Source organism: Phreatobacter sp. (genome assembly GCF_030691135.1).
In the GTDB taxonomy this organism is placed as follows: Bacteria; Pseudomonadota; Alphaproteobacteria; order Rhizobiales; family Phreatobacteraceae; genus Phreatobacter.
The window spans coordinates 1-54,904 of sequence record NZ_JAUYFA010000110.1 but is presented as its reverse complement, the minus strand read 5'-3'; the positions used below and the strand labels follow the sequence as shown (position 1 = coordinate 54,904).

At 67.5% G+C, this 54,904-nt stretch carries 51 protein-coding genes and 2 pseudogenes (1 of these 53 cut by a window edge); 30 read left to right on the top strand and 23 right to left on the bottom strand.

Features of this window, described 5'->3' with window-relative positions; all coding sequences use genetic code 11:
- Positions 1-671, bottom strand: partial view of an AzlC family ABC transporter permease gene (locus Q8O26_RS20120; protein ID WP_305578905.1) — the 5' portion only. Its footprint begins 43 nt before the window's first position; only the first 671 of its 714 coding nucleotides appear in the window; its start codon is at positions 669-671; its stop codon lies off the left edge, out of view.
- 81 nt (positions 672-752) lie between these two features.
- Positions 753-1,619 (bottom strand): AraC family transcriptional regulator, encoded by an 867-nt coding sequence (locus tag Q8O26_RS20115; RefSeq protein ID WP_305578903.1) that lies wholly within the window; start codon positions 1,617-1,619, stop codon positions 753-755.
- Between the two features lie 302 nt (positions 1,620-1,921).
- On the opposite strand from Q8O26_RS20115, the gene Q8O26_RS20110 reads away from it, so the two are divergent.
- From Q8O26_RS20110 to Q8O26_RS20075, 8 genes are all read left to right on the top strand, one after another.
- Positions 1,922-3,916: an AMP-binding protein gene (locus Q8O26_RS20110; protein WP_305578901.1), complete on the top strand. Its 1,995-nt coding sequence runs from the start codon at positions 1,922-1,924 to the stop codon at positions 3,914-3,916.
- Positions 3,913-4,713 carry an ABC transporter ATP-binding protein gene (locus tag Q8O26_RS20105; protein ID WP_305578899.1) on the top strand — a complete coding sequence of 267 codons (801 nt, stop codon included), beginning with the start codon at positions 3,913-3,915 and terminating at the stop codon, positions 4,711-4,713. Before Q8O26_RS20110 ends, Q8O26_RS20105 begins: the two co-directional genes overlap by 4 nt.
- A gap of 187 nt (positions 4,714-4,900) precedes the next feature.
- On the top strand, positions 4,901-5,845 hold the full coding sequence (locus tag Q8O26_RS20100) for a branched-chain amino acid ABC transporter permease (RefSeq protein WP_305578917.1): 945 nt from the start codon (positions 4,901-4,903) through the stop codon (positions 5,843-5,845).
- 12 nt (positions 5,846-5,857) lie between these two features.
- Positions 5,858-6,937, top strand: coding sequence for a branched-chain amino acid ABC transporter permease (locus Q8O26_RS20095; RefSeq protein WP_305578897.1), 1,080 nt, complete (start codon positions 5,858-5,860; stop codon positions 6,935-6,937).
- Positions 6,938-7,023: 86 nt separating this feature from the next.
- On the top strand, positions 7,024-8,352 hold the full coding sequence (locus tag Q8O26_RS20090) for an ABC transporter substrate-binding protein (RefSeq protein WP_305578895.1): 1,329 nt from the start codon (positions 7,024-7,026) through the stop codon (positions 8,350-8,352).
- Positions 8,353-8,501: 149 nt separating this feature from the next.
- A complete protein-coding gene (locus Q8O26_RS20085; RefSeq protein WP_305578893.1) occupies positions 8,502-9,347 on the top strand; it encodes an ABC transporter ATP-binding protein in 846 nt (281 codons plus the stop codon).
- 75 nt (positions 9,348-9,422) lie between these two features.
- Positions 9,423-10,109, top strand: coding sequence for a zinc metallopeptidase (locus Q8O26_RS20080; protein ID WP_305578891.1), 687 nt, complete (start codon positions 9,423-9,425; stop codon positions 10,107-10,109).
- 26 nt (positions 10,110-10,135) lie between these two features.
- Entirely contained in the window at positions 10,136-10,531 is a 396-nt protein-coding gene (locus tag Q8O26_RS20075) for a nuclear transport factor 2 family protein (protein ID WP_305578889.1), read from the top strand.
- Positions 10,532-10,781: 250 nt separating this feature from the next.
- Here the strand turns inward: Q8O26_RS20075 and efp are convergent, their stop codons facing one another.
- Positions 10,782-11,351 (bottom strand): elongation factor P, encoded by a 570-nt coding sequence (gene efp, locus Q8O26_RS20070; protein WP_305578887.1) that lies wholly within the window; start codon positions 11,349-11,351, stop codon positions 10,782-10,784.
- A 93-nt stretch (positions 11,352-11,444) separates the two neighbouring features.
- The gene (locus tag Q8O26_RS20065; protein ID WP_305578885.1) at positions 11,445-12,269 is read right to left on the bottom strand and encodes an acyl-CoA thioesterase II; all 825 of its coding nucleotides are present in this window, start codon (positions 12,267-12,269) and stop codon (positions 11,445-11,447) included.
- A 127-nt stretch (positions 12,270-12,396) separates the two neighbouring features.
- Between Q8O26_RS20065 and epmA the strand changes: the two genes are divergently transcribed.
- Positions 12,397-13,455, top strand: a complete 1,059-nt coding sequence (gene epmA, locus Q8O26_RS20060) for an EF-P lysine aminoacylase EpmA (protein WP_305578883.1) — start codon at positions 12,397-12,399, stop codon at positions 13,453-13,455.
- Here epmA and Q8O26_RS20055 read toward each other — a convergent pair.
- Positions 13,445-14,038 (bottom strand): GNAT family N-acetyltransferase, encoded by a 594-nt coding sequence (locus Q8O26_RS20055; RefSeq protein ID WP_305578881.1) that lies wholly within the window; start codon positions 14,036-14,038, stop codon positions 13,445-13,447. The genes epmA and Q8O26_RS20055 overlap by 11 nt on opposite strands.
- Before the next feature lie 84 nt (positions 14,039-14,122).
- Between Q8O26_RS20055 and Q8O26_RS20050 the strand changes: the two genes are divergently transcribed.
- From Q8O26_RS20050 to Q8O26_RS20035, 4 genes are read left to right on the top strand one after another with little or no spacing between them, the layout of a single operon-like run.
- Positions 14,123-14,329 (top strand): molybdopterin-binding protein, encoded by a 207-nt coding sequence (locus Q8O26_RS20050; RefSeq protein ID WP_305578879.1) that lies wholly within the window; start codon positions 14,123-14,125, stop codon positions 14,327-14,329.
- A 1-nt stretch (position 14,330) separates the two neighbouring features.
- Positions 14,331-15,380, top strand: coding sequence for an iron ABC transporter substrate-binding protein (locus tag Q8O26_RS20045; protein WP_305578877.1), 1,050 nt, complete (start codon positions 14,331-14,333; stop codon positions 15,378-15,380).
- A gap of 1 nt (position 15,381) precedes the next feature.
- Positions 15,382-16,398: an iron ABC transporter permease gene (locus tag Q8O26_RS20040; RefSeq protein ID WP_305578875.1), complete on the top strand. Its 1,017-nt coding sequence runs from the start codon at positions 15,382-15,384 to the stop codon at positions 16,396-16,398.
- A complete protein-coding gene (locus Q8O26_RS20035; RefSeq protein ID WP_305578873.1) occupies positions 16,395-17,159 on the top strand; it encodes an ABC transporter ATP-binding protein in 765 nt (254 codons plus the stop codon). Before Q8O26_RS20040 ends, Q8O26_RS20035 begins: the two co-directional genes overlap by 4 nt.
- Before the next feature lie 173 nt (positions 17,160-17,332).
- Here Q8O26_RS20035 and Q8O26_RS20030 read toward each other — a convergent pair whose 3' ends face one another.
- From Q8O26_RS20030 to Q8O26_RS19985, 10 genes are all read right to left on the bottom strand, one after another.
- Positions 17,333-18,217 carry an ABC transporter permease gene (locus tag Q8O26_RS20030; protein WP_305578871.1) on the bottom strand — a complete coding sequence of 295 codons (885 nt, stop codon included), beginning with the start codon at positions 18,215-18,217 and terminating at the stop codon, positions 17,333-17,335.
- Between the two features lie 3 nt (positions 18,218-18,220).
- Positions 18,221-19,162, bottom strand: a complete 942-nt coding sequence (locus Q8O26_RS20025; RefSeq protein WP_305578869.1) for an ABC transporter permease — start codon at positions 19,160-19,162, stop codon at positions 18,221-18,223.
- A 9-nt stretch (positions 19,163-19,171) separates the two neighbouring features.
- A complete protein-coding gene (locus Q8O26_RS20020) occupies positions 19,172-20,704 on the bottom strand; it encodes an ABC transporter substrate-binding protein (RefSeq protein ID WP_305578867.1) in 1,533 nt (510 codons plus the stop codon).
- Positions 20,705-20,768: 64 nt separating this feature from the next.
- Positions 20,769-21,485, bottom strand: a complete 717-nt coding sequence (locus Q8O26_RS20015; protein WP_305578865.1) for a DUF1028 domain-containing protein — start codon at positions 21,483-21,485, stop codon at positions 20,769-20,771.
- 24 nt (positions 21,486-21,509) lie between these two features.
- On the bottom strand, positions 21,510-23,306 hold the full coding sequence (locus tag Q8O26_RS20010) for a gamma-glutamyltransferase family protein (RefSeq protein ID WP_305578863.1): 1,797 nt from the start codon (positions 23,304-23,306) through the stop codon (positions 21,510-21,512).
- A 109-nt stretch (positions 23,307-23,415) separates the two neighbouring features.
- The gene (locus tag Q8O26_RS20005; RefSeq protein WP_305578861.1) at positions 23,416-24,189 is read right to left on the bottom strand and encodes a short-chain dehydrogenase/reductase; all 774 of its coding nucleotides are present in this window, start codon (positions 24,187-24,189) and stop codon (positions 23,416-23,418) included.
- 11 nt (positions 24,190-24,200) lie between these two features.
- Entirely contained in the window at positions 24,201-25,004 is an 804-nt protein-coding gene (locus Q8O26_RS20000) for an enoyl-CoA hydratase (protein ID WP_305578859.1), read from the bottom strand.
- A gap of 22 nt (positions 25,005-25,026) precedes the next feature.
- The gene (locus Q8O26_RS19995; RefSeq protein WP_305578857.1) at positions 25,027-26,220 is read right to left on the bottom strand and encodes a CaiB/BaiF CoA-transferase family protein; all 1,194 of its coding nucleotides are present in this window, start codon (positions 26,218-26,220) and stop codon (positions 25,027-25,029) included.
- A gap of 103 nt (positions 26,221-26,323) precedes the next feature.
- Positions 26,324-27,919, bottom strand: coding sequence for an MBL fold metallo-hydrolase (locus tag Q8O26_RS19990; protein ID WP_305578855.1), 1,596 nt, complete (start codon positions 27,917-27,919; stop codon positions 26,324-26,326).
- Entirely contained in the window at positions 27,919-28,725 is an 807-nt protein-coding gene (locus Q8O26_RS19985; RefSeq protein WP_305578853.1) for a TIGR00730 family Rossman fold protein, read from the bottom strand. Before Q8O26_RS19985 ends, Q8O26_RS19990 begins: the two co-directional genes overlap by 1 nt.
- 154 nt (positions 28,726-28,879) lie before the next feature.
- Here Q8O26_RS19985 and Q8O26_RS19980 point away from each other — a divergent pair, with 154 nt between their 5' ends.
- From Q8O26_RS19980 to Q8O26_RS19970, 3 genes are all read left to right on the top strand, one after another.
- Positions 28,880-29,194, top strand: coding sequence for a hypothetical protein (locus tag Q8O26_RS19980; RefSeq protein WP_305578851.1), 315 nt, complete (start codon positions 28,880-28,882; stop codon positions 29,192-29,194).
- Positions 29,195-29,197: 3 nt separating this feature from the next.
- A complete protein-coding gene (locus Q8O26_RS19975) occupies positions 29,198-29,785 on the top strand; it encodes an NAD(P)H-dependent oxidoreductase (protein WP_305578849.1) in 588 nt (195 codons plus the stop codon).
- Between the two features lie 150 nt (positions 29,786-29,935).
- Positions 29,936-31,381, top strand: a complete 1,446-nt coding sequence (locus Q8O26_RS19970; RefSeq protein ID WP_305578847.1) for an aldehyde dehydrogenase family protein — start codon at positions 29,936-29,938, stop codon at positions 31,379-31,381.
- Between the two features lie 52 nt (positions 31,382-31,433).
- Here the strand turns inward: Q8O26_RS19970 and Q8O26_RS19965 are convergent, their stop codons facing one another.
- Entirely contained in the window at positions 31,434-32,186 is a 753-nt protein-coding gene (locus Q8O26_RS19965; protein ID WP_305578845.1) for an SDR family NAD(P)-dependent oxidoreductase, read from the bottom strand.
- Positions 32,187-32,425: 239 nt separating this feature from the next.
- On the opposite strand from Q8O26_RS19965, the gene pimC reads away from it, so the two are divergent.
- From pimC to Q8O26_RS19930, 7 genes and pseudogenes are all read left to right on the top strand, one after another.
- Positions 32,426-33,622: a pimeloyl-CoA dehydrogenase large subunit gene (pimC, locus tag Q8O26_RS19960; protein WP_305578843.1), complete on the top strand. Its 1,197-nt coding sequence runs from the start codon at positions 32,426-32,428 to the stop codon at positions 33,620-33,622.
- Positions 33,623-33,848: 226 nt separating this feature from the next.
- The gene (locus Q8O26_RS19955) at positions 33,849-35,000 is read left to right on the top strand and encodes an acyl-CoA dehydrogenase family protein (RefSeq protein WP_305578841.1); all 1,152 of its coding nucleotides are present in this window, start codon (positions 33,849-33,851) and stop codon (positions 34,998-35,000) included.
- A 134-nt stretch (positions 35,001-35,134) separates the two neighbouring features.
- Positions 35,135-35,407, top strand: a complete 273-nt coding sequence (locus tag Q8O26_RS19950; RefSeq protein WP_305578839.1) for a hypothetical protein — start codon at positions 35,135-35,137, stop codon at positions 35,405-35,407.
- 94 nt (positions 35,408-35,501) lie between these two features.
- Positions 35,502-35,825 (top strand): annotated as a pseudogene (locus tag Q8O26_RS19945) (multidrug ABC transporter ATP-binding protein); the annotation flags it as partial.
- Between the two features lie 237 nt (positions 35,826-36,062).
- The gene (locus tag Q8O26_RS19940) at positions 36,063-37,850 is read left to right on the top strand and encodes a peptide ABC transporter substrate-binding protein (RefSeq protein WP_305578838.1); all 1,788 of its coding nucleotides are present in this window, start codon (positions 36,063-36,065) and stop codon (positions 37,848-37,850) included.
- Between the two features lie 48 nt (positions 37,851-37,898).
- A complete protein-coding gene (locus Q8O26_RS19935; RefSeq protein ID WP_305578836.1) occupies positions 37,899-38,858 on the top strand; it encodes an ABC transporter permease in 960 nt (319 codons plus the stop codon).
- Positions 38,824-39,774, top strand: a complete 951-nt coding sequence (locus tag Q8O26_RS19930) for an ABC transporter permease (protein ID WP_305578834.1) — start codon at positions 38,824-38,826, stop codon at positions 39,772-39,774. The genes Q8O26_RS19935 and Q8O26_RS19930 overlap by 35 nt, the downstream gene beginning before the upstream one ends.
- Positions 39,775-39,836: 62 nt before the next feature.
- Here Q8O26_RS19930 and Q8O26_RS19925 read toward each other — a convergent pair whose 3' ends face one another.
- Complete coding sequence (locus Q8O26_RS19925) at positions 39,837-40,781, bottom strand: SMP-30/gluconolactonase/LRE family protein (RefSeq protein WP_305578832.1); 945 nt, start codon at positions 40,779-40,781, stop codon at positions 39,837-39,839.
- Positions 40,782-41,114: 333 nt separating this feature from the next.
- Here Q8O26_RS19925 and Q8O26_RS19920 point away from each other — a divergent pair, with 333 nt between their 5' ends.
- The 5 genes from Q8O26_RS19920 (at position 41,115) to Q8O26_RS19900 (ending at position 45,828) form a co-directional block, all read left to right on the top strand.
- Entirely contained in the window at positions 41,115-41,879 is a 765-nt protein-coding gene (locus Q8O26_RS19920) for an ABC transporter ATP-binding protein (RefSeq protein ID WP_305578830.1), read from the top strand.
- Positions 41,872-42,609, top strand: coding sequence for an ABC transporter ATP-binding protein (locus Q8O26_RS19915; RefSeq protein ID WP_305578828.1), 738 nt, complete (start codon positions 41,872-41,874; stop codon positions 42,607-42,609). The genes Q8O26_RS19920 and Q8O26_RS19915 overlap by 8 nt, the downstream gene beginning before the upstream one ends.
- 54 nt (positions 42,610-42,663) lie before the next feature.
- Positions 42,664-43,890, top strand: a complete 1,227-nt coding sequence (locus Q8O26_RS19910; RefSeq protein ID WP_371134611.1) for an ABC transporter substrate-binding protein — start codon at positions 42,664-42,666, stop codon at positions 43,888-43,890.
- 61 nt (positions 43,891-43,951) lie between these two features.
- Positions 43,952-44,839 (top strand): branched-chain amino acid ABC transporter permease, encoded by an 888-nt coding sequence (locus tag Q8O26_RS19905; RefSeq protein ID WP_305578826.1) that lies wholly within the window; start codon positions 43,952-43,954, stop codon positions 44,837-44,839.
- Positions 44,839-45,828, top strand: a complete 990-nt coding sequence (locus Q8O26_RS19900) for a branched-chain amino acid ABC transporter permease (RefSeq protein ID WP_305578824.1) — start codon at positions 44,839-44,841, stop codon at positions 45,826-45,828. The genes Q8O26_RS19905 and Q8O26_RS19900 overlap by 1 nt, the downstream gene beginning before the upstream one ends.
- A 446-nt stretch (positions 45,829-46,274) precedes the next feature.
- On the opposite strand, the gene Q8O26_RS19895 is transcribed toward Q8O26_RS19900, so the two are convergent.
- Positions 46,275-47,744 carry a hypothetical protein gene (locus Q8O26_RS19895; RefSeq protein WP_305578822.1) on the bottom strand — a complete coding sequence of 490 codons (1,470 nt, stop codon included), beginning with the start codon at positions 47,742-47,744 and terminating at the stop codon, positions 46,275-46,277.
- Between Q8O26_RS19895 and Q8O26_RS19890 the strand changes: the two genes are divergently transcribed.
- Entirely contained in the window at positions 47,694-48,581 is an 888-nt protein-coding gene (locus Q8O26_RS19890; RefSeq protein ID WP_305578820.1) for an OmpA family protein, read from the top strand. The two genes, Q8O26_RS19895 and Q8O26_RS19890, sit on opposite strands and share 51 nt — an antisense overlap.
- Positions 48,582-48,633: 52 nt before the next feature.
- Here the strand turns inward: Q8O26_RS19890 and Q8O26_RS19885 are convergent, their stop codons facing one another.
- From Q8O26_RS19885 to Q8O26_RS19865, 5 genes are all read right to left on the bottom strand, one after another.
- Positions 48,634-49,413, bottom strand: coding sequence for a hypothetical protein (locus Q8O26_RS19885; protein WP_305578818.1), 780 nt, complete (start codon positions 49,411-49,413; stop codon positions 48,634-48,636).
- 2 nt (positions 49,414-49,415) lie between these two features.
- On the bottom strand, positions 49,416-50,672 hold the full coding sequence (locus Q8O26_RS19880) for a glycosyltransferase family 2 protein (protein WP_305578816.1): 1,257 nt from the start codon (positions 50,670-50,672) through the stop codon (positions 49,416-49,418).
- Positions 50,673-50,689: 17 nt separating this feature from the next.
- Positions 50,690-52,891, bottom strand: a complete 2,202-nt coding sequence (locus Q8O26_RS19875; RefSeq protein WP_305578814.1) for a bifunctional SDR family oxidoreductase/aminotransferase class I/II-fold pyridoxal phosphate-dependent enzyme — start codon at positions 52,889-52,891, stop codon at positions 50,690-50,692.
- Between the two features lie 7 nt (positions 52,892-52,898).
- Positions 52,899-53,705, bottom strand: a complete 807-nt coding sequence (rfbF, locus tag Q8O26_RS19870) for a glucose-1-phosphate cytidylyltransferase (protein ID WP_305578813.1) — start codon at positions 53,703-53,705, stop codon at positions 52,899-52,901.
- 80 nt (positions 53,706-53,785) lie between these two features.
- Positions 53,786-54,148, bottom strand: coding sequence for a flagellar biosynthesis repressor FlbT (locus Q8O26_RS19865; protein ID WP_305578811.1), 363 nt, complete (start codon positions 54,146-54,148; stop codon positions 53,786-53,788).
- Positions 54,149-54,394: 246 nt separating this feature from the next.
- On the opposite strand from Q8O26_RS19865, the pseudogene Q8O26_RS19860 reads away from it, so the two are divergent.
- Positions 54,395-54,904: pseudogene (locus Q8O26_RS19860) on the top strand (flagellin hook IN motif-containing protein); the annotation flags it as partial.

Here is a 54,904-nt window from a genome sequence, read left to right as displayed (position 1 = left end):
GCGGCCGCCATGCCGGCGAAGGCGCCGGCGAGAACATGCCAGGGCGAGCCGAAGGCGAGGTGTGCGGCCGTCGCCGCCGCGGCGCTGGCGACGACGACGATGCCGGCGCGGCGCGTGGTGAGGAAGCCGGCGACGAGGCCGATGAAGATGGCAGTGAAGGCGAAATCGGCGCCGAAGCGGCGGGGATCGCCGAGCAGAGGCCCCAGAACCGTTCCTGCCCAGGACCAGGCGACCCAGTTGACCCAGAAGACCGCGCCGGACCCGAAGAAATAGGCGGCGGTGAGGCGCCGGCTAGCGGCGCGGCGCTCGGCGAGGGCCCAGTTCTCGTCGGCGAGCGCGTGGAAGCCCAGCAGCCTGGCGCCGAAGGGGAGATGGGCAACCTTCGGCGCCAGCGACGCGCTCATCAGGATGTAGCGGGCATTGATGAGGACGGTGGAGAGGACGAGGGCGGCGATGGGCACCGGGACCGTCCACAGCTCGATGGCGGCGAGCTGGGCACCGCCCGCGAAAACAAGGGCGGAGGACAGCGTCACCTCGAGCGGCGACAGGCCCTTGCCTGTGGCGATGGCGCCATAGAGCAGGGCGATCGGGGCCGCGGCCACCATGGCCGGCAGAAGCTCGACCAGGCCGTCGCGGAATTCGGCGTACTGGGATTCTGGCAGGTCAGACATCGCACCTGCTTCTCACATGCGGGGGAGCGGTTTCTTGAACGAAAACGGCATGTGGCCGACTGTGGTGCGCTCTGATCCCGCTCAGGCTGCGACGGCACGGCGATAGGCGGCCGGCGGTACACCGATGCGGGCCCTGAAGGCGCGGGTCAGGTGGGCCTGGTCGGCAAAGCCGACCTCCGCAGCGACATCGGCCGGCGCGTCGCCCGCCCGCAGCCTGTTCTGCGCCCGTCGCACGCGTATGTCGACGATATAGGCGTGGGGCGTGATGCCGATCTGCTGTCGGAAGACGCGGATCAGATGGTGGCGGGTACAGCCGGCGACGGTGGCGAGTTCGGCAAGGCTGAGGTCCTCAGCATAGCGAGCCTCGATCAGGTCGCGCACGCGGCGAACGGGCCCTGCCTCGCTGCCGATCGGTGCCGGTGGGACACCGGCATGGAGCACGATGGCACGGGCATAGGCGCGCAGCAGCAATTCCTCGCCGGCCAGGCCCTGGCCCCCCGCCTCAAGCGCGTGGTGCGCAGCCGCGAAGAGGCGCGCGCCTTCGGGATCGTGGACGACGGGATCGCGGAAGAAGGGCGCTGCGGTGACGGGACGCCGGGTTACGGCCTCCGCGAGGTCGCGCAGGAAGTCCTGCCCCGGATAGGTCATACGGTAGGAATAGCCTCCCTCGGCTGGCGCACCGTCATGGACGTCCTGCGGCATGACGAAGACCAGATCGCCCGGCCCCGCGTGGCCCTTCATGCCAAGCGCCGAGACCTTCTCCCAGCCGCTCTCGATGGTGCCGACGACGTAGGTGTCGTGCATGTGCGGGGGATAGACATGGGTGCGGAAGGTGGCGCTGAGGCAGTCGATGCCGTTGAGCCTGTGTGCCGTGAAGAAACGCGCCGTTTCGCCGGCCGAGAGCGGCCCGAGGCTCATCGCGTCACTGGTGTCGCCGGCAGGGGTCATCCGCGACCTCTTACCACGGGGGACCGGGGGTTCTTGAAGAAAAGCGGCCTGCCGGGCGGTCTCTCGCTTTCCGTAACCGCCATCGGCCGTCCGGCCGAGCCGGCTATAGCCTTTGGTCCTCTTGATTTCGCCGAACGTGCGTTCAACTATCCGCTCGACGTCGGTCCGGTTGCCCCGCGAACGGAACCGTCGCGACACAGAGCCCGAAACCGGGACGTTACAGGACCGGAAAACGGGCCGTAGAGGGAATGCCGCTGCGCCCTTCGGCTGCAGCAGACGAGGAAACAGGGAGGACGCCGGCCGTGGCTCACCACGCCGACGCGCGCGCCGTGACAGGTGCTCACGACACATTTCCGAAGCTCCTGGAGCTGAACGCAGTGCGTTTCGCCGCGCGCCCCGCCATGCGCCACAAGGATCTCGGGATCTGGCGGACGTGGACCTGGGCCGAGGTGGCCCGCGAGGTGCGCGATTTCGCGCTCGGCCTCGGCGAACTCGGCCTGAAGCGCGGCGACAAGGTCGCCATCGTCGGGCGCAACAGGCCGAAGCTCTACTGGTCCATGGCCGCCATCCAGTCCTGGGGCGGGGTCCCTGTCCCGGTCTATTCCGACTCGGTCGCCGACGAGATGGCCTATGTCCTCGAACATGCCGAAGCCTCGATGGCCATGGTCGAGGACCAGGAACAGGTGGACAAGCTGCTGTCGGTTTCCGAGCGGCTGCCGCACCTCGCCCATGTGATCTACGACGAGCCGCGGGGCCTGAGGGACTACGACCATTCGCGCATGCACTCCTTCGAGGAGGTGCAGGAGATCGGCCGCCGGGCGGCGGGTGATCCCGCCAAGGTCGCGGCGCTCGACGCGGCGATCGCGACGGGCAAGGGCTCCGACCTCGCCATCATGCTCTACACGTCCGGCACGACAGGGCGGCCGAAGGGCGTCATGCTGTCGAACGACAACGTCATCGTCTCGGCGCGGAACGGGGGGCTGTTCGACGGCCTCACCGAGACGGAGGAGACCATCGCCTACCTGCCGCTGGCCTGGGTCGGCGACAACATCTTCTCCTACGCCCAGTCCTACGTGCTCGGCTTCTGCGTGAACTGTCCGGAGAGCGCCGAGACCGTGGTCGAGGATCGTCGCGAGATCGGCACGTCCTATGCCTTCGCGCCGCCGCGCGTCTACGAGAACCTGCTCACCCAGACCATGGTTCGCATGGAGGATGCCGGGCCCCTGAAGAAGAAGATGTTCGACTACTTCCTCGGCGTCGCCAAGGAATGGGGCGAGAAGATCCTCAACAAGGAGTCGGTGCCGCTCGGCGCCCGGCTGCAATATGCGGTCGGCGAGGTGCTGGTCTACGGTCCGCTGAAGAACCGCTTCGGGCTCACCAATATCCGCGTCGGCTACACGGCGGGCGAGGCGATCGGGCCGGAGATCTTCAAGTTCTTCCGTTCGCTCGGCATCAACCTGAAGCAGCTCTACGGGCAGACGGAAGCCAGCGTCTACATCACCGCCCAGCCCGACGGCGAGATCTATGCCGATACGGTCGGCAAGCCGAATATCGATGTCGAGCTGAAGATCGACGACAGCGGCGAGGTGCTCTACCGCTCGCCCGGCGTCTTCCTCGGCTATTACAAGGATCCCGAGAAGACGGCCGAGACCAAGACCGCCGACGGCTGGGTGCGCTCCGGCGATGCCGGCTTCTTCGATCCGAAGACCGGCCACCTGAAGATCATCGACCGGGCCAAGGATGTCGGCAAGCTGCGCTCGGGCGCGCTGTTCGCGCCGAAATATATCGAGAACAAGCTCAAGTTCTATCCGAACATCAAGGAAGTGGTGGCCTTCGGCCAGGATCGCGACTTCGTCACCTGCTTCCTCAACATCGACCTGACCGCGGTCGGCTCCTGGGCCGAGCGCAACAATGTCTCCTACGGCTCCTACCAGGAGCTCGCCGGAAACCGGGACGTGCTGAAGACGCTGACCGCCCATGTCGACGCGGTGAACCGGTCGCTCGCCGAGGAGCCCCTGATGGGCGGCGCCCAGATCCGGCGCTTCCTCGCCCTGCACAAGGAACTGGATGCCGATGACGGCGAACTGACGCGCACCCAGAAGGTGCGCCGCGGCTTCATCGCCGAGCGCTACCTGCCGCTGGTCGAGGCGCTCTACGACGGGTCGAAGCGCGGCCGGATCCGCACCGAGGTGACCTTCGAGGACGGACGCAAGGGCGTCATCGAGGGCGATGTGGAGATCATCGAGATGACCATCCATCCCGTCGCCGGCACCCCGTTCAGGGAGGCCGCGGAATGAGGGCGCCGTCCGCCACCGACATCGCCGCGGGCGAGGTCATCCTCGCGGTCGACAACGTCTCGCTCAGCTTCGGCGGCGTGAAGGCGCTGACCGACGTTTCCTTCGACATCAAGAAGGGCGAAGTGCGCGCCATCATCGGCCCCAACGGCGCCGGCAAGACCTCGATGCTCAACTGCATCAACGGCTTCTATCACCCGACCGAGGGCCGGATCACCTTCAAGGGCGAGACCCGCCCGAAGATGCGCCCGCACGAGGCCGCTGCCGGCGGCATCGCCCGGACCTTCCAGAACGTGGCGCTGTTCAAGGGCATGTCGACGCTGGACAACATCATGGCCGGCCGCACCCTGAAGATGAACCGCAGCTTCTTCTGGCACATCCTGCGCTACGGCCCGGCGATGGACGAGGAGATCGCCCATCGCCGCTTCGTCGAGGAGATCATCGACTTCCTCGAGATCCAGCACATCCGCAAGACGCCGGTCGGCAAGCTCCCCTATGGCCTGCAGAAGCGCGTCGAGCTCGGCCGGGCTCTGGCCATGGAGCCGGAGGTGCTGCTGCTCGACGAGCCGATGGCCGGCATGAACCTCGAGGAGAAGGAGGACATGTGCCGCTTCATCCTCGACGTGTCGAACCAGTACGGCACGACCATCGCGCTGATCGAGCACGACATGGGAGTGGTGATGGACCTGTCTGACCGCGTCGTCGTGCTCGAATACGGCCGCAAGATCGCCGACGGTACGCCGGACGAGGTCAAGCGCGACCAGCGCGTCATCGACGCCTATCTCGGCGTCGGACATTGAGGGACGGGTCATGACGGATGTCACCCTGACGACACGCAAGCCGTTCCTCGGCGAGGGCCAGCGTAACGGCCTGATCGCCGGCGGCGCCCTCGCCCTGTTCATCGCCGCACTGGTGGTGGCCACGCAGACCGGCACGATCACGCGCAACGACTGGACCTACAAGATCTTCGTCGATCCCTTCGTTTCGATGGTCGACATGCCGGATCTCCTGGTCCAGACGGTCTGGGAGGGGTTCGTCGCCGGCGTGCTCTACTCGCTCATCGCCCTGGGCTTCGTCCTGATCTTCAAGGCCTCGGGCGTCTTCAATTTCGCCCAGGGCATCATGGTGGTCTTCGCCGCCCTGTCCCTCGTCGGCTTCTACGAGTTCCTGACGCTCACTGTGGGGATGCCGCCGGGCTTCATCGCGGCGATCGTGGCGCTGGCCGGCGCCGTCGGCATCATGTTCGTCCTCGCTGTCGCCGTGGAGCGCATCGTGCTGCGTCCACTGGTCAATCAGCCCGACATCATCATGCTGATGGCGACCGTCGGCCTGACCTATTTCCTGATCGGCTTCGGCGAATATATCTTCGGCGGCAGCCCGAAGGTGATGATCACGTCGCAGCTCGGCCTGCCGACAGGGTCGACGATGCTCGACTTCGCGGGCGGCCGCATCAACATCCAGCACCTCGACGTGGCGGCGGCCATCATCGCCGCGGTGATGATCGCCGTGCTCGGCTTCTTCTTTCAGTATACCCGCATCGGGCGGGCGCTCAGGGCTGTCGCCGACAGCCACAAGGCCGCGCTGTCGGTCGGTATCTCGCTCAACCAGATCTGGGTGATCGTCTGGTTCACCGCCGGCATCGTGGCGCTGTTCACTGGCATCATGTGGGGAGCGCGCTCCGACGTCTCCTTCGCGCTGGAGATCATCGCGCTGAAGGCGCTGCCGGTGCTGATCGTCGGCGGCTTCACCTCCATTCCCGGCGCCATCGTCGGCGGCCTCATCATCGGCATCGGCGAGAAGATCGGCGAGTTCTACTGGGGTCCGTTGCTCGGCGGCGGCATCGAGAGCTGGCTCGCCTACATCATCGCGCTGATGTTCCTCATGTTCAGGCCGCAGGGCCTGTTCGGTGACAAGATCATCGAGCGGATCTGACCGGAGCGTCCCATGTTCTATCGCGAAGCCGGCCAGTACAAGACGACCTACCAGTCCGACATGGCGATCTTCCCACTGCGGCAGGACCGCATCGGCATCATCATCATCCTGGCGCTGGCCTATGTCGCCGTGCCGCTGATGGCGAGCGACTTCATCCTCAAGACCATCATGCTGCCGTTCCTGGCGCTGGTCCTGGCGGTGGTAGGGCTCAACATCCTCACCGGCTATACCGGCCTCATCTCGCTCGGAACGGCCGCCTTCATGGGCGTGGGCGCCTATGCCTGCTACAAGCTGACGACGATCTTTCCCGATGTGAACATCCTCATCTGGATCCTCGTCTCCGGCTTCTTCTCGGCGGCGATCGGGGTGGTGTTCGGACTGCCGAGCCTGCGTATCAAGGGTCTCTACCTCGCCGTCGCGACGCTCGCCGCGCAGTTCTTCCTGCAATGGGCCTTCGTACGCATCCCCTGGCTCTACAACTACAACCCCTCGGGTGCCATCGAGGTGCCGTTGCGCACGGTCTTCGGTGTGCCCGTCACCGGGCCGACCGCCGCCATCGAGGTCAAGTACCTGATCGCCCTCACCTTCGTCGTGGTCCTGACCTGGGTCGCCTCGAACATCGTCCACGGCCGAATCGGCCGCTCGTGGATGGCGGTGCGCGACATGGACATCGCCGCACAGCTGATGGGCATCAAACTGCTGGAGGCCAAGCTCCTCGCCTTCGCGGTGTCGTCGTTCTATTGCGGCGTCTCGGGCGCGCTCTTCGTGTTCATCTATCTCGGCGGGGCCGAGGCCGGCACAGAGTTCGGTATCCGCCTGTCCTTCATCATCCTGTTCGCGGTGATCATCGGCGGGCTCGGCTCGATGATCGGCTCGTTCTTCGGCGCCGGTTTCATCGTCGCCCTGCCGACCATCCTGAAATTCGGCCTGCCCGCCATCGGCATCGCCATCACCGGCGCCATCGCCGAGAAGATCGTCGTCATGGTGATCGGCGCGCTCACCATCTACCTGCTGATCGTCGAACCGCACGGCCTCGCCCGGCTCTGGCAAATCGCCAAGCAGAAGCTCAGGGTCTGGCCGTTCCCATACTGACACTCATCCACAACGATCGGGCGCCATACGCCCGGCAGCCTTCAAGAAAACCCGTTCCAGGGGGAACGTTCCAAAGGGAGAACGCCATGAAGACCACCAGATTGGCCCTCGGGCTCGGGCTCGGCCTCGTCGCCGGGTTCGCCGCGGTGTCGCCGGTCGGCGCACAGGAATCGATCAATTTCGTGCACAACACCTACCGGACCGGCGCCTTCTCCGGTTCCGGCATTCCGGTGGCGGACGGCGTGCGCGACTACTTCACCATGCTGAACAACCGCGACGGCGGCATCAGCGGCGTGCGCATCAATTTCGAGGAATGCGAGACGCAGTACGACACCCGTCGTTCCGTCGAGTGCTGGGAGCAGGCCAAGGCGAAGAACTCGGTCGTCTACGTGCCCTGGTCCACGGGCGCCGCGCTCGCCACCATCCCGCGCGCGCATATCGACAAGATGCCGATTTTCTCGATGGCCTATGGTCTCTCGGCCGCGGCTGTCGGCGGCACCTTCCCCTGGGTGTTCAATCCGCCGCTGACCTATTGGGACGGTGCCTCGGTCTGGATCCAGTACATCGCGCAGCGTGAGGGCGGCCTCGCCAACCTGCGTGGCAAGACGGTCGGCCTCATCCTGCTCGATGCGCCGTTCGGCCGCGAGCCGATCCCGGTTCTCGAGGCCCTCGCCCGCGAGCACGGCTTCACGCTCAAGACCTACCCGATCCCCCCGGCCGAGATGCAGAACCAGTCGTCGACCTGGCTCGCCATCCGGCGCGACCGCACCGACTGGGTCCTCGTCCAGGGCTGGGGCGCGATGAACCCGACCGCCGTGCGTGAGGCCGGTCGCACCGGTTTCCCGCGCGACAAGGTGATCGGCATCTGGTGGGCCGGTGGTGACGACGACGCCCGTCCGGCCGGCCCTGACGCGCGTGGCTACCTCGCCCTGTCCTGGCACCAGGTGGGAACGAACTTCCCCGTCATCCAGGACATCCTCCGCCATGTGGTCGATCGCGGCCAGTCCAACTCGGCCCGCGAGAAGATCGGCGAGAACCTCTACAATCGCGGCGTCTATCAGGGCATGCTCATTGCCGAGGCGATCCGCAACGCCCAGCGCCTCACAGGCAAGCGCGTCGTGACGGGCGAGGACGTCCGCCGCGGCTTCGAGGTGCTCAACATCAGCGCTGCCCGCTGGACCGAACTCGGTGCTCCCGATTTCGCGGCGCCTGTGGCGCTGACCTGCGCCGACCACAACGGCCATCACGCGGCCTTCGTCATCCAGTGGGACGGCACCAAGTGGAACCGCGCCTCGGACTGGATCCGGCCGGACCGCGCCCGCATCCGGCCGATGCTGGAAGAGGCGGCGCGCGCCTATGCGACGTCCAATGCCGGCTGGCCGGCGCGCAGCGAGACCTGCGACCAGCCGTCCTGATGCCTGACGACGGGAGCCGCGGTTCGCCGCGGCTCCCACCCTGCACAGGTTCAATGCGTCCTTCGAGCCTCGGGCTTCGCCCCAGCCTCGCAGGATGCAGTTGCCGGATGCCGATCAGACCGATCGCCTTCTTCCCAACGGATGATCCCATGACCGCCCAGACCGATGCGACGCCCGCGCCCGTGGCCGCCCAGGACCTGATCCTGAACGTCAGCAATATCGAGGTCATCTACGACCACGTCATCCTGGTGCTGAAGGGCGTCTCGCTGGTGGTGCCGCGCCGCGGCATCGTCGCCATCCTCGGGGCCAACGGCGCCGGCAAGACGACGACGCTGAAGGCGATCTCCAACCTCCTCCACGCCGAGCGCGGCGAGGTCACCAAGGGCTCCATCGTCTTCGAGGGGGAAGAGGTCCAAGCACTCTCGCCGAACGATCTCGTGCGGCGCGGCTGCATCCAGGTGATGGAAGGCCGGCATTGTTTCGGCCACCTGACGATCGAGGAGAATCTCCTCACCGGCGCCTTCACCCGCCGTGACGGCAAGGCCGCCATCCGCGACGACATGGAGAAGATCTACGCCTATTTCCCGCGCCTGAAGGAGCGGCGCCATGCGATGTCCGGCTACACCTCAGGAGGCGAGCAGCAGATGTGCGCCATCGGCCGCGCGCTGATGAGCCGGCCAAAGATGATCCTGCTCGACGAGCCGTCCATGGGCCTCGCGCCGCAGATCGTCGAGCAGATCTTCGAGATCGTCCGCGACATCAATTCCCGCGAGGGCGTGTCCTTCCTCGTCGCGGAGCAGAACACCAACATGGCGCTGCGCTACGCGACCTTCGGCTACATCATGGAGACCGGCCGCATCGTCATGGACGGCGATGCGAAGTCGTTGCGCGAGAACGAGGACGTCAAGGAATTTTATCTCGGCGTGACCGAGGGCGACAAGAAGAGCTTCCGCGACGTGAAGAGCTACAAGCGGCGGAAGCGCTGGCTTGCCTGAGAGTGGGACCATCGGTCGCGGAATGCAGCCCGCCCCTTGCACTTCCGCCCCCGCCATGACGACCTAGGGGTCGCCATGCCCTTTCTCATCATCCTCGGCGTCCTCGCCTTCCTCGCATTGATCTTCGGACCGCAGTTCTGGGTGAAATCCCAGATGCGGCGCCACGGCGTCGAGCGCGAGGACTTCCCCGGCACCGGCGGCGAACTCGCCGCGCACCTGCTCGAACAGGCCGGACTCGCCGACGTCAAGGTCGAGGGTACCGATGCCGGTGATCACTACGACCCGATCGACCGTGTCGTCCGCCTGTCGCCGGGCGTGCATGACGGGCGTTCGGTGACGGCGGTCGCGGTGGCCGCACACGAGGTCGGCCACGCCATCCAGCACCGCGACGGCGACCGCCTGTTCCTCGCCCGCATCCGCATGGCGCAAGCGGCGCAGAAGCTGGAGATCGGGGCTGCCATCCTCTTCGCGACGGCGCCGCTGGTGCTTGCCTTCGTCCGGTCGCCGATCATCGCCGTCGTCCAGGTCGGCGTCGCGCTGCTGCTCCTCGGCTCGCGGCTCGCCATCCACGTGGTGACGCTGCCGATGGAATTTGACGCCAGTTTCGGCAAGGCGCTGCCGGTGCTTTCGGGGGGTGGCTACCTCAACGAAAAGGACGTTCCGGCGGCGCGATCGGTGCTCAGGGCGGCCGCCTTCACCTATGTCGCCTCGGCCCTCGTCACGCTGCTCGATTTCACCCGCCTCATCCGCGTCTTGCGCTGAGGGCGCGAGGCCGGCATGAAGGTCCGATGAGCCAAGCCGTTCTCGACCGCTGGTATGCAGCCCTGCGCGCAGGCGATGCGAGCGCCCTCGCCGCCGTCACCACCGACGACGTCATCGTGCGCTGGAACGGGCCGCCCGGCGTGGTGCCGTGGGCGGGTGTCTGGGAAGGGCGCACCAAGGTGCTGACCTTCTTCAAGCGGGTGGCCGAGCATCTCGAGATCCTGTCGATCGAGACGGTCGCCAGGATCGAGGACGAGGCCGGCATCGTCGTCGTCCTCGAGGGTCAATGGCGGGTGCGCGCCAGCGGCGAGGAACTCAAGGTGCGGGCGGCCAATCTGTTTCGCTTCGACGGCGACAGGGTCGCCGCCTACGAGGTCTATCCCGACAGCTATTCCTTCGCGAAGGCGCTCGCCAAGGCGTGAGGTCAACGCCAGCCTTTGAAAGCCCCACCCGCTCCCCCCCTCTGCGCGGAGAGGGAGACTACCGCGTCCTGCGCGCCTTAAACCGCTGTGCCTGGCGTGGCCGTTCCAGGCGGACACCGACGCCATAGTCCCCCTCTCCGCGCAGCGGGGAGGGTAAGGGTGGGGTCTTTGACCTTCTGCCGACCCCTGCCCACGAAAAAGGCCGGGCACGAGCCCGGCCTTCCAACAGCGTCACCGCTGCGGCGGACGGTCAGTCCTTGGCGCGCTCGGAATAGGAGGCGTCCTCGGTCAGGACGACGATGCGGGTGCCGACGCCGATATGCGGCGGCACGAGCGTGCGCACGCCGTTCGACAAGATGGCGGGCTTGTAGGAGGAGGAGGCGGTCTGGCCCTTGGTGACCGGCTCGGTCTCCATCACCTCGAGCGTCACGCGCTGCGGCAGTTCGATGCCGACGGCATTGCCCTCGTAGACCGACAGCTTCACTTCCATCTCGCTCTGGAGAAAGGGCTTGGCGTCGCCGAGGATGTCGTCGGGAACGGCGATCTGCTCGTAGGTTTCCTTGTTCATGAAGTGATTGCCGTCACCGTCCGAGTAGAGATAGGTGTGCGGACGGTCCTCGACGTAGGCGCGCTCGACCATCTCGGTGGTGCGCCAGCGCTCGGAGACCTTCACACCGTCGGAGAGGCGGCGCATGTCGACCTGCGTCACGGGCGTGCCCTTGCCCGGATGGATGTTCTGGGCGGTGACGATCAGGTAGAGCCTGCCGTCGACTTCGAGAATATTGCCCTTGCGGACGGAGGAGGCGATGACCTTCGGCACGGGTGTTGTCCTTGGGATGGGCGAGGCTCAACCCCGCATGATCTGTCGGGCCGTCGCATAGACGAAGTCGCGGCAAAGCGCCACCCCCGCGCGCTATTCGCGGAACCAGACGACCTGTGTGGTGGTGGCGAGGAGCCTGCCTGCCGCCGACCAGAGTTCGGCCTGCTGGTCGTGGAACTGATCGCCGAACCGGATGGAATCGGCGCGTGCCAGCACCGGCCTGCTGCCCTGCTCGGCGAGTTCCGCGGCATCGGCATGGAAATAGGACGTCATCGACACGGTTGCCGCCGGAATGCGCAGGCCCCTGACCTGGAAGACCCGGACGATGAAGATGTCGCAGAGCGAGGCCAGCGCCACATGATCGAGCGGGCGGGGCGGCTGGTCGGCGACCCAGAGCAGCGACTGCGCCGCCTGCGGCGTTGCATGCGCTTCGCTTCCCATGATCGGCAGGCCGGAGATGTAGCGGAACTCATAGGCGTCCAGCCACGCGAGCGGCGGCTTGCGACCGAGGACGGGAACCGCATCCGGTGGCGGCGCCACCGGCATGACGGAGGCGTGGTGGCGCCAGGTCTCGGTGCGGCGGGCGAAGACCATGGTCGCGTTGGCGGCGATGGTCTCGCCCTGGACCAGTTCGGCATAGAGATGCTGGACGGAGCGGCCGGAACGGACCTCCTTCACCCGGACCGCGAAGGCGCCCTCGGCGATGGGGGCGCAGAAATTCACGGTCTGGGCCACCGGCTCGCCGATCCGGGCGGGGTGGTCCATCGCCGCCTTTAACAGCTGCGCCGCGGTGATGCCGCCGAAGGGGCCGACCATGTTCCAGTAGGCCGGCGACGTCGTGCCGGCGAGCGAACCGTCGGACCCCGCCGTGAAACTGGTCGCGGCGTCGAACGGGTGGAGGGCGGCGGTATCGGACATGCGGGCTCGCTCGGGTGTGCGAAGGGGGCGGGTTGCCTTGATCGCGGCGGAGCCTATGAGGGGAGGCGCGTGGTCCGCAACGACGTCGAAGGAACGACGCCGGATGGGAGCGCCGGAGAGCCGTCCTATGACCCCGTCCCCTTCGCCCTGGTGGGATGCCGACCGCCATGCCGACCGCCGGCCTTTTCTCGTCGCGCGCGGGCGGATCAAGGCGGCCTTGCGCGGCTGGTTCGTGGAGCGGGACTTCACCGAGGTGGAGGCCGGTATCCTGCAGGTCTCGCCGGGCAACGAGACGCATCTGCACGCCTTCGCCACTGCGGCGGTGACGATCGACGGACGGCGGGCGCCGCTCTTCCTGCACACCTCGCCGGAATTCGCCGCCAAGAAGCTGATCGCCGCCGGCGAGACGCGGATCGTCGATTTCGCCCGCGTCTTCCGCAACCGCGAGCGCGGGCCGCTGCACCATCCCGAATTCACGATGGTCGAATGGTATCGGGTCGGCGAGCCCTATGAGCAAATGATGGACGACTGCGCCGACCTGCTGAGGCTCGCCTGCGCAGCGGCGGGGCGGGACACGCTGGTCTGGCGGGACGCGTCCTGCGATCCCGCCCTCGAACCCGAGCGCCTGACGCTCGCCGAGGCCTTCCGCCGCCATGCGGACATGGACCTTCTCGCGACGGTCGGGGCTGCGGGAGAGACCGACCGCGCGGCTCTGGCGGCCGAGGCCGCGAGCGGCGGCATCCGCATCTCGGAAGACGACGGCTGGGCCGACATCTTCTCCAAGGTGCTGGTGGAGCGCATCGAACCGCGCCTCGGCTTCGGGCGGGCGACGATCCTGTGCGAATATCCGGTGAGCGAGGCGGCGCTGGCCCGCCCCAAGCCCGGCGAACCCCGCGTCGCCGAGCGTTTCGAGCTCTATGCCTGCGGCGTCGAACTGGCCAATGCCTTCGGCGAGCTGACGGACCCTGCCGAGCAGCGCCGGCGCTTCGTGAGCGCCATGGCCGAGAAGCAGCGCGTCTATGGCGAGACCTATCCCATCGACGAGGATCTGCTGGCGGCCCTCGCCCTGATGCCGCCGACGGCGGGCATCGCCCTCGGCTTCGAGCGGCTGGTGATGCTGGCGACCGGCGCGCGGCAGATCGAGGATGTGGTGTGGACGCCGGTGCCGGACGGCTTCAGCCGATGATGGGAGTGCGCGGCGCAGCCTCACGCGGGATGCGGCCGGTGACGCGCGGATCGTCCAGCACCTCGATGGCCTGCCGGAACGGCGCGAACCCGCAGCGCCGGTAGAAGGACAGAGCCGCGGGATGGTCGAGGGTGCAGGTGTGCAGCCAGACGCGGCGGGCTTCCGGGCGCCAGGCCTCGGCGAGGGCGGCGGCCATCATGCGGAGGCCGAGCCCCTGGCCCGTCGCGCCCGGCTTCAGTCCGAAGAAGGCAATCTCAACATCGGCGGGATCGCGGCGATCGATCTCGACGATGCCGGTTTCGCCCGCCGTACCGTCGGCGACGAAGAGTGCATTGTCGGGATGGTGCAGGATGGCACCGAGAGCCGCATCGTCCATGAGCAGCCGCGAGGTCCACAGCCAGTCTAGGCCAATGGCGGCATAGAAGGCACGATACCAGGCGAGGTCGGGCCTGGCCACCGGGCGGAGCGGGAGCGGCTCGGCAATGGCCTCTGCGGGGCGGGTGGCCATCTCCAGATAGGTCACGACGGCGGCGATCTTGCCGGCCGGAAGCGGCGTATAGCCGTCCAGATTGAGTTCGGTCATGCGGCTGTTTGCTCCACGGGCCTCGACGGCGCCACGCGCGTCGGTCATGGTCGCGGCCGGACCATAGACCAGAGGGTGACTGCGATGAAACTCAGTGCGCGCAACATGCTGAAGGGAACCGTCGTGTCCATAACCAAGGGCGCCACCACGGCCCATGTCCGGCTCGACGTCGCCGGCACGGTGGTGACCTCGGCCATCACCAATGAGGCGGTTGACGAACTCGGCCTGGTCGTCGGCCAGAGCGCCTATGCCGTGGTGAAGGCCTCCGACGTCATGATCGCGATCGACTGAAATGCCCGGTCGGATTGCCTCGCCAATCGACAGGCGCATCGTCCTCGGTGGGCTGGGGGCAAGCCTCGCCGCCCCGGCACTCGGGCGGGCACCCTTCGTCGTCGACGGCGCGGGCCGGCAGGTGTCCATTCCGACCGGTGTCGGCCGGGTCTTTCCCGCCGGCCCTCCTGCAGCGATCATGCTCTACACGCTGGCGCCCGACCTGCTGATCGGCTGGCCGCGGGCGAACCGGCCGGACGAGCGGGAATTCCTGCTGCCCGACATCGGCTCTAGGCCGGAGGTCGGCCGCATCACCGGGCGCGGCAACACGGCCAATCTGGAACTCGTCCTGGCGCTTCGGCCCGACCTGATTCTCGACGTCGGCTCGGTGCGCCGCACCTTCGCCGAACTCGCCGACCGGGTGCAGGGCCAGACCGGCATTCCCTATGCCCTTCTCGACGGGCGTTTCGATGCGACGGCGGGCAGTTACATCACCCTCGGTCAGCTCACGGGGCGGGAGGAAAGGGCGCGACGCCTCGCCGCCTGGTGCGACGAGACGATGAAGACGCTCCTCACACGGATCGAGACCGTTCCGGCGGAGCGACGCCCGCGCATCTATTATGCGAGGGGGTCGCGCGGGCTTGAGACGGGTCTCGCCGGGTCGATCAACGTCGAGACGGTGGAGTTCCTCGGCGCCGTAAACGTCGCCCGCGACGGGATGGGCGGCGGCCTCGCACAGGTCTCGCTCGAACAGGTGCTCGCCTGGAACCCGGAGGTCATCATCACCATTGACCAGACTTTCGCGGCCAATGTCCGGTCCGACCCCGCCTGGCGCGGCGTCAGGGCCGTCATCGACGGGCGCATTCACCTGTCGCCGAAACTGCCCTTCGGCTGGGTCGATTTCCCGCCCTCAGTCAACCGCATGGCGGGGCTCTGGTGGCTCGCCAAGATTCTCTATCCGGCGCTGGTGCCGGAGGACATCCGCAGGCTGACGCGCGATTTCTACACGCTGTTCTATCATGTGACGCCGAGCGAGGCGCAGATCGACCGTGTTCTGGCGGGCCGGGACTGACATGCAGCCGCTCCGATCCCTGGGCGGTGGTGCGGTGGCGGCCTCGGTCCTCTTCCTCGGGCTGGTCGTCGCCTTCACCGTCGGCCGCTTCCCGATCGGCATGACCGACATCGCCGTCGCCCTCTGGTCGCGGGCGACGGGCGTGCCGTCGGGGCTTTCGCCCGCGGTGGAGGCTGTCATCTTCCAGATCCGCGGCCCAAGGGTGCTGGCGGCGCTGGCCTGCGGCGCGGCGCTGGCGGTGGCCGGGGCCGCCTTCCAGGGCCTGTTCCGCAATCCGCTCGTCTCGCCCGACATCCTCGGCGCGTCGTCCGGCGCGGCGCTCGGCGCCGTGCTCGCCATCCTCCTGTCTTTCGGCATTTTCGGCATCCAGGCGGCGGCCTTCGCCGGCGGCCTCGTGGCGGTGGCGGCGGTCTATGCGGTGGGCTCGACGATCCGTTCCGGCGATCCGATCCTGACGCTGGTGCTGACCGGCGTCGTGCTGGGCTCGCTGCTCGGCGCCGGGGTCGGCCTCGTCAAGGTTCTCGCCGACCCCTACAACCAGCTGCCGGCGATGACCTTCTGGCTGCTCGGCTCCCTCTCGGCCACGAGCCCGGCCGATCTGGTGCCGTTGATCGCGCCCGTCGTGCTCGGCGCTCTCGTCCTCATGGCCCTGCGCTGGCGGATGAACGCCCTGTCGCTGCCCGAGGAGGAGGCCCGCGCCCTCGGCCTGCCGACCGGCGTGCTGCGCGTCGTCATCATCGCCGCGGCGACGCTGACGACCGCCGCGAGCGTCGCGGCCGCCGGCATCATCGGCTGGGTCGGGCTCGTCGTGCCGCATCTCGCGCGGTTTCTGGTCGGCCCCGATTTCGGCCGGCTGATCCCCGCTTCGGCGGTGCTCGGCGGTGGCTATCTTCTGTTGATCGACACGCTGGCGCGCACCCTCGGTCCGGTCGAGGTGCCGCTGGGCATCCTCACCGCGGTGATCGGCACCCCCTTCTTCGTCTGGCTTCTGGCCTCCTCGCGCGGCGGCTGGTCGTGACCATCGCGGCGGACAACCTCGCCTTCGGCTATCGTGGCCATCCGGTGGGCCGGGGTGTCACGCTGGAGATCAGGGCCGGCGAGGTGCTCGCCCTGCTCGGGCCCAATGGCGGCGGCAAGACGACCCTCCTCAAGACAATGCTCGGCCTGCTGCCACCGCAGGACGGGAGCGTCCTCCTCGACGGCCGGCCGCTGGCGGCCTTGACGATCCCCGAGCGGGCGCGACTCGTCGCCTATGTGCCGCAGAGCCACCAGGGCACCTTCGCCTTCACCGCCTTCGACCTCGTGCTGATGGGCCGCACCGCCCATGGCGGGCTCTTTGCTCGGCCCGGTGCGAAGGATCGCGCCGTCGCCGCGTCGATGCTCGAGCGTCTCGGCATCGCCCATCTGTCGGACCGGCCGGTGACGATGATCTCGGGCGGCGAGCGCCAGCTCGTGCTTGTGGCGCGGGCACTCGCCCAGGAACCGCGGTTCATCGTCCTCGACGAGCCGACGGCGAGCCTCGACTTCGGCAACCAGGGCAAGGTGATGCGGCAGATCCGGCAACTGGCTTCCGACGGGCTCGGCGTGCTGTTCACGACGCATGATCCGAACCAGGCGCTGGGGCACGCCGACCGCGTCGCGCTCTTGCGCGATGGCGGGGTGATGGCGGAGGGGCCGGTGCGCGAGATCCTGACGCCGGAGCGGCTCGCCGTGCTCTATGGCGCGCCGGTGGAGACGGTGGTGGAGCCCGGCGGCCGCACGGCCTTCCTGCCGGGGTGACTGGTCGTTGCCGCTCTCTCCATGGAGATCGCCCGAACCTCACCCGTCATGCCCGGCCTTGTGCCGGGCATCCACGAATTTTCAGAGGGCGATGGTCAAGTCGTGGATGCCCGGGATAAACCCGGGCATGACGGGGACCGGGCGCCCTTCGGTCGACGAGCCTCGGCCGCCCTTCACTTCGCCTTGGGGTCCAGCGCGTCGCGCAAGCCGTCGCCGAACAGGTTGAAGCTCAGCACCGTCACGAAGATGGCGATGCCGGGAAAGATCGCCATCCATGGCGCGTTGGACAGGAAGCGCTGGGCGATGTTGAGCATCGAGCCCCAGGAGGGGGCGGGCGGCTGCTGGCCGAGGCCGAGGAAGGAGAGCGAGGCCTCGGCAATGATTGCAGTGGCGATGGTCAGCGTGCCCTGAACCAGAAGCTGCGGCATGACGTTGGGCAGGATGTGCCTCAAGGCGATGCGGATCTTGGTGTTACCCACGGCGCGGGCCGCCTCGACATAGTCCTCCGTCTTGATCGACAGCACCTGGCCGCGGGTCAGCCGCACGAAGACCGGCGTCGCCGTGATGCCGATGGCGATCATCGCGTTCTGCAGCGAGGGGCCGAGGAAAGCCGCGAGCGCGATGGCGAGGATCAGGAAGGGGCAGGCAAGCATCGCGTCGGTGATGCGTGAGATCAGTGCGTCGGTCCAGCCGCCGACATAGCCGGCCAGCAGCCCCAGCGGCACGCCGGCGACGATGGCGATCGCCACTGAGATCACGCCGGCGGAGAGCGAGGCGCGGGTGCCGTAGATGATGCGGGAGAAGATGTCGCGGCCGACCTCGTCGGAGCCGAACCAGTGGGTCAGCGAGGGAGCCTGGCGCACGGCGCGCCAGCTCTGCTGCGTCGGGTCGTGGGTGGCGATGAAGGGCGCGAAGATGGCGATGAGCGCCAGCAGCACCAGGAGGACGAGCGCCACCATGGCGGTGCGCCGCTTCTTCAGCCGCCGCCAGGCGCGGGCGCCGGGGCTCTCGAAGGTCTCGCGTACGGGCGCGCCGACGCCGGAGGAGGTGAGGGCCATGGCTCAGGTCCTCAGGCGCGGGTTGGCGAGGATGTAGCCGATGTCGGCCAGCAAATTCAGCACGATATAGGTGGTGGCGGTCACCAGGACGACGCCCTGCACCACGGCATAGTCGCGGTTGAACACGGCGTCGACGATGAGCTTGCCGAAGCCTGGAATGGAGAAGATCTGCTCGGTCAGCACCGCGCCGGACAGCAGCGTGCCGAATTCGAGCGCGCCGAGGGTGATGACCGGGGTCAAGGCATTGCGCAGGCCGTGCTTGAGGATGACGGTGCGCTCGTCGAGGCCCTTGGCGCGGGCAGTGCGGACATAGTCGCTCTCCATCACCTGCAGCATGGCGGCGCGGGTGTGGCGCATGATGACCCCGGCGAAGGAATTGCCCAGCACGAAGGCCGGCATGATGGTCGCCGCCATGGAGGCCCAGAAATCCTCGAAGGGCGAGACATAGCCGGAGGCTGGCAGCCAGCCGAGCTGCACCGAGAAGAGGAAGATCAGCATGATCCCGAGCCAGAAATTCGGCGTCGAGATGCCCCAGAGGGCGACGACGTTCACCACATAGTCCCAGGCGGTGTCCTTCTTCACCGCCGAGATGATGCCGGCGGGAATGCCGATGCCGAGGGTGAAGATCATCGCCATGACGGCGAGCTGAATCGTTACGGGAAGTTTCTGCGCGACGAGTGTCGACACCGGCTCGGACAGGCGCATGCTCTCCCCGAGGTCACCCTGGAAGACGCCGCCGATCCAGGCGAGGTACTGGATCGGCAGCGGCTGGTCGAGCCGGTAGCGTTTGCGGATCTGCTCGATCACCTCCGGGTCCTTCTCCTCGCCCGCCATGACGAGCGCGGGATCCCCCGGCAGCAATTGCTGCAGGAGGAAGATCAGCACCGACACGAAGAAGATGGTCGGGATGAGCTGGATGAGCCTTCTGGTGATGAGCGTGAACATGGCCAGCCGTCAGTTCCCGCGGAACTTCAGGCCGACGACGCGCACGAGGCCGTCAGGGAAGGCGCGGAAGCCTTCCAGGCGGGCAGAATGCACGATGACCACAGGGCGGTGGTAGAGATAGACGATGCCGCCCTCGTTGAGGAGGATTTCGGTCAGCTTCTCGTAGATCGCCTTGCGTGCTGCCGGTTCAGTCTTGGTGCGTGCCTCGGCGAGGAGCGCTTCGGCGGCCGGGTTGCAGTAGCCGGAATAGTTCAGCGGCTGGCGGCAGCCGTGGAACGAGAACAGGTTGCCGTCCGGATCGGTGCGGCCCGACCAGTTGAGCATGTAGGCCTGATAACGGCCCTGTTCAGCCTCCTGCAGCGAGGTTGCGAACTCGGTGACGCGGATCTTCAGGTCGAAGCCGGCCTCCGCCGTCATGGCCTGCAGCACTTCCGCGACCTGCCGCACTTCGGGGTTGTTCGGTACCATGAAGTCGATGGCGAGCGGGCCGGTGACGCCGGCCGCCTGCATCAACTGGCGGGCCCGCGCGACATCGCGCTGCGGCACCGGGAAACGGGACTGGTAATAGGGGTTCTCCGGGTTGACCCACTGGTTCCCGGGCATTGCCGAGCCGTTGAAGACGACCTGGTTCAGGGCCTGCCGGTCGATGGCGAGCGAGAAGGCCTGGATGATGCGCGGGTCACGGCCGAAGGCCTGTTTGCCGACATCGGACTTGGCGATGTTCAGCGTCACGCCCTGGTAGCCGAGATCGACACCGACGGCCATGCGCAGCTGGGTATTGGCGCGGATCTGCGGAATGTCGGTGGCGAGCGCCCGCTCGATCAGGTCGAGCTGGCCCGAGCGCAGGTTGGCCAGACGCACCGTGGCGTCGGCGATGGGGCGATATTCGATCCGGCCGATCGTGATCTGGTCCTTGTTCCAGTAGTCGGCGAAACGCTCGACGACGATGCGGTCCTGCTGGACGCGCTCGACGAACCTGTAGGGACCGGCGCAGACGGGTGTCGAGCCGAAGCGCTCGCCGAGCTCGCGGGCGGCCTTGGGGCTGACCATCATGCCGGCACGGTCGGTGAGCTGCGACAGCAGCGGCGAGAAGGGCTGCTTGAGGACGAGCCGGATGGTGAGAGGATCGACCACCTCGATCTTGTCGATGGCGGAGAGCTCGGGCCGGCGGAAGGAGCCCTGCATGTTCATGTGGCGGTCGAGGGAGAACCTCACCGCCTCGGCGTCCATGACCTCGCCGTCGTGGAATTTCACGCCCGGGCGCAGCTTGATGGTGACCGTGAGGCCGTCGGCCGAGGTCTCGTGCGAGAGCGCCAGCTGCGGCACGATGGCGAGCTTGTCGTCGATGTCGAAGAGCTTGTCGCAGATCGACGCGAAGACGATGCGGCCGACATAGGTGCGGCCGCGGGTCGGGTCGAGGACGTCCGGGTCTTCGGCGAGGCCGATGCGCAGCACGGGTTGCTGCGCGGCCGCGCCGCCGAGCGAGGCGGCGAGGAGGAAGGCGCTGGCTGTCCAGGCAAGGGTCTGTCTCAAGGTGATCATGGGTCCTGTCCTCTGTCTGTTCGGCGCGTGTCGCGCTCTTCTGCGGGGTGATGAAGGGATGTGGTCAGCCGGCGGCGTCCCTGGCAATGGCGGCTTCGATGGTGGCGTTGATCACGTCGCGGTCGATCGTGCCGGTCGGGTCGCGGCGGGTCGCCAGCAGCGCGTTGAAGTGCTTGGCGCGCTGGCGCCAGACCGCTTCGAGGCGTTCCAGTTCCGCCAGCGGGTCGGCGTGGTCGTCGACGCGCAGCGACAGCAAGGGATAGTCCTCGGTGGTGTGGATGAGAAGGGCGGCCGACTGCCTGCCGCGCTTGTCGCCGCCTGCGGCCTCGCCCGCATGCATGGCGGCGATCAGCCGCCGCGGGAAGGGCAGGGCGGTGCCATCGGCAAAGACGCGGGCCGTCTCGGCGATCACCTCGGGCCCGGCGAGCATGTTGCCGGCGACCGAGAAGCCCTCATGGATCGCGTGGCCGCACCAGCCGATGCAGTCGGCACCCGTATGCGCGGCGAAGCGGCCTGCGGCGTCCATGAGGTGGACCTGGCGGTGGCTGGCGCCGCCGTCCGAGGCGAGCAGGACGCGCAGGACCTCCGCCGCCGGCAATCCCTCGCGCAGCAACCTCAAGCCGCGCGGACCATAGGTGAGATTGGCGAGCGCCTGGGTGGCGACCGCGCCATGATCGGAATCGACATAGGGCACGATCGAGCCGACCGCGAAGGCGCGTGTCGCCACCGCGATGCCCTTGGCGCCGGTGGCCTCGTCCTTGGCGATGATCGACCAGGTCATGCCGAGCTCCTCATGTCGCGCCCCTCATCGTCCGATCGCATAGGCCTGCATGCCGCGCGGATTGGCGGCGGCCTTCAGGCGGTGGCCCTCCTTCCGCGCAGCGGTGAGCCGGCCTTCCGACCAGGCGCCGCCGACCTCGACCTCGTGGCCGCGGCGGCGGAGTTCGTCGATCGTCGCTTGCGGGAAGCGGCTCTCGACGACGATGACGCCGGGACGCGAGGTGCGCGGCCAGAAGGAGCCGGGGAAATGCTCGGTGTGCCAGGCGGGGGCGTCGATCGCCTCCTGCAGGTTCATGCCGGCATGGACATGGCGCAGGAACATCTGCGGGATCCACTGGTCCTGCTGGTCGCCGCCGGGTGAACCCCAGGCGAGATAGGGCGCGCCGTCGCGATAGGCGAGGGTGGGGGTGAGGGTCGAGCGCGGGCGTCGCCCGGGCTGTAGCGCCGCGGGATGGCTCTCGTCGAGCCAGAACATCTGGGCGCGCGAGCCGAGGCAGAAGCCGAGATCGGGGATGATCGGCGAGGATTGCAGCCAGCCGCCCGACGGGGTCGAGGAGACCATGTTGCCCCAGCGGTCGATGATGTCGAAATGCACGGTGTCGCCGCGCGTCACCCCGTTGGGATCGGTGTCGATGTCGCCGACGGTCGGTTCGCCGGCGCCCGTGGCCCCCACCGCCACGCGCTTGCCGGAGGCGATCCGGGCATCAACCTTGCCGCCGGCCCCGGCGATCGTGCCCGGCCGCAGCTCCAGCGAGGCGGTGTCGCCGATCAGCTTGCGGCGCTCGGCATTGTAGGCATCGGAGAGCAGGGTCGCGATCGGCACGTCGACGAAGGCCGGGTCGCCGTAGAAGGCCTCGCGGTCGGCGAAGGCGAGCTTGGCGGCCTCGGTGATGACATGGACGAAATCCGGGCCGGTCACCGGCATGGCGTCGAGGCCCATGCTGTTCACCAGCGCGAGTTGCTGCAGACAGGCGAGGCCCTGGCTCCAGGTCGAGGGCTTGAAGACGCGGTAGCGGCCGTAATCGTAGTGGATCGGCGCCTCGACCGAGGCCGACCAGGTCGCCATGTCCTGGCCGGTGAGGACGCCGCGATTGTGCTGTCCGGTGACGTCAAAGACCGCCTCGGTGCGGCAGAAGCGGTCGATGGCCTCGGCGACGAAGCCCTGGCTCCAGATGCGGCGGGCGCGGGCGATCTCCTCCTCGCGGGTGCCGCCCTCGCAGTCGCGCAGCACGCGCTCGTAGGTCTCGGCGAGCTTCACGTTGGTGAAGAGGTCGCCGGCCTTCGGCACCTGGCCGCCGGGCAGATAGACCGCCGCGGAGGAGGGCCAGTGCTCGCGGAACAGCGCCTCGACGGTGGCGATGGTCTCGGTGATCCGCGAGACGAGCGGGTAGCCGTGGCGGGCATAGAAGATGGCGGCCTCCAGCACGTCGCGCGGCCGCATGGTGCCGTAGTCGCGCAGCATCAGCATCCAGGTGTCGAAGGCGCCGGGAATGCAGGTGGCGAGGAGGCCGGTTCCGGGCACGAGGTCGAGGCCGAGGGAGCGGTAATGCGCGATGGTGGCACCTGCCGGGGCCGGGCCCTGGCCGCAGATGACCTCCACCGCCTCCTTCTTCGCATCATAGAGAATGACCGGCACGTCGCCGCCGGGGCCGTTCAGGTGCGGCTCGACGATCTGCAGCGTGAAGGCCGCGGCGCAGCCGGCATCGAAGGCGTTGCCGCCGCGCTCGAGGATGCCCATGGCCACTGCCGAGGCGATCCAGTGCGTGGTCGTCACGACGCCGAACGTGCCGTCGATCTCGGGCCGGGTGGTAAAGCGGGACATGGTCCGGGGTCATCCTTCCAAGCCCTCGCCGAGACACGGCGCGGGACTGCCTTCGCAAAGGCTTGTATCATAAGCAAGACATGAGCCAAGCCCCGGAACGTGAGGCTGCTCAGCCCTTGAAAGCCAGTCCGCCGTCGATGTCGAGCGTCGCCCCGGAGACGTAGCCGCAGGCCGGCGAGGCGAGAAACGCCGCCGCATTGGCGATTTCCGTGGGGTCGATGAGCCGGCCGAGGGGGAGATCGGTGAGCATCTCCTCCCAGCGACCTTCGTCGCCGAAAGCGTCAATTGCCCTTTGTTTGGACAGCGAGATGATGCGGTCGGTGCGGGTCCCGGCCGGGTTGATGCCGAAGATGCGAACGCCCCATTCCTGCGACTTGCCGCCGGCCGCGCCGGTGAAAGCCATCAGCGCCGCATTGCCGGCACCGCCGCAGACATAGTTGTAGCGCGGCAGTCGGCCGGCCATGCCGATGATGTTGACGATGACGCCGCCACCGCGCTCCTTCATGCCGCCGAGGGCCAGCTTGGTCAGGTGGATGTAGCCCATCACCTTCAGCGCCCAGGCTTCCTCCCAGGTCTCCATGGAGAGGTCGAGAAGGCCGCCGGCGGGAATGGCGCCGGCATTGTTGACGAGGATGTCGGCGTCGGTGTGGTTGGCCCAGAGCGCCTCGCGGTCGGCGGCGCGGGAGAGGTCGGCAGTGGTGATCTCCACCGGCCCCTGATGCCGGGCCTGAATCTCCGCCGCAGCGGCGGCGAGCCGGGCGGCGTCGCGCGCCACCATGACCACATGCGCGCCCTCGCGCGCGAAGACCTCGGCGCAGGCGCGCCCGATCCCCTTCGACGCTCCCGTGACGATGACCTTCTTGCCGGCGAGCCCGAGATCCATGGTGTTGCTCCCTATTCGCCCCTGAAGTCGGGTAGGCGCTTTTCGAGGAAGGCCTTCTGGCCCTCCTTGTAGTCGGCCGAGGCGAAGCAGCGGGCGACGAGGGCGTCGACGGCCTCGGCGTCCTGATCGGCTTCGGGCCGCGACAGTTCGACCAGCGATCGCTTGATGGCGGCGAGGGTCAAGGGCGCATTGGCGGCGACCGTGGCGAGATAGGCCTTCACCTCGGCCTCGAAGCTCTCGCGCGGCCAGGCGCGGTGGATGACATTGGCGCGCTCGCCGTCGGCGGCATCGAGGATGCGGGCCGAGATGAGGATGTCGGCGACGGCGGCCGTGCCGAGCTTCTTCACCATCATCTTGATGCTGGAGAAGCCATAGCCGAGCCCGAGCCTTGCGGCAGGAACGCGGAAGCGGGAATCGGCCGTGGCGAAGCGCAGGTCGCAGGTCAGCGCCAGGGCGCAGCCACCGCCGAAGCAGATGCCGCGGATCACTGCGATCGTCGGCTTGGCGGCATCGTGGATGGCGGCCATGCCATCGGCCACCGCCTCGTCATAGGCGCGCACGGCTTCCTCGCCGGTGCGCTTGGCGCCGAACTGGGAAATGTCGGCGCCGGCGCAGAAGGCCCTGTCGCCTGCCCCGGTGACGACGATGACGCGGACCGATCGATCCTCCTCCGCCTTTTTCACCAGGCCCGGCACGCTCGACCACATGTCGAAGGTCATGGCGTTCATCTTGGCGGGCTGGTCGATGGTGAGCGTGGCGATGCCGTCCGCCACGGCATAGCGGACGGAGGGCGTGTGCGGGGCGGGTTCGGTCACGGCATGTCCTTTCAGGCGGAAATCAGACGATCCGGGCGGCGCGCAGGCGCGCGACGTCCTGGTCGGAGAAGCCGGCCTCGGCCAGCACCTCGGCGGTATGTTCCCCCGGTTCGGCCACCGGGGTCTCGATGGCCGGGGGGGTGCGCGACATGACGAGGGGCTGGGCGATCAGCCGGATGTCGCCACGCGCGTGGTGACGGATCGGCACGGCCATGCCGAGATGATCGACCTGTGGATCGGTGAAGACCTCGTCCATGGTGTAGATCGGCCCGGCCGGGACACCCTCGCTCTCCAGCCGTTCGAGCCAGTGTGCGGTCGGCTGGGTGCGGAAGAGGTCGCCGAGGAGGCCCATCAGCGCCGGGCGGTTGCGGAAGCGCCGGCGGGCATCGGCATAGTCGGAATGACCGGCGAGGTCGTCCCGCCCGACCGCCTTGCAGAAGCTCTTCCACTGGCCCTCGCCGCCGACGCCGACATTGATGTAGCCATCGGATGTCGGCAGAACGCCCATCGGCGTGGAATGGGGATGATCGTTGCCGTTCTGAGGCGGCACCTTGCCGTCGACCGTGTAGACGGCGGCCTGGAAGTCGCACATGGCGACCATCGCCTGCAGCAGCGAGGTCTGTACCCATTGCCCCTCGCCGGACTTCTCGCGCTCGGCGAGGGCCACCAGAATGCCGGTGGCGGCATAGACGCCGGCGGCGGAATCGGCCACCGCGATGCCGGCCCGCATCGGCCCCTGGCCGGCATGGCCGGTGATCGCCATGAGGCCCCCCATGCCCTGCGCGATCTGGTCGAAGCCGGCGCGGGTGCGATAGGGCCCGGTCTGACCGAAGCCGGAGACGGAGGCGAGGATGATGCGCGGATTGACCGCCTTCAGGGTCTCGTAGCCGATGCCGAGACGGTCCTTCACGTCAGGACGGTAGTTCTCGACCACGACGTCGGCGGTCTCGACCAGCTTCAGGAAGACGGCGCGGCCCTCCTCGGTCTTGAGATTGAGGGTCAGCGACCGCTTGTTGCGATGCAGGTTCTGCATGTCGAAGCCGTGGCGGTCGCCCGACATGTTTTCGTTCGGATCGACCCCGGGCGGGGCTTCGACCTTGATGACGTCCGCACCGAAATCGGCCAGCACCCGGCAGCAGGTCGGTCCGGCACGCACCCGTGTCAGATCGAGGACGCGGATGTGGTCGAGCGCGGTCGAGGGGCGCGGTCTGGGCATGGGCGGTCCGGGGCATTCTCAAGGGGACGGCAGACTAGGATTGTTTCCGGGCCTTGCGGAAGGGGACAGCCGGCATGACAGGAACCCGCCCGCCCTGATCTGTTCAGGTCGCTTCGGCAAGAGCCTTCTTCAGCCGCCGCAGGATGACGCCGCGGGCGCGGTCGTCGGCTGCCCGGTCCAGCGCATCCTTGAGGTCGAGGAGGAAGGAGGCGGAATCGTTGTGCCAGTCGGGCCCTGAGACCTTCTCTACCGGCAGGCGCCGGGGATGGGCCGGCAGGACGAGCCGGACTATTCCGCGGTCGAGCTCGATGATGTCTTCGAGCCGCGGTGTCAGCACCTTGTCGGGGGCAACAACTTCAGCACCGACGATGGGCGCGAAGGCCTGGAGGGCCCGTTCCTCCGCATGGACGAGGGCGACCGCACCGCGGATCGGCCGGCGCTCCTTCAGCCAGGCGAGAACCTCGCCGCAGTCGGCATGGCCGGAATAGCTCTCGATGATCCGGATCGCCGCCTTCACCCTGACGGCGTCGCCATGGATCGTCACGGAGGGCGCGCCGTCGAGGAGGATGCGGCCGAGTGTGCCTTCGGCCTGATAGCCGACGAAAAGCACCGTGGTGGACGAGCGCCAGAGGTGGTTCTTCAAGTGATGGCGGATGCGCCCCGCCTCAGCCATGCCGCTGGCGGCAATGATGATGTGGAAGCCTCTGAGCCGCGCCAGCGCCTTGCTCTGGTCGACGCTCTCGGTGAAGCGCACGTCGGGCGAGGTATTGATCCTTGCCAGCGCCCCGCCCGCTTCCAGCATCCCGGCGTGCCGGCGGAAGATGTCGGTGGCGCGGATGGCCAGCGGCGAATCGAGGAAGATCGGCGCCCGCGGCACGTCGTCCTGATCCATCAGGTCGAGGAGGTCGGCGAGGATCTCCTGGGTGCGCTCCACGGCGAAACTGGGGATCAGCAGCGGCCCGCCGCGGGCGTGGGCGGCGCGCAACTCGGCCGCGAGCTCGGAACGTCGGTCTGCGACGTTGGTGTCTGCGCGGTCGCGGTCGCCATAGGTCGCCTCGCAGACGACGAGGTCGAGGTCGACCGGGCCGTCGGGGTCGGGGTGGAACAGCTTGGCGTCGGGGCCGAGATCGCCCGACATAAGGACGCGCAGCGGCTTGTCGCCGCCGGCGCCCGCGAACTCCATCTCGATGGAGGCGGAGCCGAGCATGTGGCCGGCATTCCACCAGCGGGCGCGGCCGCCCCCGCCGAGGTCGAGCCAGCGGCCGTAGTCGACCTGGCGGAACTGCACCATCGCCGCGACGGCGTCCTCGGCAGTGTAGATCGGTTCGACCAGATCGCCGCCGCTGCGGGCGTTGCGCCGGTTCAACTGCTCGACCTCCATTTCCTGGATGTGGCCGGAATCCGGCAGCATGATCGAGCAGAGGTCGATGGTCGGTCGGGTGGCGTAGATCGGCCCGCGATAGCCAGCCTTGACGAGCTTCGGGATCAGGCCGGAATGGTCGATGTGGGCATGGGTGAGGAGCACGGCGTCGAGCCCCTCCGCCATGAAGGGGAAGGCGCCGTAGTTCAGGGCCTTCAGTGTCTTGGTCCCCTGGAACATGCCGCAGTCGACGAGGATGCGCCGGCCGCCGGCCTCGAAGAGGTAGCAGGAGCCCGTGACGACATGGGCTGCACCGAGGACATGGATACGCAGGGGCATCATCCTTCTCCCATTTCGTCAGGCGCGACCGCGCGCTCGTAGGGGGCGATGCCCTCGGCGCTGGCGATCAGCTCCCAGACACCTTGCGGCGTGTCGGCGAACTGGAGAAGCGAGAGGTCGTCCTCCGCGATCATGCCACCGTCCGCCAGCGCCTCGAAGCTGACGATGGCGCGCCAGTAGCCCTCGTCGAAGAGGACGACGGGCACCCGCCGCATTTTGCCGGTCTGCACCAGGGCGAGGATCTCGAACAGCTCGTCGAAGGTGCCGAAGCCGCCGGGGAACACCACCAGCGCGTTGGCGCGCATGGCGAGGTGCATCTTCCGCATGGCGAAATAGTGGAACAGGAAGGTGAGTTCCGGGGTGGAGTAGGGGTTCGGCTGCTGCTCGTGCGGCAGGCGGATGTTGAAGCCGATGGAGGGCGCGCCGATATCGGCGGCGCCCCGGTTGGCGGCCTCCATCAGTCCCGGCCCGCCGCCCGTGGTGATGACATTTTCGCGTTCCTGCGCGCCGAGGTTCATGGCGCCGCCATGCTGCGAGGCGAGGCTGCCAAAGGCGCGCGCCGCGCCATACCAGGCTGCGTGGCGCGGATTGCCGGTCTCGCGCACACGGGCGCTGCCGAAAACCACGATGGTCGACTTCACCGCCCAGCGTCGAAGGATCTGCTCCGCCTTGGCATATTCCAACATGAAGCGCAGTCCGCGCTGCTCGTCGGCGAGCAGGAAGTCCTGGTCAAGGGCCGGCAGACGGAAGGAGGTCGAGGATCTTTGTTCGGCGTTCGGGACACCAAAGGGAATCGATGGCGGCATGATCGCTCCGATCCGGGCGCGGCAATGGGCGGGTTGGCAGCCTAGGCGTTGCCCGAACCATGGTCGATCCAGCGAGGGAACCGCTTGATCCAGCGCAGCGACCACGGCGGCAGCCCGGTGCATGGATGGTTTCTCACCCACGACGGAGGAAGCCATGCTTGCCAGGACTCCCGCCCATACCCGTCGCGACAAGCCGTACGATGCCGCGGATGCCGTGACCTTCGTCACCACCGCGCCGGCTGTCGCTTCTGCAGTCGGTGCCGAACTGCGCGATTTCGCCGCCGAACGCCTCCAGGCCCATGCCGAGCGCATCCGCGCCTGGTCGCAGGTCGGCTCGCCGCTGGAATTCATCGAGGTGGAGCTGCGCTTCGCCGTCGAGACCATGGGCGTCTACGCCGACGAGGCCATGCATCTGCAGGAGGTCGCGCGCAACGCGGCGGCGGTGGTGGCTCCCGACGGGAAGGGTTGAGCCATGACGCCGCGCCGAATCGCCGTCGTCATCGGGCATCCCGACCCCGCACCGGAAAGGCTGTGCCGACAACTGGCCGCGGCTTATGCGAAGGGTGCCGAGGAGGCCGGTCATGCCGTCCGCACCCTCGACGTCGCGGTCCTGGAGATTCCCTATCTCAGGACCAAGGTCGATTTCGAGACCGGGACCAGCACGGGCGACATCGCCAGCGCGCAGGAGACGCTGGCCTGGGCCGAGCACTGGGTCATCCTCTACCCGCTGTGGCTCGGCTCCATGCCCGCCATGCTGAAGGCTTTCTTCGAACAGGTCGGCAGGCCGGGCTTCGCCTTTCGCTACCGGGACAAGGGTTTTCCGGAAAAGCTGATGGCCGGTCGAACGGCCCATATCGTCGTGACCATGGGCATGCCGGCCCTTGCCTACCGCTGGTTCTTCTTCGCCCATAGCCTGCGGGCGCTGAAGCGGAACATTCTCGCCTTCATCGGGGTGAAGCCGGTCGGCGAGACGATCATCGGTGGTGTCGACGGACTTACGGCCGAGAAGGTCGCGGCGCTCATGGCGAAAATGCGCGCCGCCGGCGCTTCCGCCCGCTGAGCGCTCGCCGCGAGGCCGTGCCGCTCGTCATGCATGGCCTGCGGTCTGGTCGCCGTGCGCCAAGTATGGTTTTGTGCCGCCCCCGATGCGGACCGGACGGACCTCTCGTCCGAACCGGTCCTTCGACGTTCGTGCGAGGAGGCAAGGCCCATGACCACCGTGTTCCGCAATTTCATTGCCGGCGAGTTCGTTTCCCCGGCCAAGGCCGCGCCGAACCTCAACCCGTCCAACACCAACGAGGTCGTCGGCGAATATGCTCAAGGTACCGTCGAGGACCTGAAGTCGGCCGTCGCCGCCGCCAAGGAAGCCTTCCCGGCCTGGAGCCGCTCCAACCCGCAGCTGCGCTACGACGTGCTGATGAAGGCCTCGAACGAGGTGATGGCGCGCAAGGAAGAGCTCGGCGCGCTGCTTTCCCGTGAGGAGGGCAAGACCCTGCCGGAGGGCATCGGCGAGGTGACGCGCGCCGGGCAGGTCCTCTCGTTCTTCGCCGCCGAGGCGCTGCGCCTCAATGGTGAACTGGTCAATTCCATCCGCCCCGGTGTCGGTATCGAGATCACCCGCGAGGCGGTCGGTGTCATCGGCCTGATCACGCCGTGGAATTTCCCCATCGCCATTCCCGCCTGGAAGCTCGCCCCGGCCCTCGCCTATGGCAATACCGTCGTCATCAAGCCGGCCGATCTGGTTCCCGGTTCGGCCTGGGCGCTCGTCGACATCCTCAACCGTGCCGGCCTGCCGAAGGGCGTCCTCAACATCGTCATGGGCCGCGGCTCGGTGGTCGGCCAGGCGATGCTGGAACATCCCGATGTCGCCGCCATCTCCTTCACCGGTTCTGTCGCCACGGGACGGCGCGTTGCCGCTGCCTGCGTCGCCGCCACACCGATGAAGAAGGTGCAGCTCGAGATGGGTGGCAAGAACCCGCTCGTCGTGCTCGACGATGCCGATCTGGCGGTGGCGGTGGAATGTGCCGCCAACGGCGCCTTCTTCTCGACCGGCCAGCGTTGCACCGCCTCCTCGCGCCTCATCGTCACCGAGGGAATCCATGACCGCTTCGTCGATGCGATGACCGAGCGGCTGAAGGGCCTCGTGGTGGACGATGCGATGAAGGCCGGCACCCATATCGGCCCGGTGGTCGACGAGAGCCAGCTCGGCCAGGACGAGAAGTACATCGCGATCGGCCGCGAGGAAGGCGCGAAGCTCCATTGGGGCGGCGAGCGGCTGAACCGCGAGACTCCTGGCTTCTACCTGCAGCCGGCGCTGTTTACCGGGGTGAACAACTCGATGCGCATCGCCCGCGAGGAGATCTTCGGCCCCGTCGCCGCCGTGCTTCGCGTGAAGAACTACGAGGAAGCACTGGCGGTGGCCAACGATACCGAGTTCGGTCTGTCGTCGGGCATCTGCACGACATCGCTGAAGCATTCCACCCACTTCAAGCGCAATTCCGAGGCCGGAATGGTGATGGTGAACCTGCCGACGGCGGGTGTCGACTATCACGTGCCCTTCGGCGGCCGGAAGGGCTCGAGCTATGGCCCGCGCGAGCAGGGCGCCTATGCGCGCGAATTCTACACGACGGTGAAGACCGCCTACACGCTGGCGTGAGGCCGGATCCAGGGATGACGAAAGGCGGGCTCGGTGCCCGCCTTTTTCGTTTTCACCCCAACAACTGGCCGCCGTCCACCACCAGCGTCTGCGCCGTCATCCAGCTGGCATAGGGCGAGGCGAGGAACATGACGACGTTGGCGATCTCCTCCGGCGTGCCGAGCCGGTTGAAGGGGATGGCGCCGAGGACCTTGTTGTAGAGCGCCGGGTCGGAGGTGCGGCGCGCCTCCCAGGTGCCACCTGGAAACTCGATCGAGCCGGGGGCGACGCAGTTGACGCGGATGCCCTTCGGCGCGAGGGCCGCCGCCTGGCTCGTCGTATACTGGATCACCGCCGCCTTGACCGCCGCATAGGCGGCCGTGCGGATCGAGGGGCGATAGCCCGAGATCGAGGCGATGTTGATGATCGAGGCGCCTTTCGCGCCCTCGAGGAAGGTCATCGCCGCATGGCTGGCGCGGACGGTGGCCATGACGTCGACGTTGAGGCCTTTGGCCCAGCCGTCCTCGGTATCGCCGATGCCGAAACCGGAGGCGTTGTTGACGAGCACGTCGATGCCGCCGAGCGCCTTGGCCGCGGCGGGAATATAGGCCGCGATGGCGGCGCCGTCGGCGAGGTCACAGGACGCGAAATGGGTGATGGCGCCATGCGCCGCCATCTCCGCGGCGGTGGCCTTAAGGCCGTCCTCGCCGCGTGCGCAGATGGAGACGGCGGCACCCGCCGCCGCAAAGCTGAGCGCGATGGACCGGCCGATGCCACGACTGCCGCCGCAGACCACCACGCGTTTCCCCTTGAAGTCGAAGGCCATTGCCGTGTCTCCCTGTTGTGGCCGGACTGTGCCACGGCGCCTGCGCCCCCGCTCGGCGGCAGCGTGGCGGCAGCCATGCGGCGCCCCTCCTTTGATGGAGGGCTGCGGCACAGGTTCCTGTTGCCTTCCCGGTCCTGCGGGGCTTCAATGCGGACAAGAAACATTCGCTCGGGTATGTTTTCGGGCGAGGAAGACAGACGCCCGCGCCTCGCCGGCGCGGCCCGTCCAGGGAGGTCCGCATGGAACTGAGGTTCACCGACGAGGAGATCGCCTTCCGCAAGGAGGTGCGTGCCTTCATCGACGCCAAGCTGCCGAAGGCGCTGCGCGAGAAGCTCGCCGCCGGCCACCATCCTACCCGCGACGATATCGTCTTCTGGCAGAAGACGTTGAACGACAAGGGCTGGGGCGTCGCTCATTGGCCCGTTCCCTATGGCGGCACGGGCTGGGACGCGGTCAAGCAGTACATCTTTCTCGAGGAGATGATGATGGCGCCCTCGCCGCCGCCGCTCGCCTTCGGCACCTCGATGGTCGGCCCGGTCATCTACACTTTCGGCTCCGAGGCGCAGAAGAAGCGCTTCCTGCCGCGCATCGCCAGTCTCGACGACTGGTGGTGCCAGGGCTTCTCCGAACCCGGTGCCGGTTCCGATCTCGCGGGACTCAAGACCAAGGCGGAGAAGGTCGGCGATCACTGGGTGATCAACGGCCAGAAGACCTGGACGACCCTTGGCCAATATGCCGACTGGATCTTCGTCCTCGCCCGTACCGACGCCTCGGTGAAGAAGCAGGAGGGCATCTCCTTCATCCTGGTCGACATGAAGACACCTGGCATCACGGTGAAGCCGATCCAGACCATCGACGGCGGCCATGAGGTCAACGAGGTCTTTTTCGACGACGTGAAGGTGCCGCTGGAGAACCTCGTCGGTCAGGAAAACAAGGGCTGGGACTACGCTAAGTTCCTGCTCGGCAACGAGCGCACCGGCATCGCCCGGGTCGGCATCTCCAAGCAGCGCATCCGCAAGATCAAGGAAATGGCGGCCATTGAGCAGCGCGGCGGGCGGCCGCTGATCGAGGACCAGCGCTTCCGCGAGAAGATCGCCGAGGTGGAGATTGAGCTGAAGGCGCTGGAGATCACCCAGTTGCGCGTCATCGCCGGGGAGAAGAAGCGCGAGAAGGGCAAGCCCGACCCGGCCTCCTCCGTGCTGAAGATCAAGGGCTCGGAGTTGCAGCAGGCGACGACCGAACTGCTGATGGAGGTGATCGGCCCCCATTCGGCGCCCTTCACGCCGGAGGAGCCGGGATCGAACGAGCCGCCGATCGGGCCGGAATGGGCCCAGACCATCGCGCCGACCTATTTCAACGTCCGCAAGGTCTCGATCTATGGCGGTTCCAACGAGATCCAGAAGAACATCATCGCCAAGGCCGTGCTGGGGCTTTGAGCCGCGCTGCATGACCCAAGTGCGTCCTTCGAGGCTCGCTTTGCTCGCACCTCAGGATGAGGTGGGACAGCGCCCTGCACGAAGGACCACCGCGAAGGCTCCGGCGCCCCGCCGGGGCCAGTCACCTCCCTCCTCATCCTGAGGTGCGAGCAAAGCGAGCCTCGAAGGACGCACGTCCGAAGAGCCGCCAACCACCGCATCGATGACCCACCGATAGGCTCTTCTCATGGATTTTGATCTCTCCGAAGAACAGCAGCTCCTGAAGGATTCGGTGGAGGGCTTCCTGTCCGACACCTACGACTTCGAGAGCCGCAAGAAGATCGCGGCCCTGCCGGGTGGCTGGAGCCCGGAGGTCTGGGCCAAGTTCGCCGAGCTCGGCCTCCTCGGCCTGCCCTTCGCCGAGGAGGACGGCGGTTTCGGCGGCGGCGCGGTGGAGACCATGCTGCTGGCCGAGAGCTTCGGCAAACATCTCGTGCTGGAACCCTATCTCGCCACCGTCATCCTCGGCGGCGGCGTGGTGAAGCGGGCCGGTACCGCCGCGCAGAAGGCCGAATATATCGCCGCCATCGCCGAGGGCACGCGGACCTTCGCGCTCGCCACCACCGAGCGGCACTCGCGCTACGACCTGTTCGACGTCACCACCACAGCGAAAAAGGACGGCGCGTCCTTTGTGCTGGACGGGGAGAAGGCGGTCGTCGTCCATGGTGGCTCCGCCGACCGGATCATCGTCTCGGCGCGCACCGCAGGCAGCCGCCGCGACCGCGGCGGCATCGGCCTGTTCATGGTCCCGGCGGATGCGCCTGGCCTCTCGCGGCGTTCCTCGCCGACGCAGGACGGCACCCATGCCGCCGAGATCACCCTGTCGGGAGTCCGCGTCGATGCGGATGGCGTCCTCGGCGATCCGGAGGGCGGGCTGCCGGTACTGGAGGCGGTGGCTGACGAGGCGATCGCCGCGCTCTGTGCCGAGGCCGTGGGCGCGATGAGCGAGCTCACCGACCTGACCGTCGACTATCTCAAGCAGCGCAAGCAGTTCGGCGTCCCGATCGGCGGCTTCCAGGCGCTGCAGCACCGCGCGGCGGAGATGTTCGTGGCGCTGGAACAGGCCCGCTCCATGGCGATGTTTGCCGCCATGACCGCCGCCACCGAGGATGCGACCGAGCGGCGGGCCCTCGCCTCCGCCGCCAAGGTGCAGATCGGCCGTTCGGCGAAGTTCATCGGCCAGCAGGGCATCCAGCTGCATGGCGGCATCGGCATGACGATGGAGTACAAGGCCGGACACTATTTCAAGCGGCTGACGATGATCGACACGCTGTTCGGCGATGCCGACCATCACCTGGCCGAGGTGGCGTGCTATGGGCAGCTCGTCTCGGCGGCCTGAGGCCATCCACGGTCAAATTTCCTGCGGGCCCGTCGCGAAAAAAATCGCGGCGGGCCCGAACCTTTTTCTCAGGTCGCGCAACTCATGGAGGACCGGGGCAAACGAGCCCCACCTGACCCCAAAGGACCTTCGCCATGAACCGCTTCAAGACCCTCGCCATCGCCGCCCTCGCCGTCGCCACCATGTCGGTCGGCGTCGCCTCCCAGGCCGAAGCCGGCCCGTTCCATCGCCGCCACCTCGCCTGGGGCGTCGGCGCCCTCGCCACCGGCCTGATCGTCGGCGGCGCCATCGCATCGTCCCGTGCCCATGCCTCCGGCTACGGCTACGGCGGCGACTGCTTCATGACCCGCCGCTGGGTCGAAACCCCCTACGGCATGCGCCGCCAGACCGTCCGCGTCTGCGAGTGATTGGTCCCCATCAACCTCGCAGCTCCAGCAGAGCCCCGGTCGAAAGGCCGGGGTTTCTGCATGGGAACGCCCGTTGCCATGATCTGTCAGCATCCGCCAGCGCATCGCCATCGCCCGCGTCATCCTGAAGGATGCGCCGATCCTGATCCTCGACGAGGCGACGGCCGCTCTCGACAGTGAAGTGGAGGCGGCGATCCAGGACAGCCTCGGCGCGCTGATGACCGGCAAGACGGTCATCGCCATCGCCCACCGGCTGTCGACGCTGAAGATCATGGACAGGCTCGTGGTGCTGGATCAGGGCCGCATCGTCGAGGAGGGCACCCATGACGGGCTGCTGGCGCGCGGCGGTCTCTATGCGCAGCTCTGGGCGCGGCAGTCGGGTGGCTTCCTACTCGAGCCGCGGCAGGCGGCCGAGTAGGGCCAGGCTCCCCGGGGCCACGGCGCCCTGCGGCTGCACGCTGCTGCGGCAAAGTGCTGCGCCCGCAAGGGGCACCGTGCCTGGATCAAGGTCAGATTGCGGCAGCGCCGTGGACATCGCGTGAATTCGCGTTGACTTCCGCAACTGAAAACGCTCCGATCCCCGCTTCGCGCGTCGGAACCATAATCCGGCCCGACCAGAGTGGCTCGCCCAGCACCTAAGCGAGGAGTGATTGCGATGAACGAGACCGAAATCCACGGCATGGTCGCCGACGTCAAGGAGGGCAAGCTCTCCCGCCGCGGCTTCATGCAGCGCCTCGCCGCCTTCGGCGTGGCCGCGCCGACCGCCTGGCATATCCTCGACTTCCACGGCGTGGCACAGGCCCAGTCGCTGACCGCCTACAAGCCGACCAAGGCCGGCGGCGGCGGTCCGCTGAAGATCCTGCTCTGGCAGGCGCCGACGCTTCTCAATCCGCATTTCGCCATCGGCACCAAGGACCAGGAAGGTTCCCGCGTCTTCTACGAGCCGCTCGCCGGCTGGGACACTGACGGCAACCTCGTTCCCTTCCTCGCCGCCGAGATCCCGAGCCGCGAGAACGGCAGCGTCTCCGCTGACGGCCTCTCGGTGACCTGGAAGCTGAAGCCGAACGTCAAGTGGCATGACGGGAAGCCCTTCACTGCCGACGACTGCCTCTTCACTGCCGAATATGCCGCCGACGCGGCGACCGCCGCCACGACGATCGGCACCTACAAGGACATCAAGATCGAGAAGGTCAACGACCTGACGATCAAGATCACCTTCGCCAAGCCGACGCCGTTCTGGGCGGACGCCTTCGTCGGCGCCGCCGGCATGATCCTGCCGAAGCACGTCTTCGAACCGTTCAAGGGCGCCGCCTCCCGCGACGCGCCGGCGAACCTGAAGCCGGTCGGCACCAGCGCCTACAAGTTCATCGACTTCAAGCCGGGTGACATCCTGCGCGGCGAGCGCAATGCCGATTACCACATCGCCAACCAGCCCCATTTCGACACGATCGAGGTGAAGGGTGGCGGCGACGCCGTCTCGGCGGCCCGCGCCGTCATCCAGACCGGCGAGTTCGACTATGCCTGGAACATGCAGGTGGAGGACGAGATCCTCCTGCGCATGGAACGCGGTGGTCGCGGCAAGGCCATCCCGGTCTCGAGCGGCAACATCGAGTTCATCATGCTCAACACGACCGATCCGTGGACCGAGGTCGACGGCGAGCGCTCGAGCGTGAAGACCAAGCATCCCTCGCTGACCGATCCGGCCGTCCGTGCCGCGATCAACCTGCTCATCGACCGCGATTCGGTGGAGAAATTCATCTATGGCCGCGGTGGCCGGGCGACGGCGAATTTCGTCAATGCCCCGCCGCGCTACGTCTCGCCGAACATGAAGTACGAGTTCAGCATCGACAAGGCGAACAAGCTTCTCGACGATGCTGGCTGGGTCCGCGGCGCCGACGGCATCCGCGCCAAGGGCGGCATTAGGCTGAAATACGTCTTCCAGACGTCGATCAACGCGCCGCGCCAGAAGACTCAGGCGATCATCAAGCAGGCGGCCCAGCGCGCCGGTATCGACATCGAGCTGAAGTCGGTCACCGCGTCGGTCTTCTTCTCGTCGGATGTCGCCAATCCGGACACCTACTCCAAGTTCTACTGCGACATGCAGATGTACACGACGACCATGCTTCAGCCGGACCCCGAGCGGTTCATGCTGCAGCTGGTCTCGTGGGAGATCGCCGACAAGGAAGACAAGTGGCAGGGCCGGAACATCTCGCGCTATTCCAGCGCGGAGGCGGACGCGGCCTTCCGGGAGGCTCAGAACTCCCTCGACCCGGCCCGTCGCACGGCGCTGTTCATCCGGATGAACGACATCTTCTGTGGTGCCCACATCATCGTTCCCGTGCTCGCACGAACCCGCATGGCGGCCTCCAGCAACAATCTGGTGGTTCAGCCCAGCGGCTGGGACCTGGATCTGTGGATGCTCAACGCTTGGTTCCGGCCCTGACGCCATCCGGCGTCAGGTCCCGCTCAAGAGGAACCAGGCACAGCTTTCATGGGTACCTATCTCGTCCGGCGATTGTTGATCGCCCTTCCGAGCCTGCTCGGCATCAGCGTCGTTCTCTTCACGGTGCTGGCGCTGGCTCCCGGCGATCCCTTCGAGGAGATGGCCACCAACCCGAACATTCCTCCCGAGGTGCGTCTCGCGCTTCGGGAGAAGTTCGGCATCGATGACCCGGTCTACCTGCGTTATTTCCGCTGGCTGGCGGCGATGATGCAGGGCGACTGGGGCTTTTCCTTCGCCAGCCGCGTCGATGTCGACACGCTGATCCTGCAACGCCTGCCGGCGACGATCTTCGTCATCGGCTCGTCGCAGATCCTGGCGCTGGCGATCGCGCTGCCGGTGGGCATCTATGCGGCGACGCGGCCCTATTCGGTCTTCGACCAGATCGCCAACACCTTCGCCTTCATCGGCTTCTCGCTGCCGACCTTCTTCACCGGTCTCTTGTTCATCCTGGTCTTTTCGATCTGGCTGGACTGGCTGCCCTTCGTCTATCGCTCGGATATCTCGGCGACGGGCTGGCGCTGGTACTGGGAGCAGATCAGGCAGGCCATCATGCCCGTCATGGTGCTGGGGCTCTTCCAGGCAGCCTCCTACACCCGCTACGTGCGCTCGGCCGTTCTCGACGTGATCCGTCTCGATTTCGTCACCACGGCCCGCGCCAAGGGTCTCGGCGAGAAGACCGTCGTCGTCCGGCATGTGGTTCGCAACGCACTGATCCCGGTGGTCACGCTCGTCGCGCTGCAGATGCCGACCGTCTTCGGTGGTGCCATCGTCACCGAGCAGATCTTCCGTATCCCGGGGATCGGCTCGCTGCTGATCAGCGCCATTCTCGCCAACGATACCCCTGTCATCATGGCGGTGACCTTCGTTTTCGCCTGTCTTGTCGTTACCTTCAACCTGATTGCAGATGTCCTCTATGGCTGGCTCGACCCCCGCATCGCCTTCCGCTGATCCGGCGGTGGCCCAGATCGGAGCCGTCGTCACCGCCGAGCATGTCTCGCCGTGGGTCGACGCCTGGCGCAAATTCCGCCGCCACAAGCTGGCGGTGGCGAGCAGCGTCGCGCTGCTGACCATCATCGTTGCCGTGATCGTGGGCCCCTGGGTCTGGCCGGTCGCCATCGACGACATCGATTTCACGGCGCGGCTGCAGGGACCGTCCTGGTCCCATCCCTTCGGCACCGACGACCTCGGGCAGGACCTGCTCGCGCGGATGATCTATGGCGGGCGGATCTCGCTCGCGGTGGGTCTCGCCGCCATGCTGGTCGCCATCATCGTCGGCGTCATCGTCGGCGCGATCGCGGGCATTTCCCGCGGCTGGGTCGACACGGCGCTGATGTGGGTGACGGACCTCTTCCTGTCGCTGCCGCAGCTGCCGCTGCTGCTGCTGATCATCTATCTGTTCCGCGACTCGCTGAAGAGTGTCTTCGGCGTGGAAATGGGCGTCTTCATTCTCATCGTCGTCGTCATCGGCGGCCTCAGATGGATGCCCGTTGCCCGCCTGGTGCGGGCGCAGTTCCTGTCGCTGCGCGAGAAGGAGTTCGTCGAGGCCGCGCATGCGCTCGGCGCGTCCAAGACACGGCAGGTGGTGCGGCACATCCTGCCGAACGCCATGGGGCCGGTGATCGTGGCCGCGACCATCGACGTGGCCGCGGCGATCATCGCGGAATCGACGCTGTCCTTCCTCGGTCTCGGTTTCCCGCCGGACATCCCGACCTGGGGCCGGCTGCTGTTCGACGCCAAGGACTTCCTGGACTATGCGCCGCATTGGGCGCTGTTCCCGGGCGCGGCGATCTTCATCACGGTGCTCGCCATCAACTTCATCGGCGACGGCCTGCGCGACACGTTCGATCCGCGACGGGTTCTCTGACCCTCAGGCCATCTGGGCCTGCCGGCCGCCGCGTTTCGCCAAGAAGCGCGGCGGTCTGCGTTTCAGCCGCCGGGGGCGCCTTGCGTGTTGACATAGAGCGCATAGAGGCCGCGGCCGGTGGCCATGAACAGGCGGTTGCGGTTGCGGCCGCCGAAACAGACATTGGCGCAGCGCTCGGGCAGGGCGATCCGCCCGATGGCCGTCCCGTCGGGGGCGAAGACCATGACACCGTCGAGGTCGGGAGCGCCCATGCCCCAGCCGCACCAGAGATTGCCGTCGATGTCGCAGCGGATGCCGTCAGGGGTTCCGCCCGGGCCGGCATCGGCGAAGACGCGCCGGTTGCCGATCGAGCGGCCGTCGGCCGCAACGTCGTAGGCGGCGATGAGGCGATGCGGGGTGGCGCGCGACTCGACGAGGTAGAAGGTCTTCTCGTCGGGTGAGAAGCAGAGGCCGTTGGGACCGGCGACCGCCTCCGCCACGATGGTGATCTCGCAGTGCACCGGGTCGACGCGATAGACGTTCTGCGGCAGTTCCGGCTCGGCGACGGTGCCCTCGTAGTGGCTGAGGAGGCCGAAGGCGGGATCGGTGAACCAGATCGACCCGTCCGATTTGACCACGACGTCGTTGGGCGAGTTGAGGCGCCGGTCGCCGTAATGGCTGGCGATGACGGTGATGGAGCCGTCATATTCAGTGCGGATGACGCGGCGGCCTCCGTGCTCGCAGGTGACGAGCCGGCCCTGACGGTCGCGGGTATTGCCGTTAGCCTTGTTGCTCGGCGCGCGGAACGGCGTGACGGCGCCGGTTTCCTCGTCCCAGCGGAGGATGCGGTCGTTGGGAATGTCGCTGATGAGCAGGCAGCGCTGATCGCCGATCCAGACCGGTCCCTCGCCCCAACGCAGGCCGGTGGCGAGGCGTTCGACCGCCGCATTGAAGAGGCGGTACTTGAGGAAGCGCGGATCGAGGATCTCGATCGACGGGTCGGGATAGATCGGGCTCGGTTCCCACATGGCGGTATCCTTTTCGGCGTTGCTCCCGGGCGCCAGTGTCGAGCGGGGGAGGGGGCGGCGCAACCCGCGCCGTCGCCGGACCGGTCCCCGTTCTGCGAGGGCGCTCCCTTCACCACGGGGCCGTGGGCTGCAACCCTCCACAGGGCATTGCGGCGACCTCCCTTCACCCGCCGCGATCCCGAGCGACCGACGGATTGCGACAAGAGCGCGCGGGTGGACCATGAAGCGCGGACATCTGCCGTTAGACATGACGAAGGCGTCAGGTTTTCGATTGACTATGCGTCGCGTGCCATGCAGCAATGCCGGCCAACGCACAGACAAAGAACAGAGTGCATGGTGGGAACGACCGACGACATCATCCTTCAGACCCGAGGTCTGACGAAGGACTTCAAGGGCTTCACCGCCGTGAGCGAGGTCGACCTCGCCGTCAGGCGTGGCACGATCCATGCGCTCATCGGGCCGAACGGTGCCGGCAAGACCACCTGTTTCAATCTGCTGACCAAGTTCCTGATCCCGACCCGCGGGACCATCACCTACAAGGGGCAGGACATCACCGGGGCGAAGCCTGCCGACATCGCCCGCCTCGGCCTGGTGCGTTCCTTCCAGATCTCTGCGGTCTTTCCGCATCTGACGGTTCTCGAGAACGTCCGCATCGCCTTGCAGCGCAAGCGCGGCGACAGTTTCGACTTCTGGAATTCCGAGCAGGTGCTCAAGGCGCTCGACGGCGAGGCCGCGCGCCTGGTGGAAGCCGTCGGGCTCGCGGAATTCTCGCGCCACCAGGCGGTGGAACTCTCCTATGGCCGCAAGCGGGCGCTGGAAATCGCCACGACGCTGGCGCTCGACCCGGAAATGATGCTGCTGGACGAACCGATGGCCGGCATGGGGCACGAGGATGTCGACCGCATCTCCGAGCTGATCCGTCGGGTTTCGGCCAACCGCACCATCCTGATGGTGGAGCACAACCTCTCTGTCGTCGCATCGCTCTCCGACCGCATCACCGTGCTGGCGCGCGGCAAGGTTCTCGCCGAGGGCGACTATGCGACCGTCTCGAAGGATCCGCTCGTGATCGAAGCCTATATCGGAGCCGGTCATGGCTGAGGCATTGGACACGACCCGCCAGGTCACGGCAGCGCCGATGCTGGAAGTGCGCGATCTCCACGCCTGGTACGGCGAATCGCACGTCCTGCACGGCGTCAATCTCGAGGTTGCAGAGGGTGAGGTGATCACCCTTCTCGGCCGCAACGGCGCGGGCAAGACGACGACGCTGAAGTCCATCATCGGCATCATGAGCAAGCGCCAGGGCGCGATCCGCTTCCAGGGCACCGAGACGGTCGAGATGTCCTCGCGCGCCATCGCGCGCATGGGGATCGGCTACGTGCCGGAGGAGCGTGGCATCTTCTCCTCGCTCTCGGTGGAGGAGAATCTGATGCTGCCGCCGCAGGTCCAGCCGGGCGGCATGACGGTGGAGCAGATCTTCGAACTGTTTCCCAACATCAAGGAGCGCCTGCACAGCCAGGGCACCAAGCTGTCGGGCGGCGAGCAGCAGATGCTTTCCATCGCCCGCATCCTGCGCACGGGCGCGAAATTCCTGCTGCTCGATGAGCCGACCGAAGGCCTCGCGCCGGTCATCATCGAACAGATCGGCCGCACGATCGCCCGGTTGAAGCGCGAGGGTTTCACGATCATTCTCGTCGAGCAGAACTTCCGCTTCGCCCAGACGGTCGCCGACCGTCACTACCTCGTCGAGCAGGGCCGCGTCGTTGACATGATCCACAACGCTGAGCTCGACAAAAACATCGACAAGCTGCACGCCCATCTGGGTGTGTGAGCCCGCAACAACAAGAAAAACCGACCCAACCGGACCCTTTTGGAGGATACGACCATGACGATGTTCCGCATGAACCGCCGCTCCGTCCTTGCCGGCGCAGCCGCTACCGCCTTCTCCGCCCGCTCGATGGCGCAGGCGCAGCAGCCCATCAACATCAAGATCGGCGTGCTCAACGACCGCTCCGGTCTCTACGCCGACCTGACCGGCGAAGGTTCCGCCATCGCCGCCCGCATGGCGGCGGAGGATTTCGGCGCCGCCGCCAAGGGCCTCAACGTCCAGATCGTTTCTGCCGATCACCAGAACAAGCCCGACGTCGGCGCCAATATCGCGCGCCAGTGGTACGACAATGACGCCGTCGACGTGATCGCCGACGTGCCGACCTCCTCAGTGGCGCTCGCGGTCAACCAGATCACCCGCGAGAAGAACAAGATCTTCCTTAATTCGGGGGCCGCGACGTCCGACCTCACGGGCTCGCAGTGCTCGCCCAACACGGTTCACTGGACCTACGACACCTACATGCTGTCGCAGGGCACGGGCGGCGCGATGGTGAAGGCGGGCGGCGACACCTGGTTCTTCCTGACCGCCGACTATGCCTTCGGCCATGCACTCGAGCGTGACACCACGGCGGTCGTCCAGCGCCAGGGTGGCCGGGTTCTCGGCGCGGTCCGCACGCCCTTCCCCGGCACGGACTTCTCGTCGTTCCTGCTGCAGGCCCAGGCTTCGCGTGCGAAGGTGATCGGCCTTGCCAATGCCGGCGGCGACACGGTCAACTCGATCAAGCAGGCGGCCGAATTCGGCATCACGGCGGGCGGCCAGAAGCTCGCCGGCCTGCTCGTCTTCGTCAACGACGTGCATGCCCTCGGCCTGCAGACCGCTCAGGGCCTGGTGCTGACCGAGACCTTCTACTGGGATCTCAACGACAGCACCCGCGCCTGGTCGCGCCGCTTCGCCCCGCAGCGTGCCGGCAACATGCCGAGCATGGTGCAGGCCGGCGTCTACGGCTCAGTGCTGCACTACCTGAAGGCCGTGGCCGCGACCAGGTCGAAGGACGCCGCACAGGCCATGACCTGGATGAAGGGCAACGAGACGGACGATCCGCTGTTCGGCAAGGGCACGGTCCGCGCCGACGGCCGCAAGCTGCACCCGGCCTATCTGTTCGAGGTGAAGAAGCCGTCCGAGTCCAAGGGTCCGTGGGACTATTACAAGCTGCTGGCCACCCTGCCGGCAGAAGAGGCGTTCCGGCCGCTCAGCGCCAACGCCTGCCCGCTGGTTCGCGCCTGATCCAACCCGCATCCGGGGCGCCGCTCGTCGGCGCCCCGCCTTCCCTTGGGATCCGCAGTCCATGTTCGAGCTCTTAGGCATTCCGCCCCAGGCCCTCTTCGGACAGCTCCTTCTGGGGCTGATCAACGGCTCGTTCTACGCGATCCTCAGCCTCGGCCTCGCCGTCATCTTCGGCCTTCTCAACATCATCAACTTCACCCACGGCGCGCAGTACATGATGGGCGCCTTCATCGCCTGGATGCTGCTCAACTGGCTGGGCATCGGTTACTGGCCCTCGCTCCTGCTCGCCCCCGTGGTGGCGGGCGTCTCCGGCGTGATCATCGAGCGATTGTTCATGCAACGGCTCTATCACCTCGATCATCTCTACGGCCTGCTGCTGACCTTCGGCCTCGCCCTCATCATCCAGGGATTGTTCCGCAACTATTTCGGCTCGTCGGGTCTGCCCTACCAGATCCCCGCGGAACTGCGCGGCGGCCAGAATCTCGGCTTCATGTTCCTGCCCAACTACCGCGCCTGGGTCGTCGTCGCCTCGCTCGCCGTCTGTCTCGCGACGTGGTTCGTCATCGAGAAGACCCGGCTCGGCGCCTATCTGCGCGCCGCGACAGAGAATCCGACGCTGACGCAGGCCTTCGGCATCAACGTACCGCTGCTGATCACCCTCACCTACGGTTTCGGTGTCGGCCTCGCCGCCTTTGCCGGCGTGCTCGCCGCGCCGATCTACTCGGTCAACCCGAACATGGGTGCCGATCTCATCATCGTGGTCTTCGCCGTGGTGGTCATCGGCGGCATGGGCTCGATCCTCGGCGCCATCGTGACCGGCTTCGGCCTCGGCATCATCGAGGGGCTGACCAAGGTCTTCTATCCCGAGGCCTCGGCCACCGTCATCTTCATCATCATGGCCATCGTGCTGCTCGTGAAGCCGGCCGGCCTCTTCGGGAGGACCGCCTGATGGCCGAAGTCACCATCACCCCTCCCGCCCCCGAGAACGCCGAGCAGGCCGATCATTCCGCGCTTCATCGCACGCTGTTCATCGGCATGGCGGCGCTGCTCGTCGTGCTGCCCTTCATTCCGGTGATCGGCTATCCGTTCTTCCTGATGAAGGTGCTGTGCTTCGCGCTGTTCGCCTGCGCCTTCAACCTGATGCTCGGCTATGGCGGCCTCCTGTCCTTCGGCCATGCCGCCTATTTCGGCTTCGCCGCCTATGTCGCGGCGTATACGGCCAAGCACTGGGGGCTGACGCCCGAAGTGTCGATCCTGCTGGGAACGGGCTCGGGCGCCGTGCTGGGCCTCGCCTTCGGGGCTCTCGCTATCCGCCGGCAGGGCATCTACTTCGCCATGATCACCCTGGCGCTGGCGCAGATGGTCTACTTCTTCTCGCTGCAGGCGCCGCGCTTCACCGGGGGTGAGGACGGCATCCAGGCCGTGCCGCGCAACGCCCTGTTCGGCGTGCTGCCGCTCGGCAACGACACGACGACCTATTACCTCGTCGCCGTGATCTTCTTCGTCGGCGTGCTGCTGATCTACCGGATCATCCATTCGCCCTTCGGGCAGGTGCTGAAGGCGATCCGGGACAACGAGGCAAGGGCGGTATCGCTCGGCTACCGCGTCAACCAGTACAAGCTGGCGGTCTTCGTTCTCTCCGCTTCGCTGGCCGGCCTCGCCGGTGCCACCAAGGCGATCGCCGTGCAGCTCGCCTCGCTGACCGACGTCCACTGGAGCATGTCCGGCGAGGTCGTGCTGATGACGCTGGTCGGCGGCATGGGCACGGTGTTCGGCCCGATCGTCGGCGCCGCCGTCATCATCTCGATGCAGAACTTCCTCGCCGGTCTCGGCGCCTGGGTCACCGTCGTCCAGGGCGTCATCTTCGTCATCTGCGTTCTGGTGTTCCGCGAGGGTATTGTCGGCGTCATCGGCAAGTGGCTGAAGAAGCCGCTCTGAACCGGCTGGCGGCCCCGCGCAATGCCCTCGCGGGGAGCGCTGCCGATGAACGACGTTAATGCAAATGCCACGCACTGCCTCAGCAGGGTCGCTATTGCGCCGCCTTTCTCGCGTGCCATGGTGGTTGCGTCGGGTCGGTTCCTGATCGTCCCGACCCGAGACTCTGGGAGATGACCATGCACGCGATCAAACGCGCCCTGCTGGCGGGGACGATACTTCCCGTCCTCGCCGTGATGCCTGGCTTCGCCCAGGGCCTTCCCGCGGAAGGCGCCATCATTCTGGCGCAGGTCCAGGAGCAGGATCCGCGGCAGCGCCGCCCCGGCCAGCCGCCGCAGGGCCGCCCCGCCGTGCAGCAGCCGCGGGCGCCCACGGCGCCGATCCAGCAGCAACCGCGCCAGCCCGCCCAGTTGGCTCCGCAGCGCCAGGCCCCGCCAATCCAGCAGCGTTCACCCGTTCAGGCCAGCCCTCCCCAGCAGCCGCGTGCCCCCGTCCAGGCCACCCCGCCACAACAGCCGCGCGTCACGGGTCCCGCCGCCGTCCAGCAGCGGCCGCCGGTGGGGGCGCCTCCGGCGACACGATCGGGTCAGACCCAGCAGCCGGCCGTGCGGGGCGCGCCTCCGGCGATTGGCGACCGTCCCGCGACGCCGCCGCCGGGTTTCGTCCAGCCTCAACAGGGCCGCGGCGCAACGCCGCCCGCAGCAACGGGCCAGCGAAGCGCACCGCCGCCGGCCGCCGGCGTTCCTTTGCGGCCTGCTGGTTCTCCCGGTGCGATCCGGCCGTCGGATGGGCGTCCGCCGTTCAGCGGCAATCCGCAGGGTCAGACGGTACAGCCGCCGGTGTCCGGTCAGCGCAATCCCGGGATCCCCGGCCAGCCTGCCGCGGGCGAGCGCAGCCCTGGCATTCCCGGTCGGCCGCCGGTGGGCCAGACCGGCACGGGACAGCCCCCTGGAACCGGCCAGCCGGGTATCGGCCAGCGCGCTCCTGGTGCGCCGCTCGTCGGCCAACCCGGCACGGGTCAGCCTGTGGTCCCCGGCCAGCCTGGCATCGGCCAGAGGGCTCCGGGTACGCCGCCCGTGGGCCAGCCGGGGATCGGCCAGCGCGCTCCCGGTGCGCCGCTCGTCGGCCAACCTGGCACGGGTCAGCCGTCTGGCGTCGGTCAGGCCGGCACGGGTCAGCCTCCGGGCGTCGGCCAGCCCGTCACGGGCCAGCCGGGCATCGGCCAGCGCGCTCCCGGTACGCCGCCTGTCGGCCAACCCGGCACCGGTCAGCCTCTCGTCCCCGGTCAGGCCGGCACGGGGCAGCCTCCTGGCGTCGGCCAGCCCGTCACGGGTCAGCCGGGCATCGGCCAGCGCGCTCCCGGGACGCCGCCTGTCGGCCAGCCCGTCACGGGTCAACCTGTCGTCCCCGGTCAGCCTCTCACAGGCCAGCCAGGCATTGGCCAGCGCGCTCCCGGTACGCCGCCTGTCGGCCAACCCGGCACCGGTCAGCCTCTCGTCCCCGGTCAGCCGGGCATCGGCCAGCCAGGCATCGGTCAGCGCGCTCCCGGGACGCCGCCCGTCGGCCAGCCCGGCACCGGTCAGCCTCTTGTTCCAGGCCAGCCGGGCCTGGCGCAGCCGGGTCCGGGCCTGCCGCCGACACCCGGACAGCCTGGTTTCGGTCAACGCGGCCCCGGACTGCCCGGACAGGTACCAGGCGCCACCGGTCCCGGTGGCCTCGCCGGCGGCCAGTTGCCGCCGAGCGGTCCACCGGAACGCCGCCGGGGTTCGCGCATCGGTCCCGCCGGCGCTGCGGCCATCGGGCTCGGAGCCGGTCTGATCGGCGGCTTCATGCTCAACCAGGGCGCCCGCGCCGACGATGTCGGCGAGGTGCGTGCCCGCCGCCGCGAGTTCACGGAGGACGGCGTCACCGTCATCCACGAGCCCGGTCGGACCATCGTACGCGACGGCGAAGGGGTCTTCATCCGCCATGACGAGACGGCACGCTTCCGCGATCTCGGCGGTGATTTCCGTACCGAACGGCGCGGCAACGAGATGGTCTCGTCCTACGAGCGGCCAGGTGGCGTGCGCGTCATCACGGTGACTGACGACAACGGCCAGCTGCTGCGCCGCATCCGCCGCTATCCGGACGGGCGCGAGGTCATCCTGATCGACAATTCCTTCCGGCCGCGGGCGCGGACCTTCGAGGAGCAGATCATCGTGCTGCCGCCGCCGGAATATTCCATGTCGCAGGAACGCTACATGGTCGATGCCGGCGAGGCGCCGCCGGAGATGATCTACGAAGCCCTGACCGCTCCTCCGGTGCAGCGCCCGCCGCGGCGCTACACGCTGGACGAGGTGCGTCACAGCCCGACGGTGCGCGCCTATACGCGCAGCGTCGACGTCAACACGATCAACTTCGACGCGGGGTCGTGGGAGGTGAAGCCGGATCAGATCGGTCGCCTCGACACGATCGCCGCCGCTCTCGGCAGAGCCATCACGGCCAATCCGAACGAGGTGTTCCTGATCGAGGGCCATACGGACGCCGTCGGCAATGACACGGACAACCTGTCGCTGTCGGATCGTCGCGCCCAGTCGATCGCCGCTGTGCTGACGCAGTCTTACAATGTCCCGCCGGAGAATCTGACGACGCAGGGCTATGGCGAGCAATACCCCAAGGTGCAGACGCAGGGGCCGTCGCGGGAGAACCGGCGCGTGACGCTGCGGCGGGTGACAGAACTGCTCAACCAGCAGAACACCCAGGCGCCGCAGCAGTAGCGCCGCCTGCGACAAGACTCGGAGCGGGCGCCCCCGGGCGCCCGTTTCGTGTTCAGGGCCGGTGGAGGTGCAGGCCGACCAGCGCCTGGTCGAAGCGGAAGCCCAGCGTGCCATAGAGATTGACGACGCCCAGATTGGCCGCCGAGATCATCGTCTCGGCACGGCTGACGCCTTCCTCCCTGAGCTGCTTCATCACGGCGATCCAGAGCGGATAGGCAAGGATGCCGGCCCGTGGCCGCGTTCCGGCGAGGATCAGGTCGGCGATGCCCGCGTTGACGCGCAGAGCCATGAAGGCTGCCGGAGCGCCGTCGAGATCGGCAACCAGAACGCGCGCCCGCCCGGCCAGAAGGCCCTCGATCCAGTCGATCTGGCGACGCCGGTTGACGTCTGCAGGCATCCAGGGATCCTCGGCGAAACGTCCGTAGCGAAAGCTGTCCGCAGCCTGCGCGACAAGTGCCGTGTGGTCGTCGGGCCGGGCCTCGCGCAGGGTGACGGTCCGCGTCACGCGGGCGGGCGGTTCATAACGCGCGACGTTGCGGCAACTCAGGCGATAGGCGGTCTCCACATAGCGGAATCCGGCGCCCTGCAGGCGGCCGATGGCGGCGCGGCGGTCGGCATCGACCCGTATGGTGACGAGGCCGGCTGCGCTCTTCTCGCAGAGTGCATGGAACTGCAGGAAGAGGGCCTCGTCCGACGCCGGATCGGCGCCGGCTTCCACTGCGAGGGACAGTTCGGTGATGTCGAGTGTCGGGCGGCCGAAGGCGCGGGCATCCCACGGCGTCTCCCGCACGGCCACGAAGACGTCGTCGGTGATGGCGAGCCTCGCCGTCATCGTCAGGCGGGCGTGCGCCGGAAGGCGGCGTGCAGATCGAGGACGAGGTCGTCGGGGCCGAGGAGGTCCGCTGGCGGGGCTTTCATCAGGGCGAAGGCCTTCGGCGTCGGCGAGGCGGCCCGCGGATCGCGGCGGCGGATGATGGCGGCGCGGATTGCGGGCGTCAGGCTCTCCAGCGTGTCGTCGGTGATCATGTCGTCGAGGACGACGAGGGGGCGAGCCTGGGCGCGCGCCTCGGCGACGAGCGTCTCGATGGCGCAGAGACCCGAGACGACGGTGCGCATGTCCGGGTGGACGCCGTCCCAGCCATAGGCGCGGACGCGGCGATCGAGATGGTAGGCATGGCTCCAGTTGCCGGCGTTGACGTGCAGGTTGATGGCGACCTGCATGCGCTTCAGCGTGAAGTCCTGGAAGCGACGCAGCAGCGGCGCCGACTGCTCCGGATCGGCCAGTGGGGCCGGTTCGACGAAGGAGGCGAAGAATTCGATGCCGCCGCGGAAGCGGTCCCAGCCGTCCATGGTCTCGCTGTTGCCCGAATGGTTGACGCCGCCCTTGGAGATGGCGGTGACGCGGGCAAAGGGCTGCGGCGCGAAGAGGACCGAGCCGATGGCGAGGGCGCGGGCGAGATGGGCGAAATAGTGAAAGACGAAGCCCGTCACCGGCTCGATCACGTCCTGCGCCACGTCGGTGCGGATGATGAACCATTCTGGGAAGATGTGGTGGCCGAGCATGTAGTCGAGGCAGGCGGCATGGTCGCCGCGGCGGAACAGGCGTTCCGCGGCGATGCGGTAGAAGGTGCCCATCTCGGCGTTGTCGCGCGTCTCGTCGATGAGCATCCATGGCGCCTGGATCATGACGAGGTCGGGATCTGCGGAGAGGCGGCCGAGATAGTCGATGACAACGTCGGGGACGAGGAGGTCGTCGTCGCCCACCCAGATGGCGAATTCTCCGCGGGCTTGGCGCCAGGAATAGAGAAAGTTGCCGGCAGCGCCGATGTTTTCGTTCTGCCGCACCGAGCGGATGCGCGGATCGGTCGCCGCCCATCGCGCCACGATCTCAGCGGTGTCGTCGGTGGAGCAATTGTCGGAAACGAGGATCTCGAAGTCGACGCCGCGGGCGGTGAAGGCCTCGATGTGATGGCTGAAGAAGCGGTCGAGATACTGGGCGCGGTTGTAAGTGGGAAGCGCGATGGTGACGAGAGGCCTCGCAGCCGGGACGGGAGCCGCCCGCGACAGGTCTTGAGCGGCGCTGGCGGCCATGGGGCGGGCTCCGGAGATCAGGCGGCGCGGCGGGCGTGCCGCTGGAGGATGGATTTCAGCGAGCGCGACACCCGAGCCGCCACGGCGCGCGTGACGTTGTAGCCGCTCGGCAGGTTGATGCCGGTCGGTGAGATCGCATAGGCGACGGGGTTGCGGGTTGCCGCACCCACCGCCGAGGGCTGGTCGCGGAAGGCCGGCTGCCAGCTGAGCGGATAGAAGAAGGGGCGCGTGTCGATGCCCTCGGCGCCGAGCTCGGCGGCGACCTGCTGCTTCAGCAGGCCGAGTTTCGGATCGAGCACCGCGGTGACCATCCAGTAGCTGTTGAAGACATGGGCCGGTTCGGCATTGAGGGTGAGGCCGGGCGTGCCGGCCAGTTCCTCGGCATAGAAGCGGAAGATGTCGCGCTTCATGGCGATGAGTTCGTCGAGGCGCTCCATCTGGGCGATGCCCATGGCGGCCTGCATGGCCGACATCCGGTACTTGAAGCCGACCTCCTCGGTGATGAGGGCGCGCGACGTGGGATGGCGACCCTGGTCGCGCAGGATATTGACGCGTTCCGCGAGCGCGTCGTCGTCGGTGACGAGCATCCCGCCCTCGCCGGTCGTGACCGTCTTGGACCCGTGGAAGGAGAAGACCGAGGCCCGGCCGAAGCCGCCCGCCGGCCTGTCGCGCCAGCGCGAGCCGATGGCCTCCGCCGCATCCTCGAGGAGGATGATGCCGGCATCCCGGGCGATGGCTTCGAGGCGCGCCCAGTCGGGCATGCCGCCATAGAGGTCGACGACGATGGCGGCCTTGGTCCGCGGCGTGATGGCGGCGGCAAGGCTCGCCGGCGACAGGCACCAGGAAACCGGGTCAATGTCGGCAAAGACCGGCGTGGCGCCGACCTGCACGACGGGGGAGGCGGTGGCGACCCAGGTGCATTCCGGCACGATCACCTCGTCACCGGGACCGATCCCGAGGCCGGCGAGGGTGAGATGAATCGCCGAGGTGCAGTGCGCGAGCGAGATGGCGTGCTTGCGCCCGGTCTGCTCGGCGACCATGGCCTCGAAGCGCAGGTTGTACTTGGCGTGGTTCTCGAACCAGGCATGGCGTGCCGCTTCCGCCGTCAGATCCACCTCACGCTGGGTGATCGAGGGGCCGGCGACCGGGATACGTTCGCGCTTGGCGGTCAACGGCGCGGTCTCGCGCTCGCCGCGCCAGGTCAGGTCTGGCGCGAGGGCGCCCTGGTCCATGAGGTGCTTCAGCCGGGCGAGGCGGACATAGCGCTGGCCCGTCAGGTCTTCGGCCGACGTGCGGCCGGCCATGGCGGCGACCAGTTCCTTGGCACCGGAAGCAGCGGTGTGGAGAAAGCGGAAATTGGGGAAGGCGGCGGCGAACTTGCTGAAGTCGACCCTGTAGGAGCGCGGATCGATCGTGTTGCCCTCGGCGAAGGTGACCTTCGCACCCGGCACCGCCTCGGCGACGATGGCAGCGATGTCGCGCACGAGATGGTTCTCGCCGTTCTGGCCGATGTTGTAGGCCTGCCCGCCGACGCGTGCGGGATCGGCGGCAAGAAGGGTCGCGGCGGCGCGCGCGAGGTCGCGAACGTGGAGGAGCGGGCGCCAGGCCAGGCCGCTGGACAGCAGTTTGACCTCGCCGGTCGAGAGCGCCGAGCAGACGAGATTGTTCAGGACGAGATCGGTGCGGACCCGCGGCGACAGGCCGTAGCAGGTGGCGTTGCGCATGAAGGTCGGCGCAAAGTCGCCGTCGGCCAGCGCGAGAAGGCCGTTTTCGCTCTCCACCTTGCTCGCCGCATAGGCCGTCAGCGGGTTGACCGGGGCGGTCTCGTCGAGGAGGAGGTCCGGATTGCCGGCGCCGTAGATGGAGCAGGACGAGGCGAAGATGAAGCGCGATACGCCGGCCGCCTTGGCGGCCTTCGCCAGGGCGATGGTCGCGTCGCGGTTAATGGCGGCGGTCAGTTCCGGGGCGAGGTCGCCCATGGGGTCGTTGGACAGGGCGGCGAGATGCAGGACGGCGTCGAAACCGGCGAGATCTTCGGCCGCGACCTCCCGCACGTCCCGGGCAAGGCTGAGGCCGGGTTCAAGGGGTTCCATGCCCTCGGTGTGGCAGGGTGCAAAGAAGCCGGTATCCAGCCCGACGACCTCGTGACCCGCTTCCGCCAGGACCGTGGTGGCGACCGACCCGACATATCCGGCATGACCGGTGACCAGAACTTTCATGATGCCCTCACGCCGCCGCAACTGCACGGACCGGCTCGTCGGTCCATGTCTTCCAGGGGGCCTTGCCGCTGTCCCACAGGCCCTGCAGCAGCCGAAGCTCGCGCAGCGTGTCGACGCATTGCCAGAAGCCCTCGTGGCGATAGGCGCCGAGCTTTCCTTCGCGGGCGAGACGCTCGTAGAGGGCGACCTCCAGAGACCCCTCGTCGCCGTCAAGCGCCAGGTAGTCGAAGACCCCCGGTTCGAAGACGGCGAAGCCGCCATTGATCCAGCCTTCGCCGGTCTGCGGCTTCTCGACGAAGCCGGCGACATCATCCCCCTCGAAGCGCAGGCCGCCGAAGCGGGCCGGGGGGTGGACGGCAGTGATGGTGGCGAGATGGCCCTGGGCGCGGTGCTGGTCGATAACTCCCTGGATGGGCACGTCGCAGACGCCGTCGCCATAGGTCACCAGGAAGGGCGAGCCGTCGAGATGCGGCTTCAGGCGCAGGATGCGGCCGCCCGTATTGGTATCGAGGCCGGTATTGACGATGCGTACGCGCCAATTGTCGAAGGCGGGCCCCGAGCGGGTGACACGGCCGCGGCGGGTGTCGACGGTGAGGTCGCCCGCCATGCGCACCTCATCCAAGAAGAAACGCTTGATGACGTCGGCCTTGTAGCCACCGGCGATGATGAAATCGTCGAAACCCTGCGCCGCGTAGTGGCGCATGATGTGCCAGAGGATGGGGCGGCCGCCGACATCGACCATCGGTTTCGGCTTCACGTCGGTCTCTTCCGAGATCCGCGTGCCGCGCCCACCGGCGAGAATCACAACCCGCATCGCCTGCCCCTAAACCATATCGGCCGGAGGATGGGCCGACATGGTAAACGACTGGTAAATGCAGTGGCTCGCCGCGACCCTCAGGACTGGGCGGGGGCGCTGTCCGCAGCGGCGAGGGCGAGGGCCATCAGCTGATGTTCGCGCTCGACCAGCAGGCGGGCATGGTCGAGGGCCAGGGCGAAATCCTCCTCCAGCAGCGCGAACTGCAGGCCGAGGACGAGGGGCCGGGCGCTCGGCATGGCTTCGAGGATCAGCGCGATCCGTGCGGCGAGATCGGCATGGCTGATAGCGTCGAAGCCCTTGAGCAGGATCTCCTGCACCAGAAAAGCGATGCTCTTGCCGATCGTGTCGACCTCCTCGATCCGCAGCAGCAGGCCCAATTCGCGGGCGGCCGGAGCATCGGGAAGGGCGCGGGCCACGGGAAGGCCGGACAAGTCGGACATGAATCACCTGAAGTCTCGCCAGGCTTCTGTAAGTAAATTGTCAAGGTTAACAAATCATAAACAAAGTAGAATTCGCGTTACATTTACCATTAATTCCGGCTCATCAAAGCTCACGGAAGAAAAAAGCCTTTTTTAATTGGCGTAAGGGACAGTCACCGTGCCTTCGAGAATTGAAGGACCTCCCAGAAAGCGGAGGCGTCATCGTCCACCCCTCAGAAGCAGGGGTCCCTAGGAAAGGGTTCTACCATGTCTGACATCACCATTTCGCGCGGCGTTCGTTCCAACCTCCTCGCGCTTCAGAACATCGCCGCCGGCCGTGAGACCATCCAGGGCCGCCTCGCTTCGGGCAAGAAGGTCAATTCGGCCCTCGACAACCCCACGAACTTCTTCACCGCCTCGTCGCTGAACGCGCGTTCCAACGACCTCGGCGCACTGCTGGACGGTATGTCCAACGGTATCAAGACCCTTGAAGCCGCCGACAACGGCCTCAAGTCGATCACCAAGACGGTCGAGTCGCTGCAGTCGACGATCCGCCAGGCGCGTCAGGACAAGTCCTGGAAGGGCGAGAGCTACGCCTTCACCGCGCCCGCCGGCACGGGCGACATCGTCTTCACCGGCGGCGCCGTCGGCACCACCGCCGTCACGGTGGCGGTCTCGGCCAACGCCTCGGTCGATGACGTCGTCGCTTCGGTCAACAGCAACTCGTCGCTGACGTCCAAGGTTCGCGCCTCGAACGACAACGGCAAGCTGCGCATC

Excerpts from the sequence above, each read along its gene's own strand:
- Q8O26_RS20115 (WP_305578903.1), bottom strand. The coding sequence starts at position 1,619 with ATGACCCCTGCCGGCGACACCAGTGACGCGATGAGCCTCGGGCCGCTC.
- Q8O26_RS20105 (WP_305578899.1), top strand. The coding sequence starts at position 3,913 with ATGAGGGCGCCGTCCGCCACCGACATCGCCGCGGGCGAGGTCATCCTC.
- Q8O26_RS20100 (WP_305578917.1), top strand. The coding sequence starts at position 4,901 with ATGGTCGACATGCCGGATCTCCTGGTCCAGACGGTCTGGGAGGGGTTC.
- Q8O26_RS20095 (WP_305578897.1), top strand. The coding sequence starts at position 5,858 with ATGTTCTATCGCGAAGCCGGCCAGTACAAGACGACCTACCAGTCCGAC.
- Q8O26_RS20090 (WP_305578895.1), top strand. The coding sequence starts at position 7,024 with ATGAAGACCACCAGATTGGCCCTCGGGCTCGGGCTCGGCCTCGTCGCC.
- Q8O26_RS20085 (WP_305578893.1), top strand. The coding sequence starts at position 8,502 with ATGACCGCCCAGACCGATGCGACGCCCGCGCCCGTGGCCGCCCAGGAC.
- Q8O26_RS20080 (WP_305578891.1), top strand. The coding sequence starts at position 9,423 with ATGCCCTTTCTCATCATCCTCGGCGTCCTCGCCTTCCTCGCATTGATC.
- Q8O26_RS20075 (WP_305578889.1), top strand. The coding sequence starts at position 10,136 with ATGAGCCAAGCCGTTCTCGACCGCTGGTATGCAGCCCTGCGCGCAGGC.
- Q8O26_RS20065 (WP_305578885.1), bottom strand. The coding sequence starts at position 12,269 with ATGTCCGATACCGCCGCCCTCCACCCGTTCGACGCCGCGACCAGTTTC.
- epmA (WP_305578883.1), top strand. The coding sequence starts at position 12,397 with ATGACCCCGTCCCCTTCGCCCTGGTGGGATGCCGACCGCCATGCCGAC.
- Q8O26_RS20055 (WP_305578881.1), bottom strand. The coding sequence starts at position 14,038 with ATGACCGAACTCAATCTGGACGGCTATACGCCGCTTCCGGCCGGCAAG.
- Q8O26_RS20050 (WP_305578879.1), top strand. The coding sequence starts at position 14,123 with ATGAAACTCAGTGCGCGCAACATGCTGAAGGGAACCGTCGTGTCCATA.
- Q8O26_RS20045 (WP_305578877.1), top strand. The coding sequence starts at position 14,331 with ATGCCCGGTCGGATTGCCTCGCCAATCGACAGGCGCATCGTCCTCGGT.
- Q8O26_RS20040 (WP_305578875.1), top strand. The coding sequence starts at position 15,382 with ATGCAGCCGCTCCGATCCCTGGGCGGTGGTGCGGTGGCGGCCTCGGTC.
- Q8O26_RS20030 (WP_305578871.1), bottom strand. The coding sequence starts at position 18,217 with ATGGCCCTCACCTCCTCCGGCGTCGGCGCGCCCGTACGCGAGACCTTC.
- Q8O26_RS20025 (WP_305578869.1), bottom strand. The coding sequence starts at position 19,162 with ATGTTCACGCTCATCACCAGAAGGCTCATCCAGCTCATCCCGACCATC.
- Q8O26_RS20020 (WP_305578867.1), bottom strand. The coding sequence starts at position 20,704 with ATGATCACCTTGAGACAGACCCTTGCCTGGACAGCCAGCGCCTTCCTC.
- Q8O26_RS20015 (WP_305578865.1), bottom strand. The coding sequence starts at position 21,485 with ATGACCTGGTCGATCATCGCCAAGGACGAGGCCACCGGCGCCAAGGGC.
- Q8O26_RS20010 (WP_305578863.1), bottom strand. The coding sequence starts at position 23,306 with ATGTCCCGCTTTACCACCCGGCCCGAGATCGACGGCACGTTCGGCGTC.
- Q8O26_RS20005 (WP_305578861.1), bottom strand. The coding sequence starts at position 24,189 with ATGGATCTCGGGCTCGCCGGCAAGAAGGTCATCGTCACGGGAGCGTCG.
- Q8O26_RS19995 (WP_305578857.1), bottom strand. The coding sequence starts at position 26,220 with ATGCCCAGACCGCGCCCCTCGACCGCGCTCGACCACATCCGCGTCCTC.
- Q8O26_RS19990 (WP_305578855.1), bottom strand. The coding sequence starts at position 27,919 with ATGCCCCTGCGTATCCATGTCCTCGGTGCAGCCCATGTCGTCACGGGC.
- Q8O26_RS19985 (WP_305578853.1), bottom strand. The coding sequence starts at position 28,725 with ATGCCGCCATCGATTCCCTTTGGTGTCCCGAACGCCGAACAAAGATCC.
- Q8O26_RS19980 (WP_305578851.1), top strand. The coding sequence starts at position 28,880 with ATGCTTGCCAGGACTCCCGCCCATACCCGTCGCGACAAGCCGTACGAT.
- Q8O26_RS19975 (WP_305578849.1), top strand. The coding sequence starts at position 29,198 with ATGACGCCGCGCCGAATCGCCGTCGTCATCGGGCATCCCGACCCCGCA.
- Q8O26_RS19970 (WP_305578847.1), top strand. The coding sequence starts at position 29,936 with ATGACCACCGTGTTCCGCAATTTCATTGCCGGCGAGTTCGTTTCCCCG.
- Q8O26_RS19965 (WP_305578845.1), bottom strand. The coding sequence starts at position 32,186 with ATGGCCTTCGACTTCAAGGGGAAACGCGTGGTGGTCTGCGGCGGCAGT.
- pimC (WP_305578843.1), top strand. The coding sequence starts at position 32,426 with ATGGAACTGAGGTTCACCGACGAGGAGATCGCCTTCCGCAAGGAGGTG.
- Q8O26_RS19955 (WP_305578841.1), top strand. The coding sequence starts at position 33,849 with ATGGATTTTGATCTCTCCGAAGAACAGCAGCTCCTGAAGGATTCGGTG.
- Q8O26_RS19950 (WP_305578839.1), top strand. The coding sequence starts at position 35,135 with ATGAACCGCTTCAAGACCCTCGCCATCGCCGCCCTCGCCGTCGCCACC.
- Q8O26_RS19940 (WP_305578838.1), top strand. The coding sequence starts at position 36,063 with ATGAACGAGACCGAAATCCACGGCATGGTCGCCGACGTCAAGGAGGGC.
- Q8O26_RS19935 (WP_305578836.1), top strand. The coding sequence starts at position 37,899 with ATGGGTACCTATCTCGTCCGGCGATTGTTGATCGCCCTTCCGAGCCTG.
- Q8O26_RS19930 (WP_305578834.1), top strand. The coding sequence starts at position 38,824 with ATGGCTGGCTCGACCCCCGCATCGCCTTCCGCTGATCCGGCGGTGGCC.
- Q8O26_RS19925 (WP_305578832.1), bottom strand. The coding sequence starts at position 40,781 with ATGTGGGAACCGAGCCCGATCTATCCCGACCCGTCGATCGAGATCCTC.
- Q8O26_RS19920 (WP_305578830.1), top strand. The coding sequence starts at position 41,115 with ATGGTGGGAACGACCGACGACATCATCCTTCAGACCCGAGGTCTGACG.
- Q8O26_RS19915 (WP_305578828.1), top strand. The coding sequence starts at position 41,872 with ATGGCTGAGGCATTGGACACGACCCGCCAGGTCACGGCAGCGCCGATG.
- Q8O26_RS19910 (WP_371134611.1), top strand. The coding sequence starts at position 42,664 with ATGACGATGTTCCGCATGAACCGCCGCTCCGTCCTTGCCGGCGCAGCC.
- Q8O26_RS19905 (WP_305578826.1), top strand. The coding sequence starts at position 43,952 with ATGTTCGAGCTCTTAGGCATTCCGCCCCAGGCCCTCTTCGGACAGCTC.
- Q8O26_RS19900 (WP_305578824.1), top strand. The coding sequence starts at position 44,839 with ATGGCCGAAGTCACCATCACCCCTCCCGCCCCCGAGAACGCCGAGCAG.
- Q8O26_RS19885 (WP_305578818.1), bottom strand. The coding sequence starts at position 49,413 with ATGACGGCGAGGCTCGCCATCACCGACGACGTCTTCGTGGCCGTGCGG.
- Q8O26_RS19880 (WP_305578816.1), bottom strand. The coding sequence starts at position 50,672 with ATGGCCGCCAGCGCCGCTCAAGACCTGTCGCGGGCGGCTCCCGTCCCG.
- Q8O26_RS19875 (WP_305578814.1), bottom strand. The coding sequence starts at position 52,891 with ATGAAAGTTCTGGTCACCGGTCATGCCGGATATGTCGGGTCGGTCGCC.
- rfbF (WP_305578813.1), bottom strand. The coding sequence starts at position 53,705 with ATGCGGGTTGTGATTCTCGCCGGTGGGCGCGGCACGCGGATCTCGGAA.
- Q8O26_RS19865 (WP_305578811.1), bottom strand. The coding sequence starts at position 54,148 with ATGTCCGACTTGTCCGGCCTTCCCGTGGCCCGCGCCCTTCCCGATGCT.